60 protein-coding genes and 2 pseudogenes (1 of these 62 cut by a window edge) are annotated in these 55,249 nt (G+C 55.9%); 15 read left to right on the top strand and 47 right to left on the bottom strand.

Annotated features, from left to right (window positions below):
- Positions 1-816 carry the 3' portion of a LysR family transcriptional regulator gene (locus ACIP6T_RS23605; RefSeq protein ID WP_097098454.1) on the top strand. The gene continues 84 nt to the left of window position 1, outside the view, so only the last 816 of its 900 coding nucleotides appear in the window; its start codon lies beyond the left edge, outside the window; the stop codon is at positions 814-816.
- 39 nt (positions 817-855) lie between these two features.
- Here the strand turns inward: ACIP6T_RS23605 and ACIP6T_RS23600 are convergent.
- Together ACIP6T_RS23600 and ACIP6T_RS23595 are read right to left on the bottom strand one after the other, a co-directional pair.
- Positions 856-1,605 (bottom strand): annotated as a pseudogene (locus ACIP6T_RS23600) (tyrosine-type recombinase/integrase); the annotation flags it as partial.
- Entirely contained in the window at positions 1,577-1,930 is a 354-nt protein-coding gene (locus ACIP6T_RS23595) for a S24 family peptidase (RefSeq protein ID WP_097098453.1), read from the bottom strand. The gene ACIP6T_RS23595 and the pseudogene ACIP6T_RS23600, both read right to left, overlap by 29 nt.
- 247 nt (positions 1,931-2,177) lie before the next feature.
- Between ACIP6T_RS23595 and ACIP6T_RS23590 the strand changes: the two genes are divergently transcribed.
- From ACIP6T_RS23590 to ACIP6T_RS23565, 6 genes are all read left to right on the top strand, one after another.
- Complete coding sequence (locus ACIP6T_RS23590; RefSeq protein ID WP_400459516.1) at positions 2,178-3,080, top strand: pyridoxal-phosphate dependent enzyme; 903 nt, start codon at positions 2,178-2,180, stop codon at positions 3,078-3,080.
- Between the two features lie 337 nt (positions 3,081-3,417).
- Positions 3,418-4,740: an MFS transporter gene (locus ACIP6T_RS23585; protein WP_176519258.1), complete on the top strand. Its 1,323-nt coding sequence runs from the start codon at positions 3,418-3,420 to the stop codon at positions 4,738-4,740.
- A gap of 17 nt (positions 4,741-4,757) precedes the next feature.
- Positions 4,758-5,921, top strand: a complete 1,164-nt coding sequence (locus tag ACIP6T_RS23580; RefSeq protein WP_400459512.1) for a mandelate racemase/muconate lactonizing enzyme family protein — start codon at positions 4,758-4,760, stop codon at positions 5,919-5,921.
- A complete protein-coding gene (locus tag ACIP6T_RS23575) occupies positions 5,915-6,811 on the top strand; it encodes a dihydrodipicolinate synthase family protein (protein ID WP_400459509.1) in 897 nt (298 codons plus the stop codon). Before ACIP6T_RS23580 ends, ACIP6T_RS23575 begins: the two co-directional genes overlap by 7 nt.
- Positions 6,808-7,704, top strand: coding sequence for a 2-dehydro-3-deoxygalactonokinase (locus ACIP6T_RS23570; RefSeq protein ID WP_097098449.1), 897 nt, complete (start codon positions 6,808-6,810; stop codon positions 7,702-7,704). The genes ACIP6T_RS23575 and ACIP6T_RS23570 overlap by 4 nt, the downstream gene beginning before the upstream one ends.
- Positions 7,694-8,290, top strand: coding sequence for a bifunctional 4-hydroxy-2-oxoglutarate aldolase/2-dehydro-3-deoxy-phosphogluconate aldolase (locus ACIP6T_RS23565; protein WP_400459506.1), 597 nt, complete (start codon positions 7,694-7,696; stop codon positions 8,288-8,290). Before ACIP6T_RS23570 ends, ACIP6T_RS23565 begins: the two co-directional genes overlap by 11 nt.
- Here ACIP6T_RS23565 and ACIP6T_RS23560 read toward each other — a convergent pair.
- Entirely contained in the window at positions 8,267-8,962 is a 696-nt protein-coding gene (locus ACIP6T_RS23560) for a helix-turn-helix domain-containing protein (protein ID WP_400459503.1), read from the bottom strand. The genes ACIP6T_RS23565 and ACIP6T_RS23560 overlap by 24 nt on opposite strands.
- 271 nt (positions 8,963-9,233) lie before the next feature.
- On the opposite strand from ACIP6T_RS23560, the gene ACIP6T_RS23555 reads away from it, so the two are divergent.
- Both ACIP6T_RS23555 and ACIP6T_RS23550 read left to right on the top strand, forming a co-directional pair.
- On the top strand, positions 9,234-9,482 hold the full coding sequence (locus ACIP6T_RS23555; protein WP_370659836.1) for a hydroxyisourate hydrolase: 249 nt from the start codon (positions 9,234-9,236) through the stop codon (positions 9,480-9,482).
- Between the two features lie 718 nt (positions 9,483-10,200).
- Positions 10,201-10,464, top strand: coding sequence for a hypothetical protein (locus ACIP6T_RS23550; RefSeq protein ID WP_097098445.1), 264 nt, complete (start codon positions 10,201-10,203; stop codon positions 10,462-10,464).
- Between the two features lie 186 nt (positions 10,465-10,650).
- Here the strand turns inward: ACIP6T_RS23550 and ACIP6T_RS23545 are convergent, their stop codons facing one another.
- The 3 genes from ACIP6T_RS23545 to ACIP6T_RS23535 form a co-directional block, all read right to left on the bottom strand.
- The gene (locus ACIP6T_RS23545) at positions 10,651-11,031 is read right to left on the bottom strand and encodes a type II toxin-antitoxin system YhaV family toxin (protein WP_400459498.1); all 381 of its coding nucleotides are present in this window, start codon (positions 11,029-11,031) and stop codon (positions 10,651-10,653) included.
- Between the two features lie 17 nt (positions 11,032-11,048).
- Positions 11,049-11,390 carry a type II toxin-antitoxin system PrlF family antitoxin gene (locus ACIP6T_RS23540; protein WP_400459495.1) on the bottom strand — a complete coding sequence of 114 codons (342 nt, stop codon included), beginning with the start codon at positions 11,388-11,390 and terminating at the stop codon, positions 11,049-11,051.
- 137 nt (positions 11,391-11,527) lie between these two features.
- Positions 11,528-11,776 carry a hypothetical protein gene (locus ACIP6T_RS23535; RefSeq protein WP_320204568.1) on the bottom strand — a complete coding sequence of 83 codons (249 nt, stop codon included), beginning with the start codon at positions 11,774-11,776 and terminating at the stop codon, positions 11,528-11,530.
- Here ACIP6T_RS23535 and ACIP6T_RS23530 point away from each other — a divergent pair.
- Both ACIP6T_RS23530 and ACIP6T_RS23525 read left to right on the top strand, forming a co-directional pair.
- A pseudogene (locus ACIP6T_RS23530) lies at positions 11,681-11,911 on the top strand (DUF4158 domain-containing protein); the annotation flags it as partial. The gene ACIP6T_RS23535 and the pseudogene ACIP6T_RS23530 overlap by 96 nt on opposite strands.
- 5 nt (positions 11,912-11,916) lie before the next feature.
- The gene (locus ACIP6T_RS23525; RefSeq protein WP_400459493.1) at positions 11,917-12,585 is read left to right on the top strand and encodes an SOS response-associated peptidase family protein; all 669 of its coding nucleotides are present in this window, start codon (positions 11,917-11,919) and stop codon (positions 12,583-12,585) included.
- A 10-nt stretch (positions 12,586-12,595) separates the two neighbouring features.
- Here the strand turns inward: ACIP6T_RS23525 and ACIP6T_RS23520 are convergent, their stop codons facing one another.
- Positions 12,596-13,072: a phospholipase D family protein gene (locus tag ACIP6T_RS23520; protein WP_400459490.1), complete on the bottom strand. Its 477-nt coding sequence runs from the start codon at positions 13,070-13,072 to the stop codon at positions 12,596-12,598.
- Between the two features lie 203 nt (positions 13,073-13,275).
- Here ACIP6T_RS23520 and ACIP6T_RS23515 point away from each other — a divergent pair, with 203 nt between their 5' ends.
- Positions 13,276-14,394, top strand: coding sequence for a hypothetical protein (locus ACIP6T_RS23515; RefSeq protein ID WP_400459487.1), 1,119 nt, complete (start codon positions 13,276-13,278; stop codon positions 14,392-14,394).
- Positions 14,395-14,489: 95 nt separating this feature from the next.
- On the opposite strand, the gene ACIP6T_RS23510 is transcribed toward ACIP6T_RS23515, so the two are convergent.
- Both ACIP6T_RS23510 and ACIP6T_RS23505 read right to left on the bottom strand, forming a co-directional pair.
- Positions 14,490-15,092 (bottom strand): DUF2913 family protein, encoded by a 603-nt coding sequence (locus ACIP6T_RS23510; protein ID WP_097098437.1) that lies wholly within the window; start codon positions 15,090-15,092, stop codon positions 14,490-14,492.
- Positions 15,093-15,175: 83 nt separating this feature from the next.
- The gene (locus ACIP6T_RS23505; RefSeq protein ID WP_141400290.1) at positions 15,176-15,424 is read right to left on the bottom strand and encodes a DUF2767 family protein; all 249 of its coding nucleotides are present in this window, start codon (positions 15,422-15,424) and stop codon (positions 15,176-15,178) included.
- A 37-nt stretch (positions 15,425-15,461) separates the two neighbouring features.
- Between ACIP6T_RS23505 and ACIP6T_RS23500 the strand changes: the two genes are divergently transcribed.
- Positions 15,462-15,641, top strand: a complete 180-nt coding sequence (locus tag ACIP6T_RS23500; RefSeq protein ID WP_141400289.1) for a hypothetical protein — start codon at positions 15,462-15,464, stop codon at positions 15,639-15,641.
- A gap of 617 nt (positions 15,642-16,258) precedes the next feature.
- Here the strand turns inward: ACIP6T_RS23500 and repA are convergent.
- The 35 genes from repA to ACIP6T_RS23325 all read right to left on the bottom strand — a co-directional run bounded on the left by repA (position 16,259) and on the right by ACIP6T_RS23325 (position 51,041).
- On the bottom strand, positions 16,259-17,194 hold the full coding sequence (repA, locus tag ACIP6T_RS23495; RefSeq protein WP_400459482.1) for a plasmid replication initiator RepA: 936 nt from the start codon (positions 17,192-17,194) through the stop codon (positions 16,259-16,261).
- Positions 17,195-17,922: 728 nt separating this feature from the next.
- Entirely contained in the window at positions 17,923-18,720 is a 798-nt protein-coding gene (locus ACIP6T_RS23490; RefSeq protein WP_400459479.1) for a DsbA family protein, read from the bottom strand.
- 71 nt (positions 18,721-18,791) lie between these two features.
- Positions 18,792-24,269 carry a MobF family relaxase gene (gene mobF, locus ACIP6T_RS23485; protein ID WP_400459477.1) on the bottom strand — a complete coding sequence of 1,826 codons (5,478 nt, stop codon included), beginning with the start codon at positions 24,267-24,269 and terminating at the stop codon, positions 18,792-18,794.
- The gene (gene traD / locus ACIP6T_RS23480; protein ID WP_400459474.1) at positions 24,266-26,767 is read right to left on the bottom strand and encodes a type IV conjugative transfer system coupling protein TraD; all 2,502 of its coding nucleotides are present in this window, start codon (positions 26,765-26,767) and stop codon (positions 24,266-24,268) included. The genes mobF and traD overlap by 4 nt, the downstream gene beginning before the upstream one ends.
- A gap of 119 nt (positions 26,768-26,886) precedes the next feature.
- Complete coding sequence (locus ACIP6T_RS23475; RefSeq protein ID WP_400459471.1) at positions 26,887-27,276, bottom strand: hypothetical protein; 390 nt, start codon at positions 27,274-27,276, stop codon at positions 26,887-26,889.
- Positions 27,277-27,549: 273 nt separating this feature from the next.
- Entirely contained in the window at positions 27,550-27,849 is a 300-nt protein-coding gene (locus tag ACIP6T_RS23470) for a hypothetical protein (protein WP_400459468.1), read from the bottom strand.
- Between the two features lie 31 nt (positions 27,850-27,880).
- Positions 27,881-28,612, bottom strand: a complete 732-nt coding sequence (traT, locus tag ACIP6T_RS23465; protein ID WP_400459465.1) for a complement resistance protein TraT — start codon at positions 28,610-28,612, stop codon at positions 27,881-27,883.
- A 130-nt stretch (positions 28,613-28,742) separates the two neighbouring features.
- Entirely contained in the window at positions 28,743-29,312 is a 570-nt protein-coding gene (locus ACIP6T_RS23460; RefSeq protein WP_400459462.1) for a hypothetical protein, read from the bottom strand.
- A 22-nt stretch (positions 29,313-29,334) separates the two neighbouring features.
- Positions 29,335-32,352, bottom strand: coding sequence for a conjugal transfer mating-pair stabilization protein TraG (traG, locus tag ACIP6T_RS23455; RefSeq protein WP_400459459.1), 3,018 nt, complete (start codon positions 32,350-32,352; stop codon positions 29,335-29,337).
- Positions 32,345-33,712, bottom strand: a complete 1,368-nt coding sequence (gene traH, locus ACIP6T_RS23450; RefSeq protein WP_400459716.1) for a conjugal transfer pilus assembly protein TraH — start codon at positions 33,710-33,712, stop codon at positions 32,345-32,347. The genes traG and traH overlap by 8 nt, the downstream gene beginning before the upstream one ends.
- Positions 33,713-33,746: 34 nt before the next feature.
- Entirely contained in the window at positions 33,747-34,025 is a 279-nt protein-coding gene (locus ACIP6T_RS23445; protein ID WP_400459456.1) for a hypothetical protein, read from the bottom strand.
- 31 nt (positions 34,026-34,056) lie between these two features.
- Positions 34,057-34,680, bottom strand: coding sequence for an F-type conjugal transfer protein TrbB (trbB, locus tag ACIP6T_RS23440; protein WP_400459453.1), 624 nt, complete (start codon positions 34,678-34,680; stop codon positions 34,057-34,059).
- Positions 34,670-34,882, bottom strand: coding sequence for a hypothetical protein (locus ACIP6T_RS23435; protein ID WP_400459450.1), 213 nt, complete (start codon positions 34,880-34,882; stop codon positions 34,670-34,672). The genes trbB and ACIP6T_RS23435 overlap by 11 nt, the downstream gene beginning before the upstream one ends.
- A complete protein-coding gene (locus ACIP6T_RS23430) occupies positions 34,879-35,352 on the bottom strand; it encodes a hypothetical protein (protein WP_400459447.1) in 474 nt (157 codons plus the stop codon). The genes ACIP6T_RS23435 and ACIP6T_RS23430 overlap by 4 nt, the downstream gene beginning before the upstream one ends.
- Before the next feature lie 10 nt (positions 35,353-35,362).
- Positions 35,363-36,163: a type-F conjugative transfer system pilin assembly protein TraF gene (gene traF, locus ACIP6T_RS23425; protein WP_400459444.1), complete on the bottom strand. Its 801-nt coding sequence runs from the start codon at positions 36,161-36,163 to the stop codon at positions 35,363-35,365.
- Positions 36,163-37,989, bottom strand: a complete 1,827-nt coding sequence (gene traN / locus ACIP6T_RS23420) for a type-F conjugative transfer system mating-pair stabilization protein TraN (RefSeq protein WP_400459441.1) — start codon at positions 37,987-37,989, stop codon at positions 36,163-36,165. The genes traF and traN overlap by 1 nt, the downstream gene beginning before the upstream one ends.
- Positions 37,986-38,612, bottom strand: coding sequence for a type-F conjugative transfer system pilin assembly protein TrbC (gene trbC, locus ACIP6T_RS23415; protein WP_400459438.1), 627 nt, complete (start codon positions 38,610-38,612; stop codon positions 37,986-37,988). The genes traN and trbC overlap by 4 nt, the downstream gene beginning before the upstream one ends.
- Before the next feature lie 9 nt (positions 38,613-38,621).
- Positions 38,622-39,614: a conjugal transfer pilus assembly protein TraU gene (gene traU, locus ACIP6T_RS23410; protein ID WP_400459436.1), complete on the bottom strand. Its 993-nt coding sequence runs from the start codon at positions 39,612-39,614 to the stop codon at positions 38,622-38,624.
- Positions 39,611-39,952: a hypothetical protein gene (locus ACIP6T_RS23405; RefSeq protein ID WP_400459433.1), complete on the bottom strand. Its 342-nt coding sequence runs from the start codon at positions 39,950-39,952 to the stop codon at positions 39,611-39,613. The genes traU and ACIP6T_RS23405 overlap by 4 nt, the downstream gene beginning before the upstream one ends.
- Before the next feature lie 40 nt (positions 39,953-39,992).
- Positions 39,993-40,781, bottom strand: coding sequence for a hypothetical protein (locus ACIP6T_RS23400; protein WP_400459430.1), 789 nt, complete (start codon positions 40,779-40,781; stop codon positions 39,993-39,995).
- A gap of 10 nt (positions 40,782-40,791) precedes the next feature.
- Positions 40,792-41,466 (bottom strand): hypothetical protein, encoded by a 675-nt coding sequence (locus ACIP6T_RS23395; protein ID WP_400459427.1) that lies wholly within the window; start codon positions 41,464-41,466, stop codon positions 40,792-40,794.
- The gene (locus ACIP6T_RS23390; RefSeq protein WP_400459424.1) at positions 41,456-41,746 is read right to left on the bottom strand and encodes a hypothetical protein; all 291 of its coding nucleotides are present in this window, start codon (positions 41,744-41,746) and stop codon (positions 41,456-41,458) included. The genes ACIP6T_RS23395 and ACIP6T_RS23390 overlap by 11 nt, the downstream gene beginning before the upstream one ends.
- A complete protein-coding gene (traW, locus tag ACIP6T_RS23385; protein WP_400459421.1) occupies positions 41,743-42,384 on the bottom strand; it encodes a type-F conjugative transfer system protein TraW in 642 nt (213 codons plus the stop codon). Before traW ends, ACIP6T_RS23390 begins: the two co-directional genes overlap by 4 nt.
- The gene (gene trbI / locus ACIP6T_RS23380; RefSeq protein WP_400459418.1) at positions 42,381-42,827 is read right to left on the bottom strand and encodes a type-F conjugative transfer system protein TrbI; all 447 of its coding nucleotides are present in this window, start codon (positions 42,825-42,827) and stop codon (positions 42,381-42,383) included. The genes traW and trbI overlap by 4 nt, the downstream gene beginning before the upstream one ends.
- A gap of 13 nt (positions 42,828-42,840) precedes the next feature.
- Positions 42,841-45,486 carry a type IV secretion system protein TraC gene (gene traC, locus ACIP6T_RS23375; protein ID WP_400459415.1) on the bottom strand — a complete coding sequence of 882 codons (2,646 nt, stop codon included), beginning with the start codon at positions 45,484-45,486 and terminating at the stop codon, positions 42,841-42,843.
- The gene (locus ACIP6T_RS23370; RefSeq protein WP_400459412.1) at positions 45,476-45,694 is read right to left on the bottom strand and encodes a hypothetical protein; all 219 of its coding nucleotides are present in this window, start codon (positions 45,692-45,694) and stop codon (positions 45,476-45,478) included. The genes traC and ACIP6T_RS23370 overlap by 11 nt, the downstream gene beginning before the upstream one ends.
- Complete coding sequence (gene traV / locus ACIP6T_RS23365; protein WP_400459409.1) at positions 45,694-46,239, bottom strand: type IV conjugative transfer system lipoprotein TraV; 546 nt, start codon at positions 46,237-46,239, stop codon at positions 45,694-45,696. The genes ACIP6T_RS23370 and traV overlap by 1 nt, the downstream gene beginning before the upstream one ends.
- Positions 46,240-46,433: 194 nt before the next feature.
- On the bottom strand, positions 46,434-46,613 hold the full coding sequence (locus ACIP6T_RS23360; protein WP_400459406.1) for a hypothetical protein: 180 nt from the start codon (positions 46,611-46,613) through the stop codon (positions 46,434-46,436).
- Between the two features lie 45 nt (positions 46,614-46,658).
- Positions 46,659-47,048: a hypothetical protein gene (locus ACIP6T_RS23355; RefSeq protein ID WP_400459403.1), complete on the bottom strand. Its 390-nt coding sequence runs from the start codon at positions 47,046-47,048 to the stop codon at positions 46,659-46,661.
- Positions 47,045-47,557 carry a transcription/translation regulatory transformer protein RfaH gene (rfaH, locus tag ACIP6T_RS23350; RefSeq protein WP_400459400.1) on the bottom strand — a complete coding sequence of 171 codons (513 nt, stop codon included), beginning with the start codon at positions 47,555-47,557 and terminating at the stop codon, positions 47,045-47,047. Before rfaH ends, ACIP6T_RS23355 begins: the two co-directional genes overlap by 4 nt.
- A 12-nt stretch (positions 47,558-47,569) precedes the next feature.
- Positions 47,570-48,955 carry an F-type conjugal transfer pilus assembly protein TraB gene (gene traB, locus ACIP6T_RS23345; protein WP_400459397.1) on the bottom strand — a complete coding sequence of 462 codons (1,386 nt, stop codon included), beginning with the start codon at positions 48,953-48,955 and terminating at the stop codon, positions 47,570-47,572.
- The gene (traK, locus tag ACIP6T_RS23340) at positions 48,952-49,689 is read right to left on the bottom strand and encodes an F-type conjugal transfer protein TraK (protein ID WP_400459394.1); all 738 of its coding nucleotides are present in this window, start codon (positions 49,687-49,689) and stop codon (positions 48,952-48,954) included. The genes traB and traK overlap by 4 nt, the downstream gene beginning before the upstream one ends.
- A gap of 4 nt (positions 49,690-49,693) precedes the next feature.
- Positions 49,694-50,293 (bottom strand): TraE/TraK family type IV conjugative transfer system protein, encoded by a 600-nt coding sequence (locus tag ACIP6T_RS23335; protein WP_400459391.1) that lies wholly within the window; start codon positions 50,291-50,293, stop codon positions 49,694-49,696.
- A 45-nt stretch (positions 50,294-50,338) separates the two neighbouring features.
- On the bottom strand, positions 50,339-50,641 hold the full coding sequence (gene traL, locus ACIP6T_RS23330; protein WP_400459388.1) for a type IV conjugative transfer system protein TraL: 303 nt from the start codon (positions 50,639-50,641) through the stop codon (positions 50,339-50,341).
- 7 nt (positions 50,642-50,648) lie between these two features.
- Positions 50,649-51,041 (bottom strand): conjugal transfer protein TraA, encoded by a 393-nt coding sequence (locus tag ACIP6T_RS23325; RefSeq protein ID WP_400459385.1) that lies wholly within the window; start codon positions 51,039-51,041, stop codon positions 50,649-50,651.
- Positions 51,042-51,249: 208 nt separating this feature from the next.
- Here ACIP6T_RS23325 and ACIP6T_RS23320 point away from each other — a divergent pair, with 208 nt between their 5' ends.
- Positions 51,250-51,855, top strand: coding sequence for a hypothetical protein (locus ACIP6T_RS23320; protein WP_400459382.1), 606 nt, complete (start codon positions 51,250-51,252; stop codon positions 51,853-51,855).
- 564 nt (positions 51,856-52,419) lie between these two features.
- On the opposite strand, the gene ACIP6T_RS23315 is transcribed toward ACIP6T_RS23320, so the two are convergent.
- On the bottom strand, positions 52,420-52,830 hold the full coding sequence (locus ACIP6T_RS23315) for a relaxosome protein TraM (protein WP_400459379.1): 411 nt from the start codon (positions 52,828-52,830) through the stop codon (positions 52,420-52,422).
- Between the two features lie 614 nt (positions 52,831-53,444).
- On the opposite strand from ACIP6T_RS23315, the gene ACIP6T_RS23310 reads away from it, so the two are divergent.
- Positions 53,445-53,978, top strand: coding sequence for a lytic transglycosylase domain-containing protein (locus ACIP6T_RS23310; protein ID WP_400459376.1), 534 nt, complete (start codon positions 53,445-53,447; stop codon positions 53,976-53,978).
- A 22-nt stretch (positions 53,979-54,000) separates the two neighbouring features.
- Here ACIP6T_RS23310 and ACIP6T_RS23305 read toward each other — a convergent pair whose 3' ends face one another.
- Both ACIP6T_RS23305 and ACIP6T_RS23300 read right to left on the bottom strand, forming a co-directional pair.
- Complete coding sequence (locus tag ACIP6T_RS23305; RefSeq protein WP_400459713.1) at positions 54,001-54,819, bottom strand: DUF932 domain-containing protein; 819 nt, start codon at positions 54,817-54,819, stop codon at positions 54,001-54,003.
- Positions 54,820-54,881: 62 nt separating this feature from the next.
- The gene (locus ACIP6T_RS23300; RefSeq protein WP_400459373.1) at positions 54,882-55,193 is read right to left on the bottom strand and encodes a hypothetical protein; all 312 of its coding nucleotides are present in this window, start codon (positions 55,191-55,193) and stop codon (positions 54,882-54,884) included.
- Positions 55,194-55,249: the final 56 nt, after the last annotated feature.

Genomic DNA, 55,249 nt, shown 5'->3' with positions numbered 1-55,249 from the left:
ACACAGTCGGGTGCCAGTCAGGCTGTCGCTCAGTTAGAAGCTTTGCTGGGAATTCAGGTGTTTGTACGGGAGCGGCGCAACATCAGCATCACTGCGCTGGGAGAGGAAGTAACAGGATATGCAAGACTTATGCTTGCGCAGCTGGCCGCAATTCAAAGGCTTTCTGAGGAGAGTCGTGGCCTTCGGGGCGGGCGTGTCCGCCTTGCCAGTTTCCCATCTGTAACATCGACATTTCTACCCGGGCTGCTCAGGGAATTCAGACGCCTCCATCCGGGTATTGAAGTGGTTGTACTGGAAGGAACTGATGAGGAAGTTGAAGGATGGCTGGTGGCGGATACGGTTGATCTTGGCGTCGTCATGAACCCTCTTCAGGGACGCGCAGATTTTATATTAGGGAAAGATGAATGGGTCGCAGTTCTGCCTGCGGGTCATACTCTGGTCCGTAAAGCCGCATTGCATGGCATTAAGCTTGAAGACCTTGTAAGTCATACATTTATCCTTGCTACTGGCGGTTGCGCAGTTAATGCAAAAAGCTTGGTGGAACAGGCAGGTCTTCAGCTGTCTGATGTGCGCTTGACGGTCCATGACTGGGTCAGTGCCTGCCTTTTAGTGCGGGAAGAAATGGGTATCGCACTTATTCCTCAGTCAGCTTTGCCCGGTGAGCTGCATGGATTATATGTGACACCGCTAGTACCTTCTGTTTACAGGGAGTTTGGTCTGGTTTGCTCATCAGGTGGAAGGTCGTCACCTGCGGTTCAAGTGTTATTAGAAAGTTTGCATAACAGGACTGGTTTAGCTGGAAAATATGAAATCTAAAATCTGCTTAACATCCGCTTCTGGCACAAGCGGTCCGTTTTAACCTTCGGGTTTAAGGGACAACCTTTTAAGAGCCTGTTCAATTTTCTCTGCGTCCTGTTCAACGATGGCTCTCTCATCGGGTGTGAGCGGAACTTCTTCAAGGTAACGTCTGACAGAGGCTTTGCTTTCCAGTACCAGCCCGCGCGCACTCTGTTTAAGCAGGTTAAAATCGCAGCCAATACAAGCCATCCGGTGCTGGCAGCTGCTCCAGAAGGGGTTCGTACAGTATGAGTCACCCAGGTAATAATACGTCGCGGGGCCGGTCAGACTCGCGGCTTCCGGATCGTGGTCAATCAGCACGCTTATCATGTGGGTGACCCAGTCTGCTTTTACGAACGAGGCGGCCAGCTGAGTCGGGCGGATGCGGATATAATGCATTGTCGACTGTGCGGATGAGTGACCTGACCACTGCATCAGCTCATGTAAAGACATGCCCCCGGGAGCAGTGGCCAGTGCTGTAATGGCAGAAGCACGGCCACGGTGGCTTGTAATGGGACCACGTAAATCTTCTGCAGGCATTCCCGCTCTGGCGCAGAGAAGCGGAATGACAATGTGATTTACTATGTTCCTTCCCACCGCTTTCCCCCGGTTCTGAAACAGATAACGAACTTTTTCACCGGTGCGTTCATCCGTAAGTGCTGCCTGCTCCTGAGGACGCTCACTGAGCCAGATATCGACATATTTTTTCACAACAGACGAGACCGGCTTAACAAAAGCTTTAGACGTTTTGCCGGCCGGCACGCTGAGATGCGACCACGCCCCAGACGGGAAGCGTCTGGTTAGCATCGAGTAGTGTTACGGTTTCGTCCATATCCAGCGCCTGCAGAGCGGGTACCGGGTTAAGCAGCAGACGGCGCAGCGTCAGTTCACCTTCAACCTTAGCGACGATAAGCTGACCGTGTATGGGTGTCAGCGGCCGATCGATTGCCAGTATGGATCCCCTGACGATACCTGCTTGAGGATAGTCGCTGTTGCTGGGCGTGAGATAGGTTGAATTTAAAGACAGATGAACGAGATCGCCTAGATTCAGACGCGTCTCAACGTAGTTCTGTGCCGGACTCTGAAAAGCCATTGTTATGCTCCGCTCTGAACCATTTGTGCCAGTTTAATTTGGCAAATACGTTCATCCTCAATTGGGCTCAGGGGCAGCCATGAGCGAAAACGGTCGTACATTAGTCTTATCTGGACGGAATTGTAACCGGCACTTTCATTAGCCGTTGTATCCATGCCTTTATGATCTTACCCGTTATGATAAATATGTCTCTCAGCCTGAAACGCCTTTCATTTATCAGGCATAAAAAATTATAAGGATCAAACGCATGGGAATAAGTATCCGGACTCCTCTTATACATTCACTGCCCTTAAGCCAGCATAGCGGATGTCATGTCTGGCTTAAAATGGAATCTTCCCAGCCGACGGGATCGTTCAAGCTCAGAAGTGCAGAGAACATCTGTCGGCATTACGCTGAAAGGGGTGCAACAGCATTCATCAGTTCATCTGGCGGCAATGCAGGCATAGCGGTGGCTCATTGCGGGCGCAAACTAGGGCTGCCGGTCACTGTCGTTGTGCCGGAAAGCACGTCAGACAGGGCAAAACAGCTTATTGATCAGGAGGGTGCCAGGCTTATTGTGCACGGGAAAGTATGGAGCGAGGCGAACGACTACGCTTTGTCACTGGCGACGGATGACATTATCTGTGTACATCCCTTTGATCATCCACTTTTGTGGGAAGGCATCAGCACAATCGTGGATGAGATCATCAGCGAAGGGTTAACGCCTGATGCGGTTATTCTTTCCGTTGGCGGCGGGAGCATGCTTTCCGGTATCGCTCAGGGCCTGGAGAATCATCAGCTTGGTCATATTCCGGTTTACGCCGTTGAAACCCAGGGTACGGCATCTCTTCACGCCTCGCTTAATGCCGGCAAGCTGGTCCGTCTTGATAAGGTCAGCGGTATAGCCACGACGCTGGCCGCAAGCCAGGTGTGCGAAAATGTTTTCAATGTGGCCAGTCGGCTGGATGTCAGAAGTATGCTGGTTTCCGACCAGGAAGCGTTGAAGGCCTGCCGGCGCTTTCTTGATGACCATCGCGTGCTCACCGAGCCGGCGTGCGGAGTGTCACTCTCAATTTTATATGACCACAAAATCAGGTTTAACGCTGCAGATAATGTACTTGTCATTGTTTGCGGCGGGGCATCGGTCACGCTGGAAGGGATAGCGGGCTGACAGAAAAACAAAGTGATTCTGCCAGAGTTTATTAGAAAAAGGGTTTTGGGTGGGCTTACATTACATATAGGCCTTATAAAAAAGCCATTGGCAGCATAGGCAAAGCTTTGGTTTTCCGAGTAATGACTAAAAATCATCACTATAATGCCGGCTTTAACTCAGCGCATTGTTAGGGAACAATTCTCTGCTTCACTATGTGAAGCAATTGGCGGATTTGTTCTTTGATTAGCTTCACGCTATCTCTTATCGTCAGCGCAACATCCCATCAAAATTCATACGCTAACTTCCAAGACATGACGCGTCCCCTGTGGCGCGACATTTAACTTCTGGAGGTCGTATGGAAAATTCAACCCGTCAGTATGGCGGTGAGTACGTGGCGACAAAAACCAGTAATCCGCCAAAGCGTACTGCCAAAATAATGATGGCAGCCGGGATTGGTCATTTTATCGAGTGGTTCGATTTTGGCTTATACGGCACCTTGGCGGCGATTATTGCCAGCAACTTCTTTGTCAGTTCCGACCCTGCTACCGCACTTCTGAAGTCTTTTGCTGTATTTGGATCCGGCTTTTTAATGCGTCCGCTGGGCGGCTTCTTTTTTGGTTCCATGGGCGATCGTCTGGGACGACGCAAAGTATTGGTGACGGTAATTGTCATCACCTCAATATCCACATTTGTAATGGGCATTCTGCCGACCTGGCATCAGATTGGCATTATCGCACCAGTGCTGCTGGTGATGACTCGATTAGTACAAGGCTTCGCCGCAGGTGGCGAAAGCTCCGGGGTAATCACTTATCTGGCAGAGAGTGCTGATCCACATCGTCGCGCAACGCTTACCTGCTGGAGTGAGAACTTCAGTTTCATGGCGTTTGTTTGCGGCTCTGGCCTGGTGCTGCTGTTGACCTATTGGTTGGGTGAGACGGCAATGAACGACTGGGGATGGCGCATTCCTTTCCTGCTTGCTGCACCGCTCGGATTGGGTGGGTTATATATGCGCCGCAACATGGAAGATTCGGCTGAATTTCACAAGTTAAAAGCCACCGGCAAAATCGAAAAATCGCCACTGCGTACTGCCTTAAAAACCTCATTGTCGGCGTTGCTGTTTTGCACCGGCTTCGTCGTGATCAAAGCGGTCAGTAGCTGGGTGCTGCAATCCTTTATGCCCGGCTATTTGTCTACGCATCTGCACTACACCCGTACCGACTCATATCTCATCACCACGCTGGGCTTACTGAGCGTCGCCATTTGCATGCCAATCACAGGCTACCTGTCCGATAAATGGGGACGACGGCCGCTGATGCTGGTGGCGTGCGCTGGTTTCATCCTGTTGACCTATCCCGCCATGCTGCTAATGACACAGGGATCGGTAGGCAGCTCTATCGCGGCAATGAGTGTATTAGGTGTGTGTGTTGCGCTATTTAATGGCGGCTGTGGCGCTGCAATGGTCGAACTGTTCCCGACGGCGATTCGCTATGGCGGCATCGCGATGTCCTACAACCTGACTGTGGCGGTGTTTGGCGGTGTTACACCCCTGGCATCCGCCAGTCTGATTACCTTAACGGGAGATCCACTATCACCCGCCTGGTACGTGATGATCACCGCGCTAATTTCATTCATTGCAGTGTGGTTTGCCAAAGAAACTGCCGGAAAAGTGTTGGATTAACGGAAACTGGAGCCTTTATGCACATAACGAAAGTGGAGTGTTTCCCACTCAAAATCACTCCGGAACATGCTTACCTTGGCGGTAAGTCGGACGGGACCGGCCCGGATTATTACTATCGTCCAGAATACCGCTGCGTCTACTCACGCAAGATGGAAACCTGCCTGGTGAAAATTACCAGTAGCGAAGGGCATGTCGGGTGGGGAGAAGCGCTGGCGCCGGTGGTGCCTCAGGTGATCGCGGAACTGATTAAGCAGCTGTTTGCGCCATTATTGATCGGGGAATCTCCATTCTCTGGAGGCGTGCTCAACTCAAGGATGTATGACTCGATGCGCGATCGTGGACATACCGGAGGTTATCATATCGACGCTATTGCTGGTGTGGATATCGCGTTGTGGGATCTCAAGGGAAAAATTCTGGGTCTTCCGGTCCATCAACTGCTTGGCGGCGCCTTCCGCGATGTGATTCCTTGCTATGTCTCGGGTTTGCCTGAGCCCGACATTGAAAGCCGCTGCCGCCTCGCCAGGCAATGGCAGGATAAAGGCTTTAATGCCGTTAAGTTAGCCCTGGGCTACGGCGTGCGGGAAGATGTTGAAAATATTCGCGCCATTCGTGCAGTGCTCGGCAATGAGGCGCAAGTCTTCATTGATGCGCACTGGAATTACAGCGTGGCAGAGGCTACCGATTTAGCAGCGCAACTGCATGCGCTGGGCGTCGGCTTTCTTGAAGCACCACTGCTGCCAGAAGATATCGCCGGCCATCGCGAATTACGTGCCAAAAGCGCGGTGAGCATTGCGTTAGGTGAAACCGAGCGTACGCGTTATCAATTCAAAGCGGTGATTGAACAGCGCGCTGCAGACATCCTGCAACCCGACGTCGGCAGAACCGGCATTAGCGAGCTGATGCATATCGTATCGCTGGCCGAGACATGGAATTTACGCGTGGCACCGCATTTAAGCGTAGGTTTAGGACCTTGCATCGCCGCGTCAATCCATGTTGCCGCCGCCATACCCAACCTGTTTATGCTCGAATATCAGCCGCCAGTATTTAATATCGCGAATCAACTGCTTAAGCAGCCACTTATTTGTGAACGCGGTGAGTATCATCTGCCGCAGGGTGCAGGGTTAGGCATTGAAATCGATGAAGATCGCGTGCGCGACGTAGTGATGGAGACAGCATGTTAAAAGGTAATGTACCGATTCTTGCCACGGCATTTGATGAGCAGGGCAAGCTGGATTTGGCATCCATTGAACGATTGGTGAAATTTCTGCTGCAACAAGGCATTGATGGCCTGGCCTTATTTGGCAATGCTTCCGAAGGCTACGCCTTAACGCAGGAAGAAAAGCAGGATCTGTTCTTTTGCGTCAAAAGGCTGGTGGGAGATTTACCGCTGGTGGCTGCAGCTGGCGGTGCTTCATCCGCTGTTGCCATTGAAGAGATCAACAGGGTGCATCACTGGGGGGCTCAGGTGGCAATGGTCAATCCGCCTTCGGTCGTTAAGCCCGGTCCGGAAGAGATCTATCACTTCTGGCGAGACATATGCCAGGCCTGCGAAATCGAAATCATGATTCAGGACGCGCCTCTGATGACGGGCGTTAACATTCCCGTATCGATGCTGGCGCGTTTGTGTCAGGACTTTCCTACTATCAGGTATATCAAAGTGGAACAACCGCCGACGACGCTGAAAATAACTGCGTTAAAACAGGAGGTTGGAGATGGCGTAGGCCTGTTCGGAGGCTTGAACGCGGGTTTCCTGTTTGAAGAGTTATGCCGTGGTGTAACGGGCACCATGCCTGCTTGCGAATTCCCTGACGTGATTAATGCCATCCTGGCTGCATGGCAGCAAGATCGTCAGGAAGCGCAGGCGTTGTTTTATCGCTATCTACCTTTCCTGCGCTATGGAGTTCAGCCGGGAATCGGGGTAGCCATACATAAAACAGTGCTGAATCAGGCAGGGATCTTTGCCAGTGACTATGTCCGTGAGCCGGCTAAAAGTCTGGATGATGACACGCGTCGGGAATTGAAAGAGATCACGGATTTCCTGCCTCTCGCCGTGTTGGGAGAACGTCCATGAACTATATAGCGGTGGATTGGGGTACCAGCAACTTTCGCGCACTTAGCGTGCGTGATGGCGTAGTGATCAAATCGGTACAAGACAGTTGCGGCGTCGGCAAGTGCCAGCGCTCAGCGTTGCCTGAGATTTTAAAGCAGCAGTTGCATCGGCTGGAAGATGCTTACGATGAACAAATACCCGTGCTGCTCTGCGGCATGATTGGCAGCAATATCGGTATTGCTGACGCCGGCTATCTCGATATGCCCCTTAGTTTTTCGCAACTACTAGGTAAAGGCATGGAATTGCCGGGTATCTTGCTAAATCCGCTGACCTTACGGCCCGGCATTTGCGATAAACGAGTCAATGAGATCTGCCGGGGTGAAGAGATGCAGCTGGCGGGTGCGCTTACGCTTTCTGATGCCGCCACATTCGCCGCCGTCGGCACCCACAGTAAATGGCTGAAGGTTGAGCGCTCGCAGCAGCAGGTCACAGGGATGCAGACCTTGATGACCGGCGAGCTTTATCATTTGTTACTCAATCACTCCGTGGTGGGTAAAGGCTTGCCGGAGCAGGTTGACTCACCTGCCGCTTTTCAGGCGGGGGTCGAAACGGCGCTATCAGTGGTGCATGAAAAAGTTGAACTCGTGACGGAACTATTTCGCTGCCGGGGCCGTTACATTCTTGGTGCTCTGTCACAGGAAGCGGCCGCTTCCTGGCTGTCCGGAATGCTCATTGGATACGAAGTTGCATGCGGGCATCCCGGTGGCGATAAAACGGTGTGCATTATTGGTAATGAAATCCTTTTGCCACGTTACCAGCTGGCATGTGAGATTTTGCATCGTCGTTATGAGCTTTTAGCTGCCGAAGACGCAATAATAGCCGGATTAAATGGGGTGTTTAGTTATGGCGGATAATCACCCAATCATCGCTATCCTCCGCGGGATTACGCCAGAAGACGCAGTGCCACAAATTGCCTGTTTAGTTGAGCATGGCATTAAACGTATAGAAATCACGACCAACTCACCCAGCTGGGAAAACAGTCTGCAACAAGTTCGCCAGCGCTTTGGGAATGATATCCAGCTTGGCGTGGGAACGGTCACTACAGCAGATCAGGTTCAGCGCAGTTTTGCCGCCGCTGCGGATTTTATTTTGACTCCTAATCTGAACCCGGCTGTGATTGCGCAGGCTAAACTGCATAGACTTGTAGTGTACGCGGGGGTGTTTTCGCCGAGTGAAATATTTACTGCAATCGATCTGGGAGTGGATGTGATGAAGGTTTTTCCGGCCTGTGCGCTGCCGGCAAATTACCCTCAACTGGTGAAAGGTCCACTCTCTCAGCCCGTCAGCTTTTCAGCCGTGGGTGGGGTAGGTGTGGAGAATTCAGCTGAATTCCTGCATTATTACGACAGTGTGGGGCTCGGTTCCGCGCTGTATAGAACTGGCCAGCGCGTGGACGTAACCGCAGAACGTTGCAAGTTACTGCTGCAGCATCGGCAGTGATTCTCCGCTGATTTTTTTCGCTGCCGACGTCAGGTACAAACGTAAGCTTTCAATATCCATTTTTTCACTGCTGATATTCGACAGTGCGATCGCTGCCTGCATGCCGGGAATATTACATGCCAGGCGGTAATCGCCCGCACCAAAATCTTTGGCAAACACCTGATGCCGGCGTGACTCGTTAATATCATTTCTCAGCAGTAGATAATCGTGGATACCAATCTGGCTGATAATCTCTTCGTCGCTCATCGCTGATAGAAGCTTAATGCCGATCACCGAATCGTGGACCGGGTAGGACTCATAATTGCCCAAAGCCCGCGCAATACTTTTTCCGCCACGGGTATGAATCAAATAGACCACTTTATTTCCACTTAGCACTCCGATTACGAGGGAGATGGCGTGATTTCCGCTCTCTTCCAGTAAATCCATTACCGCATTGTAAAAGGCCGAATTGTGAATTGCGTGAGCCGATAAGCGGTGGATACCGATACCTAAACTGTATTTGCGGTTGGCATCACGCTGTACCATATCCAGCGTCAACAAGGTCTGTATCAATCGAGTAACCTTAGCTGAATCCAGCCCAAGCTCCCGTCCCATTTCACGAATTCCATGCGGACGAGTCGCAGTCGCAAGTAAGTTCAGGCAGCGGAAAGCATCGTATACTGTGCTGTTCATGGATGGCCTTATTGATGACTGTGGTTAGAAAAATAATAAATCCTATTGTTTTTGCGTGATATGAATTTAGAAAGAGATTGTGATGCACGTAAGAAGAACGCATCAAGAGGTATATCCAGGTTATCAACGCTGGTTCATCAACATTATATTCGGAATAACATCTGTTATTACTTCTCTCCGCCATGGCACACAGCGGACTTAAGAATTCCAGTATGAAAAAATGAGCCTCCCGCCCTATTCTTTTCATCATAAAATAGAAAAAAAGTAATTAGTGGTCAAAACTGGCAGAAGGAACCACCAACGCACAAGGGCGCATTTCAGAGCTTTATCCTACTGGTCAGGCAACTCAGAGGGGGATTTATCGTGTCATTTCAAAACCGGCGACTATTACAAAAAAAGCGGTGAGCCAACATTCTTCCCGGAAATTCCGGTGATATTCACCCTGGATAAAGCCGATCAGCACTATCATATTCCACTGCTGCTTAGCCAGTTTGGCTACTCAACTTATCGCGGTACTTAAGCACAACTCCCACCGTTTTTTGACGGAGTAATACTGCTGTCGACAATATTATTCCGTGAAGAAAGTTTTTCTGGCTGGTTAGGTTGCCGCCCTCCTCTGGCATCAAACACAGGCAGGTCTTAAGCCATCGCTGCCAATGCTCAGATTTTTTAGTGCGAAGATCAGCCGCGCATTCCTGTGTGCCCCTTTTGCCAGCGAACCTGACTGTATAGCTTTTTTCAAAGCCCATTATTTAGCGTCTCCCCGGGACATCATCCTTCCGAAGCCGGAGTACCCGTGAAAAATCAGAACAGCAAAAAAGTATTTATTAAGAAACCCAGTGAAGTACCAGAGATACTTGCGGGAAAATCGGTTTTTGGATGATTGCCATAATGATCCTCACGCTTCTATCGCGAAGGCGTAAACGTACACATGTGCTGTAAACAAGAGATGTCCATGTTCCTGGGCAACTCGTGCATTGTCTTTCTTAACGGCTGCAGCTGCAGATTCAGAGTTATACCAGTCTGACTTCTAAAACCATATCTTACTGAATTTAATCCCTAAATAAAGCTGTGAGCTGCGGCCGTCTGCCCCGCACACCTTTTGTTAAAGAAATATGACAAAAAGAAAACAGAGCTCCCAAAAACGGAAGTTAAGGCTGTTCTATGCTGCGGAAAATACAGGGCCAGAAACCTGACCTGGGAGAGGATTTTTCCGGACGATAAAAAAGGATGGCTGTATGAACAAAGAACAATTTGAACACGTTTTGAGCCAGTGGCCACATCTCCGCTTTTCTGAAATCACCACCGTAAAATACTTCGCTTCTCACGAACTTTATGCAATCGACAGGGTTAAATACTCCTGTCGCCTTTTTCTTTGCCGCGAATATGATGAGCGGAGCGCTCAGAAAACCGAAGAACAGCTGAGGCAGTGGCTGAAAGAGTTCAATTATAAGCAGGATGTGCGGCGAATCACCGGGGAAGAAAAGTCTAATCCTGGCTGACGATGAAAGATTGCTGCAATTTAAAAGTCTTCTTCGGCAGCGGAGACGCAATCACTCCACGCTAAGTCTGGGCAGCCCGCCTAAGGGCTGCTTTCGTCACCGGCGGTGATATGTCTGGCCATAAATCTGCTTCCGCGCAGGAGACCTGCCTGTTAGTCGATAAAAAACCGTGCATTATCCGATCGCTTAAAAGGCCGCAGGCGTAACGTAATTTCTCCGCTCGCGTAGGGTATCAAATCCATTCACCCAGCATATGACTATAGTTTTGTGTTCATCACTGCAGCGATAAAACAGGCGAAACGGTTCCAGAAACTTTGCACGGAACCAGTGCTTGTAGGTATCGCCAGGTGTATCACCCTGCCGGAACTGTACATGTAGCGGATCTGCCGCGATACGTTCCTCAATAACGCGTTCAATAGCCCGCAGGAGCTTTGTCTCTTTTTTACGCTGGTATTCCTGAGGCTTGGCCGTTTTCAGATCCGCTACGGCTTGCGCAATTGAACCCATCTGCTCTAAAAAGCAAGAATGAAAATAGATCTTCCAGCCATTCAGCACTAAAACTTCCATGCTATCTCTCTTGCTGTTTAGTCATCAGTAAGCGGTTCGTCTAAGTCGACTTCCACTCCGGCAGTGAGAGCATTGATACCCGCCCAGAATGCTACTGGCACCTGGTGAATATTCTGCGGGTTGTTCTTCATGTCGTTTTCCAGAAAAGTCAGAAACTGCGATACGATTGGATCGTCCTGTTCTTCTTCCTTTCGTGACATGATGACTTTACCGCCTGAAAGCAGGGTGTATTCGATGTACTCCCCTGGCTTCAGATGCAAAGCATCGCGAATTGCTGCCGGAATCGTTGTCTGACTGCGTTCTGTGAGCCGAGACTCAGCACGCAGAGACACATCCGCTAAGTTAATTTGAGTCGCCATTGCATTACCTCTTTTTCTCCACTTCCCCTCTCAGGGGGGCGATTGGTCAGTTCGCCGGGAACGTTTCATAATTACCCAGAACTCCAGGACTACAGAGTTGCCGGCTCGCCAGGCCGCTGGGGTTTTGCCTCATCAGGTTAAATCACATCGATGCTGTCAATGCGCTTGCTCGAGTGAGTAACAGGATTGTAATGCACCTGCATTGTGCAATGCAAATGCATTATAAATGAACTATATTCTACTGATTTAAAGGCCCGCATTTCAGCACGGCATGTACTGCCATCTCTGTTATCGGCAAAAGCCCGGGCGATCACAATCGTCTGGGAATTGCCCTGCAGATAGGGTGCGTGCGTTTTCTGGGCACCTTTCTCACCGGTATGAATCATATTCCTTCCGGCGTCCGGTATTTTATCGCCAGACAGCTCGCCATCCATGATATCACCGTGCTGCCAGAATACGGCAAGAGAGAAAATACCCGTCGTGAGCATGCCGCGCTGATACGTTATCCTTACAGCAGGAGGTGCCTATGTGCGGACGATTTGCGCAGTACAGCAGCCGTGATGAATATTTCGAATCGCTGGGCCTGAAACCTGACGAACTTACATTTGATCCTGACCCCATCGGCAGGTTTAACGTTGCGCCCGGCACGAAGGTGCTGTTGCTCAGCGAACGTGAGCATGCGCTGCATTTCGACCCGGTTTACTGGGGCTATGGCCCGGAATGGTGGGACAAACAGCCCCTCATAAACGCACGGGGCGAAACGGCCGCGAGCGGGCGCATGTTTAAGCCGCTGTGGAACCATGGTCGCGCCATCGTGCCAGCCAACGGCTGGTTCGAATGGAAGAAAGAAGACGGAAAAAAACAGCCGTTTTATATCTACCATCGTAAAGAGCAGCCACTCTTCTTTGCGGCGATTGGCAGACAACCTTTCGGACGGGATCACGGTAAAGAAGGGTTCGTTACCGTGACCTCATCGAGCAACAAGGGGATGGTCGATATTCACGATCGCCGGCCGTTGGTGATCACTGCGGACGCCGTTCGTGAATGGCTGAGTAATGACACTTCGCCGCAGCGGGCGGAAGAAATTGCACATGATGCAGCTGTCCCGGAGCAGGAATTTACATGGCATCCCGTAATTAAGAAGGTTGGGAACATACATAACCAGGGCAAAGAGCTGGTTGAGCCCGATAAGTAGTAGGATTAATTTAGCTTTGCCTTGCGCACGTCAGAGGTACGGACTCACTCCATAAGCGGTTAAATTCTGCCTGGTATAGGCCGGCCGTTTCCGGCTCGCCCGTGATAACTAGCGCGTTTTCTGCATTTCTTTTTTCAGCAGAAAACGTGTAATTAAAGGATCCCGTTTCTACAGCGTTGCCATCCGCCACTATGAACTTATTGTGCATGATGCTGTACGTGCTATTGATGCGAACCTGAACACCCGAGCATGCCAGCTCGCTGACGAGCGACCAGCGGTCGCGGCTTTTCTTTTCATCCGCAACCAGCCTCACTGTTACCCCACGCGCCACGGCCGCCGACAGCTCCTGTGCCACCGGTCGGCTGGTGAAGTCATAGGCCGCCACGTCAGCACTGATACGCGCGGTGCGGGTGAACTGCAGAATAAGGCTCAGCGCCGTGCCGCCCGGCGAAAATCCGGCTATTACCGCCGCAGATGCATAAGGCATATAGCAGCACGTTAATAATGTCATCGCTACCAAAGTATATTTGAATAAAGTAAAATAGCCCTGTGGAATAATTCTGGATATTTTATCACCCGCTGATTGTTCAGTTAAACGGTTTCGTCTTTTTCTGCCGTATTAATGCTGAATAAAGCCTAAACTTTCATCTATTACGTCCGATAATAATACTGTATCAGGGAGGGTCTAATATGAATGAATTCCATGAAATTAATTTAATGACGTCTCGTGGCGATATTAACGGCGCATTTTCTCTCATCCGCAACTGGAGTGAAAACGCCGCCCGTAAAATCATGAAAAAGGCTGGCTATAGCGTGACGCCGCACACCGGTCGCGCATTCTGGACGTGGGTTCAGGAGACACTTACCCGTTCAGCCAGGGAGCGTTGCTGCGGATACAGGGTGCGAGCTGAACGTCAGGCACCGGTCCGCCGCTGGCGGCAGCAGGCTTCTGAAGATTATGCAGCCTATGCGCAGATGATGTCTCAGTCCTCTGATAACGAATACTCAGCGTCTTGCCTGCCAGGCAAAGTTGTGCAGACAATTTATTTAGATAAGCCCTCATCATGCATTGAGACTAATACTGAAATGAAAAAAGAGCAGCCTATACCAGGTAAGATGATAACAAGCAGCGAAGCCATTGTTTCGAAGCGTCTCAGCGCAGAGGGACTGGAAAGGATAAGTAAAGCAACTCTCAGACGTAACGTTAAGATTATGTGGTCTGTATTTCTCAGCCTTATATTGATGGTCAGCTTATCATCTGTTTCTTATCGGTCCATTGCCGCATTAATTGTCCCGGCTGTAACTCCTCCTGGTGTGTTCCTCCTTTGCTTAACGGGTTTCCGGACATGCAGATTAATAAATAAGTGGACTGATAAACCGTTTACTACGGATCCTGCAGATTCTGTACTGTACTGGCTATTCTGTCGTGCCGCCTACCGGCCCGGCCGGTACGTGGGTATAAAGCTTACTGTTGATATCAATAGCAGGCCAATGCACAAGTGGGTTGGCAAAATGGCTGAGTTTGTTTTAGATAAGCCCTGCACGCTGTCCCGACCGCTGATTTTACGCTCGCACCTGCTCTCAAACAGTCGGTTTCGGGAGCCGCTGACTGAACAGCTCACGGCTGCCGGCATGTGCTGCACTGTGCGGCGCGATCTGCCATTGCTGTTTCCCTGGCTGTTAACATGGCTGACGCCTGCCGTTATGGTGCTTGGGGGTAGGCTTCCGTCCATGTATACGCGCGAGTGGGAAATTATTGTCACCCCAGAATACCGGTTATCTGACAGCGCTGTTTCAGTAGTGAGCTGAGACAATTTGTTAGTCTGGCCGCGCCGTACCGGAACCTGAGCCGGCGCGGAGGTGCACTGTAGCCTGTAACGTCCGTGACCATTGCTGTTCGGACCTCATGCTGCCCGGAATCCGTCCGCGAGGAGGAGGTGCAGATGTTCATCCGCACTTCTGGCCACTTCCCGGCGCCAGCCCGATCGCTGCAGCAGTTTATCGAGCGCGGGCAGCTCGCCGGTGATGCGCGCGGGCAGGGGGATGCGCTGGCGGCCGTGCTCGTCAAAGCCGACGTCGAGCGCGTGGCGGTTCAGGTAAATCCCAGATACAGTAGGGCTCAGGCGCAGCTGCCGGCGGCCGCTCCATTCGCTCGCTGCCAGCACCATATAAATCCACCCGGTCAGCTTCACCGCGTGCAGGGCGTGCTGCAGCCGGAACAGGTCATTCTGCCCCTGCAGGTTGCCGTTGCCGGCGCGCCACAGGTAGTCGAGCTTGCCGGGCAGGTCGGCGCGCAGTCCCTTTTCCCGCCCTTCTTTCAGCAGCCAGCTGATATCGCTGGCAAGCTCCCGGGGAAAGCGGCGCTGCTTTTCAGCGTTGGCCAGCCAGCGGGTCAGAAACAGGTTATCCTGCGCGGGGGAGGTCGCGATCCCGTCGCGGCGGGCAGTGTGCAGCGCAATCAGCCCGCACCACGCCAGGTGACTGACGTTCAGATTGTCGTTATCCATAAGCGGTGTCCTTCATGCAGAACCAGGTAAAAAGTGGCCCTTAAATCCGGCATTTTATGACATCCGCCGCCCTCACAGAACCCTTAATCGCCGTCGCGATGCCCCTCCACGATGTCCTGTTCAGGATAGACTACCAGCGTCCCGATCGCGCCCTGCATGAGCGTTTTCATCTCCGGCGACCATACGTCCACTCTGGCCAGCTCTTTGCGGATGAATCCGGCAATACGCAGCCGCGTGGTTTCAAGATCGTCGCTGGCCATCGCCATGACCACGGCGCCGATCATGGTGTATACCTTCTCCGGGTCCCGGTGGTTCAGTTCAGTCTTCTGCACAGCACATACCTCTCAGACACAGCCGGACGGGCGAGCAGTGCGCAGCCTGTCCTGTGAATGCCGCGTGAGCGGCATGGAGGCGCCAGAAACCGTTCAGGACGGCCCTGATGCCAGCTGGCGCCGTCAACCCGGCGGAGCCGGTTACAGGGCCGATGATGGCAAAAGCCCAACCCTTCCCTGTCAGACGCCGTTTAAGCAGCGGCCTGTCACCAGCTAATCAGTCTGATGGTCGCAGACGAAAGAAAGAAACAGCAGGGCTCTGCACCTGTCGCGACTGAACAATTTTAGTTACAGCATCCAATTATCAGCCACTGCAGTTCCGGCCCTTCGGGCCGGGCGGCGGCGGCTGGTCAGTGGGGGCAACCGGGTTTCAGATCCGGCGCAGGTCTGGCCTGGAGGGGCGCAGGTTGTCAGGCCTGCACGGTTTCTGATTATTGAAGAACTATGATTGTTGTAACTAATCTGACTTTTCGGGGCCCGCGTTAGCGGGAGCTACCGTAAGATTCTGAGCGGCGCGGACGCCTGCGGCCGCTGCAAGCGAAGGCCTTATTTATCCCCGCAGAATGCCGGCATGAACACCTTATTTATCTTTCTGAATATTTCTTTCTGACGTAAGTCAGGAATGTTTTGCGGATAATTTAAGGGTCGCTTGCGGGTATATTCCACTTTCTGATTGCGGGTAAGTGTGGATAAAAAAATCTGCGATCGCAGAACGGTGCACACGGGGAAAATTTTCTGGGAAATGTGACGTGATGTCAGACAGGTAAGCCGGCCTTTACGCGCGGCACAAACGCCTTTACCGCCAGTCAAGGCGGTTAAAGTCAGGGGGGAACGTCAGTGAACGACGTCGGGAGGGGCGGGCTCGTAGCCGAGACCGAGCTCCAGCTGGTTCAGGCACTGCCACACCAGGCGGTCAAAGCCCTCAGCGTCGGTATTCATCAGCTCATGCTTAGGCAGGGTCCGGATAAGCCAGCTGGCCATGGCACCGCGGCGCTCATCGAGCGGAAGCTTGCCCAGCTTTTTACGGCGCTTCTCTCTGACCGCTTTTTCGCGTCGCTTCAGTAAGGTGGCCATACGCATGTTCTCATACCAGCGCTGGCGCGCGGCGCGCACCGAATCGTGAGTGCCCGGCTCAATGATGCCTTCCGCTTCCGCCTCAAGACGCTCATTACGCTGCACGTAAAGCTTGTCCATGTTGACGCCGCACAGTTGCCAGAAGCGATCGGTCAGCACGATATGGCGCGGCATCCAGTACTCTTCTACCGGGTCCCACTCCAGGTCGGGGAGCTCAATCAGCCCGAAGCGCGCCAGTTCCGGCAGCAGTCGCGACAGCCGGCTCGGTTCAACCCGGGTGGCTGGAATGACGTCACCATTCCCGTCTTTCGGACTGAGTTCGGCGGCCAGACGGCCAACGTTCATCGTGACCACCCAGGTGGCCATGTCGGCGCGCTGGATCAGCAGCGGTATAAGGGCGTCGATAAGCGCGCGTCGCTCCGGCCGGAAGTCGCGCTCGCGGCAGGCTGCATGACGCAGCCTGACAAAATAGGGATTGCGCGACAGGCGCTGGCGCAGGCGCAGCTGCCCGGTGGCCTTGTCCTTCAGTACAAGTCTGCGCATGGCATGACCGAACTCTCCCGGCAACGGGCGATAGCTCTGGGGTGCAAACCATTCCGGATTTGAGCACTTGCAGGCGACGGAGTGATCGCCGCGATGGCGTCCGTCATTTTTGAGGTTCGGGCCGTTTAACCCGATTAAAATCTGGTCATTCACCCTGTCCCGAACTTATGGCGGACAGGGGTTGTCTTATGAACTGCATGCGTTATAATCCCTCACAGGCCAGCGCCTGCTTTTGGACCCCCTGATTTCTGAACCTTCCGCCAAGTTGAGACAGATTTCAGGGGGTTTTTGCATTCAGAGCCCGGTGAAAGCTGAGCTCCGTACCCTGGACGTTTTTACGGATACGTCCCATCCGGTTAGTTCTTCCCCGCGCCGCGTATGTCCGGCCACAGGTTTTTCGCATATCCTCATCGTCGACCACCACAGTACTTGGATAAGGATCAAAAAAAGATCGCCGCCCGGCGAATTCTGAAAAGAATACTCATATCAACCGCTTAAATCCAGCACAGATTGCGCGTGGCACGAATCGTATGGATAAAAAAGTTCACCGATCCCTTTTCCCGCGATCTCATTCACATTTTCGGCTGACTTAATCCAAATCCGGCGTCTGGCGGGACGCTCAAACAGGTTTGAAGGGAAGACTGGCGGACAAAACGTTCTTGTCGGTGGTGATGTTCGTTAATGATCGCCCTGTATAGCGACGGTCAGGGCGGTCAGGCTGAGGCGTACCGCAGCAGCGCGAGGAATGAACAGCCTGAGCGACATGGGCGTCAGAGGGGTAAAGGTTCTGGCGGGTTAGCCGATACCCGTGTTACTGCCAGCGACTCGCTCGCGGTAAATAATTCATGAATCTATTTTCCCGGCCCTGAGCCGGGATTTTTTTATCCGCCCGCGGCCCGGGCGATTGCCTGCTGCATCACCTGCTCGCTGACCACTCCCGGAAGCACAGTGGTGTTGTCTGCCGTGGCATTTTCGGCGGGCATTATGATAATTCCCGGCGTCCCCGTCAGACCCAGCATCTCCGCGAGCGCATCGTTGTTTTCGATCATACGATCGGATGTAACGTTATCATCGTCAGAAAGGGCGGCGGCGCCCGACGTCGTGGCAACCGTTTCGATATCTTCTGCTGTGAGTTTGCCTTCGTTATGCCCCGTGCGGTAAATCCCGTTGTGATACGTCATATACGCATCTGCTCCCTGATGACGGTAAATGCTCAGGCCCCGGTGTGAGGCCAGTGTCGACTCCGGATAGCGTGAAGCGAAGATGGTCCAGTCGCGGAAGGCAAAGCGCACGCCGGCGTTCGCGGCCATGACCTTCTCCATTACCGGCGCCATCATGCTGCAGGCAATGCATTCGTAATCAAAAAATTCGGTCACAATGACCTTAGAGTCAGACGGTCCTTTGACGGGGACACCGTCGAGCTGCATCAGTAGCCGATGCGCTTTAAGGACTGACAGCACGTAAGCCTGCTGCTGCGAAGCCTGCTGACGCGCCTGCAGTTTCTTACTCACCTCAATGAGCACGTCCGGGTGTGCAACCAGATAGTCCGCCGAAATCTCACCAATGCGCCCCTGCTGAGCCGGGGTAAACAATGCGGCGTCGGTAGCGCCGGAGGATGCAGAGGTCAAAGCGGTGCTCATGGCCAGCACAAGGGCGGCCATCTTCAGGGTCTTTTTCATGATTTCTCTCGTAGGCCTGCGCAGGTCAGGCTGAAGGTGAGGCGGCCGCAATGCATACGGCCGCGTAGCGTTTAACGTTCTTTCTGAATGTTCCGTGAAGGTTGCTGCGTCAGCTCGGGCGGCATTCGCTCCGGAGCGTCGTGCTGCACTGGCTTGCTGAGACCCGCAGCCACCTCCCTCTCCGTTCGCGTGCTGGCGGAAAGCTCTGCAGCCAGTTCTGTCTCTCCTTTGCCTGAATGCGCCAGCTGTTCCTGTCTCTCCTCCGCCATCCTGATAATCTCCGGAGAAGCCTGCTGGCTGGCTTCCAGAACCCGGCCGGCCAGCTCCGTTTCGTCCACAGCAGACTTAGCGATAGCGGCCGCAGGCTTCTCACTGTCCACCGTTTGGTGAGGAACTGCACGGCTGAGGTCCGCGGCAAGTTTTTCCTCTGCCGCTACGTCAGCCGTCCTGTCTTTGTCCGTGCTCCGCACCGCTGGCACGTCCGGCACATCAGGCTGATAAGAGTCTTTTCTGATGAGGTCTCTGACGGCCGCGTCGGCAATGTCGGCAGGTGTCGCTGGCGCGCCGACCTCCACCGGCACAGGCGGTGCAGACTGCGCCCTCATAACCGCTTCTTTCACCACCGCCTCACTGACCGGCTCCACGCCTCCGGAAACCTTAAGCAGCTGCGGTGACGGCGCGGCGTCTCCGGTCGTCAGCAGAATGCCGGACGTCGGGTATTTTCGCGCCGTGCTGAGTGCATCTTCCAGCGTGGCCACGACAAGCGTTTCGCCGTTCCGGCTTTTTTGCACAAGCGCGGCCTGTGCGCCGGCGGTGACGATACGCCGTTCGGCCCCACGCTCCACGTCACCGCTTTCGGGACGCAGCGGAACCATCGTCAGTCCCGCCGCTTTGCCGTTACCGTCATACACCGGCAAGGCCAGATGGGGTTCAGGGAACTTTCGTGTTGGCGGAATGATACGTGCTGTTACGGGGCTGCTGCTGAGGCCGTTCGTCCGCAGGAACGCGCGGCCAAGCGCCGTTTTCGATGCAGCCTGCCCCATCGCCCAGATCCGCCTTGCCTGATCACGCTCTGGCTCCGGCATGAGCGCGTCATGCGCCGTCGCCGGGCCGTTTTTTCCGGCGCCCAGTGTGGCCGCCCAGCGCGCTTTGTCATCGGTAATAATCTGAACGTGGTCCTTCGCGCGCGAGACGTTGATATAGAATGCCCGCGCGCCGCTCATCATCTTGCGGGCCCCTTCAACGCCTTCCAGTGCCAGCGAGTACCGGGCACTGGCACCCTGCGCGCCATAGCCCGTGACCGCCCAGCTGTAGTCCACATGCCGGTCTGCCAGCGTTGTCGCCGGATCGATGACCTTAACCCCGCTGCCGTTACGCAGAACAATTTCACCGTTGTCGCGGAGTTCATCCACGCGGTACTGTTCGTGTGCAGCGTGACCGGCCTGCTTCTGGGTCTTACTGAGGCGTACGCTGTCACCGGTGCGCAGTTCAATCTCGCGGTATTCGAAAACCTCGACTTCCGTGGCGTTAAGTTCCTGTGGCGACCAGAAGTGCTTGCGCCCCGTTTCATCCTGCAGGGTCACGTTGCCATTATCATGGTCTACGCCGGTGACATGCAGATACCGCTGATTTGCCAGGACCACCTGCCCGGTTTTCCAGTCTTTCACACGGTTAAAATCGTGCCGCCCGCCGTTGATGCGGTCCAGGATGGTGACGACCCGGGCTTCCTCTCCCAGCTCTTTCGTCATCATCATAGCGTTGTGAATACCCTCATTGATGGCTATACGGTCCTCATGCAGCTGAACCATGATCATGGTCTCCTCGCGTGCCTCATCGGTGCGGCTCATGAAGTCAGCCACGATGCTGGACACGGGGTCCCCCGACTGAACCACCGAGCCGGAAGGAAGGACCGTACCTGCGCGGCGTGGGACAACATCCGGCGAAACCTTTTCAATGTCCTTCAGTGCGGCCGTAAAGTCATTGCTGATGATGCTGTACACCGCAGACCTGAGGTCTGAATCGCGCTGGCGGACGATTTCTTTCATCACCGCCACATCGATTGGGCTTCGCTCCTGCATAAGCTGGAACGGGGCGCCACTCTCGGGCGACTGCAGCTGTGCAACGTCCCCCACCGGCACGGCACGTCCGTTGCCCGCAGCGATCGCGCGATACGCCGCTGCGGTGTCCTGGTTTCCGATCATGGATGACTCATCGATAAGAAACAGCATATTGTCATAGCGAACTTCCTCACCAGCCGCACTGCGCATCTGCCAGTCCAGCACAAACGATTTCAGCGTCTGCGCATCGATACCCGTGCCAGCCATCTCTTTTACCGCACGGTGAGTCGGCCCCAGCCCTACGATCACCGGACGCGCGTCCACCGGCAGAGTGTCAATTGCCGCCTTTACCGCATTGAACTGGGTGGTTTTACCGACGCCCGCATACCCCTGCACGGCCGTGAACCGGTCCGGACTCTGCAGAATAAGCGAGGTTGCCTCCTTCTGCCCCTGAGTCAGGCCTGACAGAAGCGCCGGGTCCACCTGTGCCATGAGCGGCACCTGGGTGTTTTTGCCCCGCTCAATTTCTCCGACGATGGCCTTTTCCATCTCCCACGTGGAACGCGCTACATAGTGCGGCCCGGATCCAATCTGCACCTGTATAAGATCGCCTTCTTTCACCTGCCGGGCGATTTCACTCTCAATAAGCTTCAGGTCACCGTTAAAAGTCAGGGCCGTCTCAAGCAGCTTTGTCCACGGGAAGGCAACATCCCGCATCTGCGCCACGCTTCGCGTAACGGCTTTCTGCGTATCAGTGAGCAGCTGCGTATTGAGCGAGTCCATCGCCTCGCTGGCATTTTCTTTTCCGCTGGCCTGCCGGACCAGCGACAGCGGCGAGCGCGTTGTGCGCAGCCGGCCAAGCTTCTCTTCCGCCCGGCTCAGGGCTTCGCCAGTAAAAATTTCCGCCTCATGACCAGACTGCGCCAGCGCATTAATCATGTTCACCGACAGGTCCTGCGCGCCAAGGCTTGCCAGTACCGTACCCCGATCATTGTCGCGGCTGCCGGGCGCGCTGACATATCCATAAGTGACGTAAAGCGGGCTGGATGTATCCAGTTGCAGCGGCTTTTTCTGCCCTTCGCGCTGCACGATAAGTGAACCGTTATCAACGGCTGTAACGGTGAGGCGATCGCGCGCCTTCAGCCCGGCATTTTTATCGCCGGCGAGCGCAAACAGTCGCTCTCCGGCGGCAACATCCATTTCAGTCTGCGTAAACAGCCGCCAGTCGCCAGACAGTGAACTGAGCTTCACCCTGGACAGCACGCCGTCCCCGTCGATCAGGGAAAGCATGCGGGCGTCGTCATGCACGCGGTCAATGACGTAGTGACGTGTTTCGTTTTTCTCCGATCGATCCTCCAGTACCATGCCGGCACGGTAGGTCTGAGGGAGCCGGCGCTCTTTTGCCGTCGTAAACACCGGCGTACGCGCCACAATGTTCACCGACTCCTGCCCCAGCCTGCCGGCATTCTGTAGCGCATTCCGTATGACCCCCGTGAGCTGGGCCTGCTCGCGCGGGCCTGTCACAACAGCCGTAACGGGCGCATCCGCGTGATCCATTCCGGCAAAACGCTCTGCCAGCGCCTGATAGCGCTCGCGCTTGTCCTGAATACTGGTCACGCGGACCTCAATGCCTTCAGGCGGTGTGTTCAGGCTTTGTCGTTTTACGCCCGCCGCGTTCAGCACGGAAAGGGCATTGGCGTTTGACTGCCGGCCGGCGCTGTCCAGAAACAGAAGCTGCGCGTTTTTCACCTGCGCCTCACCCGTCAGTACCAGCATTTCTTTAAGGCTGAGCTTTTCCGCACTTTCCACGACGACCGTACTCTGTGGTGCAAGACTGAAGGTGCCATCGAGCATCCGGCTGCGGTGCAGGAGCCTGTCTTTAAGTTCCGGTGATTTCGCAAAACTGAGTGCACGCTCGGCTGAACTGGTCAGTACGCTGACCTCCCGCCCCTGCTCACGTGACATTGTCACCAGCTCCTCCGTTACCTCACGCAGACGCGCGACTGATGCGGGTGCATTGATGATAACGGCTGGCTCCCGGGCAACACGCTCAAGGTGCCCTGGAGTCGGGCTGCCGGTAAGGCTGAAATTCACCACCTTGTTCTCTTTCATAATATCCGCCGCCAGCGATTGCACCGACAGCTCGTCCAGCAGGTGAATATGTGAGGTAAAGACGCCTTTATCACCGTCAAGAGGTACGAGCAGGTTGTCATTAATCGCCTGGTCCAGCGCCAGGCGCAGGTCCGGAATAGTGTTCTGTAGTTCGCCGGCGTTATGCGCGGTCAGCAGAAGATCGCCATAGGTAAACCGCGTTTTTTTATCGCTCAGAACGGAAATGGCGGTGCGAACCGCATCCATAGCCTGCACGGGGGCGCCCTGCGCCTCAGCGGGATCAGGCCGGGACTTTTCACGCTCGCGGGCTTCATCCATAACGTCATGAATATCAAAGCCGATTTCATCCATCTGCCGCTGCCAGCGATCGCGCAGGCGCGTCCGGCCGTCTTCGGTTTCTGGTTTGGCGATCGGTGCTTCAATATCCTGCACCTTCCCGTCAGACTTCGGGGCACCCGACGCCGGGGATTTTTCCCCTGCGGTCGCCGGGCGTTCCACAGAAGCAGCGGACGCCTGTATCTCCGGTTGTAAGGCCGGCACGGTATCATTCGCGCCATAGCTACTGATGTCCTGCTTACGCTGGCGTGTGTCGAGGGCTGCGACGTCGCGACTTTTCAGTGAGGCATCTTCTCCGGCGCGAGCCACGATCTCACGATGACGCGAGGAAAATTCCTCGATAACCTCACGTGAAAAGCCCTTCACCTCCCATAAATCATGGCGTCCACCGGTGAGCGCGGTCTCGTAGCCCAGCGTTTCCGTTTTTCCCTTCATCAGGTTGCGGTAAATTTTTCCGAAGGTGACCTGATTACGATAAACCGTTTCGATAAATCCCGCGCCGTGGATGGCGTCGGTGGCCAGCGCCTTCCACTTGCCGTCCAGCTCCGTCACGTTGGCCATGACCACGTGCGTGTGAACTTCAGGATCCAGGTTGCGCGACGTATCGTGAGTGAACAGCGCCGCGACCATTTTGCCGGTGGGCACAATACTGGTGACGCCCTCTTTCGTGTCGCGGGCGCTCACCGTTTGTTCCATGATGGCCATGGTTTCCTTAACGGACTCCAGATGTGCCTCCAGCAGGCGCCTGTCGCCACCCGCGAGGATGAGCATAGAGACGCTTTTCGGTGCCGAGAAGGTAAAGTCGTGGCCCGGCCGGTGCACGTGTGCACCCTGTACCTCTTTCCCCAGCGTCACGCCGTTGGGCAGGTTGCCGTGCAGGATGCCTGTAAAGGTATCAAGGTCAACCGGGCCCTCAAGACCCAGCTCGCGTGCCCCCTCTCCCAGCCACTGCGTGGGCATGTCGTCCAGAAAGTAGTAGTTATCTTTGCTGCTGTAGTAGCCGGCAGCGTCGGCGGCAGAGGCCACCGGAGCAACGGTCATCATCGTTCATACCCTCCCGGGTCCAGGCTGTCACTCATCTCCTGATACACCTCGTAATCGTCGCGGTGTCGCAGGATGTTCTTTTCGTTGTCGGCCATGCGCGCGTTGGCGTCGCCGTACTGGGCGGCGTCTGCCTCCTCGCGCTTTTCCTGTTCTGTTTTTCGCGGGCTGATGTGCCGGACGATAAGACGATCGCCATCGTCTTTTTCGATCTGCATGTTCAGCTCGGGGGCCTCGCCGCCGGGCGCGTCGCTGTCGGTTTCCGTGGTACCTGCCGCGCTGCTCTGGAGTCTCCGGATCCGCTCCAGGGGAGAAAGCCGCGAGACGGCATCGGGCCGTGCAGGCGTGGGTGCCGGTGGAATGGGTGCTGCTTTTGCCGCCACGGGTTGACTGGTCTTCGGCGGCTCGATGACCGGCTCAACCGGAACTGCACTGACAGGAGCAACCGCTACGCGGCGGGGGAATGGACGCACGTTGGAGGCCGGGCGAGCATCGCTGGCTGATACTGGTTCCGGTGAGGGCTCAGCCACGGGTGGTTCAGCGGGTTTTACCTGCGCAGTCGCCGGGCCGGCGGCTTTTAGCGGGGGCGTTGCGACGGACTCTGGTGCGGGCCCGACCGTCAGGGAGGACGTGGTGTCTTCAGGACGTTCCATCAGTTCCTCTCCGGTCGGGAACGTAATGTCCGCCGCCCGGGCGCTGCGCTCGTTGCTCTCGATGATGCGCTCAAGCTCCGGGCTCAGACGGTCGCGGAAGTCGCGCTCCATCAGCGCCGGGTGGTACTTCTTCTGTTTGCGGTACTTCAGGTTCAGCTTCACCACCGGGTATTCGCCGGGCAGGCGCACATAGAACTGCAAATTCGGCATCTTCATAATCTGGTCGTAGTCCACGATGGGCTCGTTGACCTTGTCCTTGCTGATGGAGATACCGTCGCGCACCTGATCAAGGCCGTAGCTGTTCTGCTCGCGCGCCTCCCGCCGGCGCTGATGCCCCAGTTCTTCCTCAACAATTTTTGCTACTTCAGAGCTGGGCGAACGCCCATAGACGCGGGTGTTCAGCAGGTCAAAAATGGCTTTGGCCATTTCGCGGCCGTAGATGTGGATCAGCTGCGGCATGTTCTGAATGCCCAGCACGAAGCAGCCGCCGAACTTGCGGGCCTCGGCCAGCGTTTCGTTGAACTCCGGTACCTTCTGCAGGCTGGCAATTTCATCGCCGATGAACCACACGCGACGTTCGCTGTTCTCCCCCATGCTCTGCAGCAGCAGCGTGGCCAGCGAGAGCCACATTGAAATCAGCGGGCGTACTGCCTTGCGGTGGCGGGCCGTGGTGGAGATGAACAGCCAGCTGCTGTCGTACTGCGCGTTCGTCATCCACTCACGGATGCTGAACTCCGGCTTGCCTTCCTTATCCAGCCCCTGCAGGTAGCGCAGCGACTTGGCGTAGTTGGTCAGCACCGAGCGGATGGAGATGGCGGTTTTCTCAATTTTCTCCTCGACCAGGTTGGCCGACGGGGTATTTTTCAGAAACTCGCGCAGGCTTTTCAGATCAATGGAGAGACAGGTTTTCAGGAACGTCTCGATGCTGCGATCGGGACGCGAGGCAAACTGCATGGCCGTGTCGCTGAAGATGGTCCGCGATGAAGACACCCAGAACGGGTCAGAGTCGCCCTCGACCGGCATCAGCGCCGCCGTCATGTTCTCGTAGTCCACCACGTCCTGCGCCTCGCGCCACAGCACCCAGTTCTCACAGCGGCTGTCGTGCGCGTTCAGGATTTTATCCACGCGCTCGTCATAGTGCGTTTCGATAAAGGTGCCGCCGGAGTCGTAAACGATCGCCCGGTCGCCGCGCCGGCGGATGTAGTCAAGCAGCCAGCGGATGAGCGTGGACTTGCCCACGCCGATCGTGCCGTGAATGAGAAAGTTCATGACCTCGGCGTTCTTCACCATATTCAGGCCGCCAATCTGCAGGTCGGACTTTTCGCCGGCCTTTTTCAGCAGCCGGTTCACCTCTTTAGGCTGGTCGGTGAGAGTCATCCCGGAGATGAACTCGTCCTCGCTTTCCTTTTTGCCGATGCGCCCCACGTACCAGGCGATGAAACACCAGAGCAGGCCGGCGGTAATGCCGCAGGCGCCGGCGATAAACTTCAGGTTGGCCACAAACTGGCGCCCCATCTCCTGCATCCACGGGTTGGCCAGGAGCTGTGCCGGCGTCAGCTTTATGGTGCACATTCCCGCACCCTCACCGCAGTGCCAGATAATGTCCCACGTGGCTTCTGCCGCGCGTGGTGAAAGCCCCAGCAGAGAGTGGCTTGGCCACGCAGCCCAGTACCAGAATCCGTTTCGCAGCACGTCATCCGGTGTCGTTATCCAGAAAAGAGTGCCTGTGGCCACGACAAACAGCAGCAACATCCAGTGAAATATCCAGTTGCTGACCTGGACAAACATGCGCAGGCGATAGGCCGTCATCTGGCCACCCTGCGTCAGGTATTTAGGGGTAAAACTCATGGAAAACTCCGGCAGGCGCGCAGGCGCAGCCCGCCCTGAAATTACTGGCAGGCTGACGGCAAAAAGGTTAAGCGGAAAGGACGAACAGAGACGGGTAACTACATCTGCAGCTGACTGTTTTAACGCAGGGACTGAGCGATGTGACCGAACGGGCCGGCGAGACTTATCACGCCATTCCAGAGGTACAGAGCTGCCGTGGCCAGCGCGCTACCGATCGCGAGGATGCTCAGCATAAGGAGCATCGTGATGACGCCCGCTGGCATCATGTCACCCTGCAGCGTGCGCATGGCGAGGTCCCACGCATAGAAGCTGCTGTGCGACATCAGGAACTTGACCAGCAGCATGCCGTACTGCAGCAATACCAAAGCACTGAAAATAAAAAACAGGGTAATCCAGACAATAAGGGTGCGTGCCGCACCGCTGAGCGTGAGCATAATCGTGTCCTTCAGGAGAATAAGGTTGAGGGTTAATGACTGCGCGGATAACACAAAACCGGTGGCCAGCCACACACGCAGAAGCCATTCGGTGCAGCATGAAGAGGCGCGACATGGCGATTACAGCCACGCTTCCGCACCCCCTGCATCAGGGGGAAGAACGTATAAACAGGGGTCCCTTAAGGGAGGAGGGCAGCACCCGTGGTGTTGATGCTGCCCCGTGTCCGCAGCCCGGGGGACGCAGACGGGAGTCGGCAGGCGCCTCCGTTGTCAGGAGAGGTGTTGTTATTTCCCCTGAAGGCGCTTGCCGCCGGCTTTGAGGCCGGTCATTAAGTAATACCAGGTAATTCAGCGACCTGCAAGTTTCCAGGACCGAATAACCCCTGCACGCAGCGCAGCTGCCAATGCCAGTCCACACGCGCTCATACTCATCACGTAGAGAAACATCGCGGTCAGCATAAACAGGCAGAATGGCACTGACCCTGCTGCACCTGGCAGGGCGTCAAAGCGCCGTAGCCAGGTGACAAAATGCCAGGGCAGCCAGCTGTCCGTCATGTTCACGAGCAGAAGAGTGGCAATAGCAGCCAGTAGCGTAAGGTTAAGTGAACCGGGCAACGAGGCCGCGATTCTTTCTACTCGTCTGCGCATAATGCTCCCCTTTATATGTCAACCAAGCCAGTTACATGATGCCGGCAACAGATTTGGCCAGCTGCGCCTCAAGAACCGGCTTCGCCTCTTCAAACTTGAGGTTCACCTTATTGGCATTCGAAACCACACGGGTCTGGTACTTCATGCGGTTACCCTCTTCACTGCTGGTCTGCAGCTTGATGCCAGAGGTACCCTGACGCAGTGCTGCCACATTGTCCGTGGTCACAGTTGATTTGCTGCGCTCGGAAATCTGCAGATCGGTCACCATGGTAAAATTGACGTCCTCAACCATTGCGTCCGCTGCCATACCCGCCAGGCCTGCAGCAAGCCCTACACCGAGGATTGCACCACCGGATGAGCTGTTATAGGCGGTAATACCCGCGCCCAGCGCGGCTCCGGTTGCTGCACCTTCATAGCCTGTAGACAGGAAACCCTGCGCCTGACGCAGGTCCATCTTCTCTGCCTTCAGGACGTTAGCCTGAATCCAGTAGTAAGCGGCATCGGGGCTGGAGGTCACGGTATAGCCTTTAGCGCGCAGATCCTGCGCCAGCAGCGGCTCAAGGTCGCTCATGTCCTTATCCGAGGTGTTACGCACCTGCAGGTAGACGGTTTTCTGGCTGGATGGCTCAAGCCAGACGGTTTGACTCATCTGGGTTTTCACTTCCAGATTGCGCTTTTTAATTGCGGTGCTCATGGCACCACAGCCGGAAAGCATAAGGCAGGCAGCGGCGATCGCCGCCACGAAGGCATTGCGGTTTTTCATATACGTATCCTTGTTTAACGGTAAAAACGAGACTGGCGCGCCCCGGGGCACGCTGTTTTAAATGGGTGGGTTATTAAGAAACCCCTCCCGTCAGAGTGCCGGGAGGGGTATCGGCAGAAGCCGTTAGAACTTAAATCTTTTTAATGAGATTGCTGATTTTCTCAAGAGCCAGGCCAGCTCCGAGACGGTTAATTTCAGCTGACACTAGAATGCTGGTTATTACGAATAGTGCCAGAAGCAAAGCTGGAACTGCTATGGCAAACCAAACAGAAATGCCAGAGAGTAAGCAGCTCATAATCATAAGAAGACAAAACGTAATAACCGATTTCCTTACGATCTTGCCGAGATGGCTCACTATTAACGATTCATTTCTGATACTAGATGGCAAAGAAAGGTAAGTGAGCTGGTTGTTGTATGTCATTAAGAAAACAAACAACCCAATACCTACAGTGATGGCTAATAAATACCAACCTTCTGAGACAAAAAAGTTGAGAAAACCTTCCATTGATGTGTCTTTTCTATTGAAGGAGAGGTAAAAAATTAATGTGCTCAAGATACTTAAAGCAGCAGAGAATAAAGGAAGTGCTGAACTCCTTTTCATCAATGACGTTGCAGAAGGAATTTCTCGTTGATTGGCCCCTAAGCTACCCATCAAACGATCAACGTCCGCTTCAACTTGTGCTGCAGTTAAGTTAGTCATCTCTGTTTTTCCTTAACATCTATCAAGAGGCTTTTTTCTGCTGCTCTCTGAGCTCTTTGAGTTTTCTCTCAAAGGTGGCGGTTTCAGCATGATCAAAGCCTGGTTTAGTTTGCCTTAAATCCTCTTCAGTGCGGCCAATTTGCTGGCTTTTCACCGCACCCTGATGCTCATTCCTGAGTATATCACTGGACGTCTGAACAGTGGTTTTATTTTCGGCGATTTTGCCGTCATTTTCTCTGACAGTTTCCATAAGGCCAGATCTTTGTGCTGCCACCTGGTTGGCCACATTACTCTGAATGCCGGCACCTGCAGCCTGCTCGCTTACGCGTTTTGATCCACTGCGGAAATCGTCGCTCATTGCCTGTGACGGTGCACCGGCAGGAACACTGAGATTGCGCTCACCTTTGTTATAATTCGCCTCCACTACCCGGCTGCTTACGCCTGCGTTGCCACTCTTTTCACCTGCCGGTACGCCTGGCCCTGATTCCGGTGATCCGGGCTGAATACTGGCACTGCTGTTAGGAGATGCATCTAGCGAGCGGGTCGTCTGTAGCGGTTCGTTATTAACCTGATCGGACCGGGCACCGTAATTCCGCATGATTTCCGGCTCAAGCCGCTCGTGCATAAACTCCGTGGCTGCGCCCTGCGCGCTTCTGACGTTTGTCAGAATGTTCTGCGCATCGCTTCCGTATTTAGCGGTAGTCCAGTCCACAAACTCTTGGTTGTAATTGGCATCCAGGCTGGCGCTCTGCGTCTGCGACAGCGTGGCCATGCGGCTGAACTCCTGACTGCGCGTACTGCTTTCCGTGTACTGGTGATACTGGCTCTTCGCATCATTAAGCGTGGCCGCGAACTGCTGTGCCTGAGAGTTCGACTGGTTATCCGTGTGGCTGCCCGATTCACTCAGGCGGGTTGCCGTGACCATATCCATACCCTCGCGGAAGTCGCGCGCTTCCTGACTGCTCTGATCGTGGCGATTGTCGCGCCCCTCGGCGTGGCTGTCCTGGGTGCCGTGCGAGCTTCCCGTACTATGCCGCAGGTCAGCACTGATGTTGCCTTCCCCTCCAGCACTCAGCCCCGTAGCCCACTTGCCAAGTTTTCCTGCCAGCTGGTCACCGGAGTCAAATTTAACGTAGCCCTTCACGCCGGAACCCACACTTCCCTGGTTACTGATATCCATCAGCTGGTTATACGCCTGCTGCTCAGAAACGTTATGCGACTTCGCGTAACTCTCCACCGCCGACTGCATTTTGCTTGCGCCGCGGCTGACACTTGTCGCCACGCTGCTGTCGCTGCCCTGCGTTGTGCTGTCGCTGTTACCACTCTGCTGCGTCAGCTGATTCATCTGCTGGAAGCCGCTGGTGACGCTGTGGTTATAGCCGTCAAGTGAACTCTGCGCCTGCTGTTGTGCCTGCCGGGCCTGTTCAGAGAAGCCGCTGCTGGCAAGTGAGCTCAGTCGCATGCTGACCGGCAGGTTTGATATCGCCTGGCTGGTATCTACAACGGTGTGGCCGTCAGCCGTCTGCGTCACCATTGAGTTGTTACCGGTCTGGAAGCCCTGTGAACCTAAACGACGCATCATGTTCGTATCAAATTTGTTAGCGCTGACGTTATCCATCGACATGTTGTTAAACGACCAGTTACCGTCCGCCGTGGTGGAGGCCTGCCCGCCGGTCGCGAATGCCGAAGAACTCATCACGCCACCTACCGCCTGCGAAGCCACAGACGCCGCGCCTTTGGTCAGGAAGAATGCCAGCACCGGTATCGACATGCTCAGGTAGCCTGCAATGTTGGCCGCGTCCGAATGCTGCAGTGCCACCTGATCCTGATTGGCCAGTACCAGCGCCGTCGCGCCGGTTTTCGTCTGCAGGTAGAAGTTGGCCAGCGAGTTCAGGATGGCAAACATTATCGGCCACATCTGGAAGTACACAAATCCGCCGGCATATAACTTCAGCGTGTTCATGCCGAATATGCCGTGGTTCACCAGTGCCAGCGCAATCACCAGCGGGAACAGCGCAATCAGCACAAGCATCATCAGCGACTGGAACATTGGCAGCGTGCGCGCGGCAATGACGCCGCCCGCACCCCAGCTGATACGCTGCTTTGTCAGGCTGGACTCGGTGGCAAGATTAAGCAGGTTCGCGGTATCAGATGAACGCGCCGCAAACCCCTTCCAGCCATCGCGGATGGCCGCGTTCGTGATGTTGTTACGCATAATCTGAGAAGCACTCAGTCCGCCGGCGTAGAAGAAGTTGTAGCTCTCGTCCATGGCATTTGCGAGGAGAGTATCCCCACTCACGCGGCTGCCAAATACGCGCGTTGCCAGAGCATGCCAGGTGGTGCCACCAACACGAACGTCAGCACCAATGAGAGTCTTAATCACCGCCGCCGCCTGCTGGCAGGTAATGAATTGCCGGCCCCCGCCAGTGTCCTGATACAGGCCGCGGAGAGGGCTCGGGTTATCCGTAATCAGCGTCAGCGGGTCAGTGCTGTTCAGCAGCTGCGACACGGTGTACTTGTTATTAAGCAGGATATCGCCCACCACGCAGTTCTCCACGTAGTCGGTGAGCATCTGCGACAGCTGAGGATTCTGAGAGCGGAAGTCCGTGGTCTGCGCCACAATTTGCGAGCCAAAGAGCATGCCTGACTTCGTGTAAGTCAGCGAGTCTGGTCGGGAGAGGGTGTATTCATAGAGGCGCGTCATAGCAAACCCCGTTGATGTTGACAGGCCAGCGATAAAAGCCAGCCCTGCCGGCACATTGTCCACCTCGTAAACGGCAGCCGGATCGGTCACATCGAGAATCTGTACGCTGCGCTTTGGCACAAGCAGCACGGAAGTGATCAAGAAGAATATGGCCAGCCAGTTCGCAAATACCATTGGGTTGCGCGATTTGACGAAGCTGAACATTACACCCAGCACGCCGAACAGTCCGACAATGCGCTTGAGTGTACTGTAGGTATCGGTGCCAATGACGGTAACAACGCCATTAAACACCTGCCGCCACATGTCACCGCCGTATATGGTCCAGACTTCAGTCATTGCCCGTTCCCCACTGATAGTTGCCCTGATAGGAAGTTGAGATAATGGTCGACACCTGCTGCTGCAGGTACTGCATGTTGCGATCGATGCCGTCCAGCGCGTTCTGGTCAGCGGTGGACTGCAGCTTCATCTGCGCCAGCAGCGAGGTTGCGGCCAGTACGTTGTTGCGCAGCTCGCCCGCCGCCTGCTCCGGGAAATTTTTGCCCGCAAGCGACTGGCTCGCCTGCTTCACGAGTTCCTGCAGGTACTGGATCATCATGTCCTGCGCGATGAAGTCCGCGACCTGAATCAGATAGGTAGGCCCCATGCCCATGCTGCGGGAGTTGGTGAGGTATTTGAGTACCGGCACCGAGGTAGTGTTGATGAAGCCCTTTTCCTTGTCCGACAGGCCGGTGTCGTCGCTGAGCTTGCTGTCGATGGAAATCATCAGGTTTCGCACCTGACTGACCAGCGCCACATCGCTGCTGACCGTGACGTTAGTGACGGTCGGTCCGAGACACAGGTCCTGCTCATCGCAGCCGTATATTTTCGCGGTGCCGCCGCGCATCAGCACGCTAATGATGTCGCGGTTATCAACCAGCGGCGTCAGGATGGTAACCTGCCCGTCCTTGTTGAAAATGATGGACCCCACCACACTCATTACCAGCTCTTTCAGCTGACGGTTGCCGTCAAAAAGGTGGTTACGTCCCAGCGCGTCCCAGATAAGATTTTTATTCTTTAGCACCTGGTCTTTCTGGTTGTCAGAGGCGCGACCGGTGACGCTGTCACCCTGTCCGCCTACCGTACAGCCCTGACGGGAGGCCGCCCAGTCGGAGAAAATATTGCTTTCACCGGCAATGTCCTGGCAGATTTTTTGGTTCGATACCTGAGATACCGGCCACAGGCCGCCGATGATGCCCTGCGCCGCCTGACAGGAGCTCATGTTGGCGGAGTTCACGTCAGACGCGAGCTTCTGCAGAAAGTCTTTGGCCTGTTTGAGCTCCGGCACCATGGTCTGCAGAGCAAGATCGAAGGCGTAACCTGCGGCGTTGCTCATGATCTGTTTCACAAATCGCTGCAGCTCGGCGCCGTTAATGAAGGAAAACGCACCGAGATAAGCGTCAATGCCGCCGCAGCCAGCGTTGAGTGAGGGAACCTGCATAGAGATAAGCTGCACCTGCTTTACAGGGTTACGCAGGTAAATCGAGCCGCCAGTTACGTAGCCCGCGGCCTGCCCCTGCCATGCCTGCGCTTTTGAAACGTTACCGTCAAAGCCGAGACTGCCAAAGTAGCCATTCAGGTCGCCCTGCACGTCGGCGAGCGCCGGCGCGCTGATAGTAAGCGCCGTCGCGGCGCCAATAAGGAACTGTCGCAGATTCATCATGCCTTCCCCGCCCGTTTATTTTTAATTTCTTTCATTGGTAACTCCTGTCAGTCATGAATCCGTGCCGGCGCAGCGTAATGCTGGCCAGCGCGCCGCAGCCGAAGCCGCCGGCAAGGGCAAACAGAAACAGCAACGGATAGAGCTGCAGACCACTGAGCAGCAGTGCATCAGGGCCGTAAGTCATGCCAGGCAGTCTCCCCGCGAGGTCGCAGGCCAGCCAGGCGTATATCCCGGCCGCCGCCAGCAGCGAAGCGCAGACGAGCAGCAGCACCGTCTCCGTCTGTGAGAACGTTAAAGGTTTTTCCGTCATGTTTTTTCCGGTGGCGGCGGGGCCGCACAGGTTACTGCGGGGTCAGCGAGGCGCTGCTCGGCACCGGACCCAGCGTGTCAGGAGGGAGGTTGTCGATATCGGCTTCGATCATCTGCGCAAGGCGCTGGCTCATGGTGCCCATGTCCGTGTCCCCCTGAAAAAGCGGGTAAGCCATATTGGTATTGACGTTGACCATAAAGGTCGTCGGCGTGGCGATGGGCAACCCGTTGCCGAAGAACGTCAGGATTTCGCCGGCAATGGGTTCGTTCGGTCCGGCCTTACGCGGAATAAGCGCCACGGGGAAGGCCGTATCGCCGTAGCCGTCCAGGGTGTAAGGGTAAACCTTAACGCCCGCCTCATCGGCCCACGCCTTCAGCTTCGGATCGAACTTCGCGCTGTACTGGCACCCGCGCTGCATAAATACCACCACCGCGTAGTCGTTAAGGTTTACGCGCCGTCCGTCAGTGAGCGTCATCAGATTAGGTGGCTTTGCGGGCGCGGTGCGGGTCGGCGCGGTGCCGGGCAGTCCGAACGCCGGCAGCTGCACCCCCTGCTGTCCTTTTGCCTGCTCCAGCGCGGCAATCTCATCGGCAACGGAGGCCTGCGCAAGCGCCGGCAGCAGCAACATGGACGCCAGAAGTACGTTAAGCCTCATGATGGTCTCCCGGTCCGCTACGCGTGCGGCGGTACGCGATGACTTCAATGAAAACGCCCAGCCCTACCAGAACAAAGCATGCCACCGACACGACGACCAGCACGTCGTATGTCAGGCTCACGGAGTATGTCAGCAGCTGGCGCAGGCAGTTAAGGATGATGCCCGCCATAAAAAGCGTGGCGATAAGAGGTAAACGGTTCATGCGTAATCTCCAGGTACCCTGCGGCGAAAGATCCACATCGCCAGGCTTGAAAGGATGGAAAGCAACACCCCGCACTGATAAAGGAAGAACAGCGTGCCGCTGGTTTGTTCTGCCCACGCATCCCGGCTGACCGCCCCCTTATCACACATTACGGGGGGTGGCGCAGGTTTTAACATCTCCGGAGCAGGCACACCGTTCTGAAGTTCATCCGGCGTGGCGGTCGGGAAGTGCGTCACAGGCGTGGCCTGTGATACACAGCCCCACACCTGCCCCGCCGGCGCGTCGCGCACCAACCTTTCGGCCTCGCTCAGCAGCATCCTCCCGGCGCTGCCGGCATGGTGTGACATCAGTAAAAACAGCAGAAAAAACAGCAGCGCCGGGTGAATAACCAGCGCCTGCAGCAGCAGATTCGTCAGGCCGCGGACGGCGCGCAGCCGCCGCCCGTGCCAGACGGGTGATAGCGTCAGCATCAGGAAGTCCTCAGAAGTTAGGTTTGAAGCCGGTGGCCACGTTGAGAAAGCGCTTTGCCAGGTCGTCCTGCGTCATGAAGCCGTAGGCGAGCGGCCGGAAGCTCTTCGATTTCGGGTCTACCAGGAACAGCGCCGGGAAGTGGGTAATGCCCATGCGCGCACTCTGTCCGGAGTCCGGGCGGCTGTCCGGTACCTGCGGCGACACTGTTCCGTCCACGCTTACTGGTATCAGCGAGATATGGCGCAGGCGGGCAAAGTCCGCCACCACGCCCGCCATCTGCGCATCAATGGGGTCACTGCCGCGGTAGAAATAGAACAGGCCGTACTGCCCGGATAGCTGGCTGATGGCCTGAGTCTGCTCCTCCTGATCGCGGGCCTGCTGCAGAGGCGCTGTGCTGTTGTAGTGCGGATGATCAAGGTTGTAGTCGAGGTCCGGGTGATCAAGCTGTGCCACAGCAAATGACTGGCTGAACATCGAAGCGCGGTCGGTCCAGAACTTCTGCCAGCGCAGAAAAGTGGCCGTGTTCTCCGCCGACGGATGCAGGATGGCGTTGTTCAGCGCTTCTTTTGTATACCCTTTCAGCACGTCGGCCTGCTCTGAGGGGGATAACCTGCGGAAGTCCGGCACACCCGGCGGTGCGGGTTTTGGCCTGGAAGCTGGCGTATCCGGCTTTTTCTTTGGCTCGTTATACCAGTGCCAGCCAGTGAACGGATCGGCCGGCGTCACCACCGCGTCGGCGGGCAGTTCGTCCTGCGCCATGGCCTGACAGGTGCCCGCCAGCAGCAGGCAGGCAAGCATCATTCGCTTCATTATTTCCCTCCCGTCTGCGCGTTAACCTGCGCGGCAATGCGATCCTTTGCCTGCTGCACCATGGTGGCAGAGTCGGGGATCTTCTGATTGGCCATCAGGTCGCTGTAGAAGTCCTGGAAGTTGATCAGGTCAAAGTTTATCTTCTGCAACTCGGGCACCGTGATGCCACGGCAGTCAGGGGAGTCACCGCTGCCGAAGCTGACGTGCAGCTGATCGCGGCGCCCCTGCTCCTGGATGATGCGGGCTAGCTTGCCGCCAAACACGCAGTAAACCTGACTTTTCTGAATGCAAACGCCTAACACCGCACGGTCACATCGTTCACCCACGCTTACCGTAACCTTTTTCGCCTTCGCTTTGCCGATGGCCATCTCGTCCGAGTTGCACTGAGACAGCCCGGTATCCTGCCCCCACCCACTGTCCTTGCAGCAGTTAGAGAAACCGGCGAAGGCTTTACGGCAGCTCATGGCGTTGCCTGTAAAAGCACGTACGTTAATCGCCTCCGATTGCGTTTTTACATCATCGCCGGCTGAAGCCAGCCCTGCCAGTTTAGCCACCGCAGTGTCGAATCCACTGTCACCAGCTCCATTCGTCTCATCACAGCTGCCTGACTGGCAAATGTAGTTGCCGCCGCACAGCAATCCAGAGGAAGAGTAAGTGGTCTGGCATTGGTATGTGTAGTCCTTGTGGGAGCACTGACCATCAACGAATTCAGAGCAGGTCGCGGCTACCTGGGTACAGTTAGCATTGCTGATCAGCGTGCCACAAGTGCCGGTGGTGTTCTCGCTGACCAGATACGTGTCGGTATACTGCCAGCAGTCGCTGTGAACCGAATAAGTCTGGCCGTCCTTCACGATTTGGCGGTCGCCTCCGCCAGCGGAGCACACTGAGCCGATTTTTTTCCCGCCTGGATCGTTCGGGCAGCTTGTCGGTGTGGATGTATCTGGTCGCCAGACCTGCACGGTCGTGACGATGGTGATGCTTGCAGACATGGACATAAGGTCCGGGCTCAGTTGAGACCATACAAGATTCAGATAGCTAGGAACTTTATTAGTCCAGTATCCGTCCACCTTTCCACTGGCCGGCCCCTGAGTAAGTCCCAGGTTTATCGTAAAGCTGTTGTGCGGGCTCGAGTGATAAACCAGTCCGTTCACCGTGATGTCACTGGTATTGGTGCTGCAGTGGTCACATACGCTGAGACTGAAGGACGAGTTCAGGATTTGCACACCCGCTGGCACAGGAAAGCTGAAGTCAATACGGTTACTGTTCAGGGTTTTCGTGAACTGGGACATGGGGATGTCTATCACTTGCGTTGAACTCTGCGTTTCATAATGACCGGTAATGACCGTGTCGCGAGTACAGCTTTTTTGCACCGATACATCGGCGCTGCAGCTGTAATTCTCAAATACCGACTTTGACACGGTTTTGGTGGTGCACTGCGTGTTGGTGCCGTCCACGATGGTGCCGCTATTGGCCTCGGCGTTTTTACCGTTCTGTATAAAATCAGCGTTCGGATCGATGGTCACTGCCGGATTTTTTGTTGATGAGTCGGATATGGCCTGACCGGCTTCACTCTGACCGAGTTCAGTCTGGCCCTTATCACCTATGCCACCGTCCCCGCCCTGTACACCACCGTAGTATCCACCTTGTGGGGGACTGGCCGTATAGCCCGGAATGACAGAGGCCGGGTCAGTCCCCCCTGCCGCAGACGTGCCCTGTCCTTTATTGCTGCCAGCAAAACCTGCACCGGCGTTATAGGCGTCACTGACGTCGTCAGCGTGTGCGATCGCCGACACCAGAATCAGCAGCAGTGAAATGAGTCGCTTCATCGCCCGGCCTCCCCTTCCTGCAGCAGCTGAGCGGCCGTTGTGGCGCAGTCACCGCGCTGCTTCACCTCTTCCAGTGCCTGTTTCACCGCCAGGTTGCCGTAGAGAACGTCGAACTTACCGCCACAGGTCACAACGAGTGCCGGCACGGCCTTTATGCCGTACTGCTCGAACAGCGTCGGATCAATCTGCACACCCGCCTGTTTGTCCTTTTTGGACAGCTCATAGATTGCTGACGCCGTTTTTCGGAAGTCATTATCCAGCAGGCCGCGCAGCGTCGCCGGTATGCCGAAGCGGCGGGCATCAGAAAGCATCGGCAGAAGCCCCTCCTCGGGAATACCCAGGCTTACGAAATAAACTGCGCGCGGCGCAGGGCGGCTGGCACTATTCTGTTCTGCCTGTGCGGCAGCGATTTCATTCTGCATCTGCGCCACCCGCCGCTGCTGGACATCAGGCAAAGTAATATTTGTGCCCTGCAGCTGGCTTTTGAACTGTTCAAGCTCGCGCTGCTGCTGCTTCATGTAATCCATATCGTTGCCGTTAATAACGGGCTGATCTGCAGCATCAGCGAACGTGCAAAATATCGCGGCGCTGAGTGCCAGCGCCGTCATCAGTGTGGTTTTCATGGTGAGTCCTTACAGGAAAACGCAGTTGCGCTTTCGCCACATGAGGAAGCCGAAGTTTTTCTTCGACTCCGGGGAGTTGTGCGTACTGCCCCACAGCTGCGTGGTAGTGCCAAACGGGTGGCAGTCGCTGGGTTCGGGGTACATGTTCACCATCTGATAGCGCCAGCGTGACTTGGGAATAATGGGTGACGGATATTCGAAGCACACGGCCGTGTCGGCTCCTACCGTTTCCCAGACCAGTCCCTCGCGATGCAGCTTGAAAGCCATGCGCTCGCTGACCAGAAGCGAGGCCTCAAGAGGAGAAAATTCATTGCTCGTATAGCCGGTGAATGGGTACATCGAACCCTGCGCGCCGGCACACCAGAATAACGGGTCGAGTGGTACGCCTGCGGTGGAGGCGATAGAGTCCGCCGCGCATGCGCCCTGTGCCAGCAGGTTACTGAACAGCGCAACTTCCGGGTTTAAAATCATCGCCAGCGTGCTGTCATTCCAGAGCGGGTCCACCTCGGAGAGGTAGGCAATATCCATGTCACCGGTCTGCATGCAGCCCACGCTTGTGATGATATTGAGCCAGAAAATCAGTGGATATTTGTACCAGTGCACGTGGTAAAAGCTGCCGGGCGCAGGCGCATCACTTTGTCCGCCGCGCCCGGTGCCGGTGCGCCCGAGGTCAATCTTAAAACCGCCCATGTTAACCATCACACCCGGTTCGCGCGTGACATCTGTCATAGCCATTGGCTCCCAGAACCCGATGGCCAGTCCCAGCCGGTAAAGTATTCCTACCGGACAGAGCTGTATGGGCGAGGCCGGATTGGGCGTATCCGGATGCGCACCCGATGCCAGCTGAATACTGCCAAGTGTCATGGGAAACAGGCACTTCCAGCAGACATCGCTGATGGGATTTACCCAGCGGCCATCACCGGCGTTACTGGCGGCGGCCATTGCCGGCTTTGCGATGATGACGCTGACCAGCAAACATAAAATGAGGAGAGTGCGCTTCATACGTCGTGCGCCTCCAGTTTTTTACGGAGCCAGACGCACACCGGGCCGTCGTCCGTATCGTGGATGCTTCCGGTAAACCAGCCATCACCAGCCGGTCCGGACGGCTGCCAGCTGCTGCAGTTACCCGTTTTCCAGTAAGCCTCCATCATCCACTCCGGCACGTCGTTTTCCATCCAGGCGGTGGCCGACTGAAGATTGTGAAGGGCAAGCCACGCCTCAAACTCCCCCGGCTGAGGGTACTCATTGCCGTCTGCCGGCAGGAAAAAGTCAGTATGCGTCCAGCCGCCCCAGCGATCGCGCACGACCGGCTGAGCCGATATTTCAGCGGGGTGTGTCATAAGGTGAGATTCCATCGTTGTGGCAGCGGGACTGCCGGGGTCAGACGTTAATCGGGCCTGCCTGCGGGGTGCAGGCTGAGGCGTACCGCAGCGCACGCGAGGAACGAACAGCCTGCGCGACGCAGGGAGGAAACGGGGGTGAATTGTGCTCATCGGCAGCCGTCACCGCAGCGAACGTTCGAAAGGCCCAGCCGCAGTCGTCAGCATGCGCCGCTCCGTCTGCATCACCCTTCTCAAGACTCTCTGCTACTTCTGACAGATAAAGTGAAAGCATCTCTGCGGTGGTGTGCCGGGTGCCCTGCAGCAGGATGACCACGCGCGCCTGGCTGTCGGGCATCAGGACGTATTTAAACCCGCGGCGCCACGCCCCGGGGCGGGTTTTACTGCCGTACTCATCAATAAACACGGACGGTCCCGTTTCGTTGATCCGTGAGGCAATGTGCCACATCAGGCCCGGCGCAATCCCCGCGTCAGCGAGACAGCCCCAGCTGAAATCCCCTGCGCCATTGCGCGACAGTTCTCCGGACGCCGCCCGCAGCGCCGCCGGAATGCTGCTCGTGAGTGAGCCAGGCGGCCCGCACCACATCAGGCTTATCTGCGTGAGCGGCCACGCGTGCCGGAACCATCTGTCGGTCACGCCGAGGCGCTGCAGCTTCGCGTTGTATTCCTCTTCGGCCTTTTCCAGGTCATTCCGGTGAAGGGGCTGTTCTTCAGGAGGGACCTTTTTACGACCACGCGAACTTTCAAGATGAAAGTTAACAAGGTTAATTAACCCTCCCCCTGCCAGGACGCCTATTAAGGACAAAATGCCTGTTTCGGCGTATGTCATATTCTGCTCCTCACTCCGTTGCCGCGCGGTCAGCCGGCTGGCTCACCTCACGCCTGATGACATACCAGCCGGCCGCCTCTGCGCCGCGCTGACACCAGTCCGCCCAGCTGCCCGCATAACCGTCTCTCGCGGCCTGCTGCAGGAACTCTTCAAGATCGCCATCACTCCGCTGCGGCGATATATGGCGTGAGCGCGCTTTCACAATCGCCGCACCTGCCAGCGCGCGCATGTCGTGCGGTAACGCCACTTTTGCCCGTGCATCGGTGCCGAAGGTGTAACCTTCCGCCTCAATGGCGGCTGCGAAAGCGGCCAGCAGCTGCTGCCAGTACGCGGTTTCCTCATGCGCAAGTGCACGTGCAGCCATCGCCGGACTGCCGAACGGCGCCGGCACGGGAACTGACGTTCCGTGGCGAACGCTGAATGCATCAGTCCGATCCGCCTGCTTTGCAGGGAACACCCTGCCCAGACGAACCATCACAACGGACAGCACCAGCAGCATAAGGAATAAACCGACCGCGGGCAGATGATCCGTCAGGTCACCGAGTGCACGAATACTCGCCGGCGAAAGCGAAATTTCCGCGCGACACGCGGGCTTCGGCGCGGGCGCGCTCCAGACCGGCTGCACGGCTGGCGCCTCAGAAGATTTCCAGTCATTAACCAGTCGCGGCAGCAGTTCATTCTGCATGAGTACCCTCACCTTCCGTTGCCGGCTGCATGCCGTGGCGGCGCATCACCTCACCCACGTCTTTGTCCGTCAGCGAAGCCAGCACAATCGCTGACCGCACTTCTCCACTGCACGCCAGCAGGGTCTGCAGCGCCGCGCGCAGGATCACCGACTCAGAATAAAGCGGAAACTCTGCGGTCATGCGGCGAAGCCCGGATTTATCATCGTCGTCCAGGCGAACCTGGGCGTTATGACGTTTTACTTTCTGCGGGGCCGTCTGCCCCCGTGTGTTGTGACTCATTTCAGCGCCACCTCCTCCACCTTCAGCATTTTTTCAGCACGCGTGATGCGCACCGGCGTATGCTCAAAGCCGAATTTTGTTGTTAACGTGCCGTACTGGTCGAAGTACACCGGCTCGTCCAGCGCGATGCTGCTGTCGTGCACGTTGCCCTTCACCAGAATGACCTTAAAGTTTTGCTGCCCCGCAAGTTGCGGCTTCAGCCACGCCATCTGCTGCGGGTTATCACCGTCAACGAAGAAAAGCTTTTCGCTGTAGGACACCTTATCCAGCGGATTGACCTTATCCCCCGCCCGCGCGATGACGTTTCCGCGCATGTCCCGGATGGTTTCCCGCACAGTAAAGGTCGGGTCATACAGGAACGTGCGGTCCGTCTTCGCTGGAGTCAGTCCGGCCACCGGTGCGGGCCGCACGGCATGCGCTTTCACCCGCGCTTCCGCTTCCCGCTGCAGCCGGTCCATCTCGCCGCTGTCCTTCATGCCCTGCAGGCGCTGACCGATGAAGGTCAGCAGATCGGGCTCGGCAATGGGAAAAAGGTGGCCGATGGTGCCGAGTTCCTTAGCATCAGCGGGCTGGATGACCACTGTAGTGAGCACGACCGCTGCTGTAGTGAGCAGCCTGACCGCTGGCCGTAGCCTCATTGCGCCCCCTGCATCTGGCGCGCAATGTCGGCCTGAATCAGCGGCGTAATGTCGGTAACGCCCGCAACTACGGCCCCTTTCACGAGGATTACCCCACCGTGTGCGGCCTGCCAGTCCGACAGGCTGGCGTCAAGCGCCGTGCCGAATCGCGTCGTTAGCGCAGTAACGGCCTTTTCGTCCAGCGGCGTCTGTGCCGTCTGCAGCCGGAAGGTGTCGATGGTGCCTTTCATGTCGAACACCACGTAACCGGGCTGCACGGCCTTCGCAACCAGCGCGCTGACGCCCGCGCTTAGTGCGATAACCAGCACTGCGAAGGCGGCAGGGTGAACACCCCGGCGGCTCAGCAGACCGGGCGCCGGTTTTATGATCGCGCCGTCACGCACATTCAGTTCCCCTGCGGCTTCACCGTCCACCTGTGTGGACGGCTGCTTGTCTTCCTGCATATCGTTTCCTCATTTAAGAAGTGGCAAGACCTGCCCAGCGCTCCAGCTCCTGCATTTCGGCCTGATACATGTGCGGCTCGCAGGCCAGCAGGTATGCCGCTTCCTCGCTGGTCGCACCGTGCTTCTGCGCCTCGGTCATGTACTGGTAGTCTTCCCCGCGGGTGCTGAACATGGCGCGCGTCACCGGATCGACGAATACCCGGTGGAACGAACTGTTTTCGCCCGTGGAAATCATCACCGAGCTGAAGCCGGTATCACGCGCGGGCTGGAAGCCACGAATAACCTGCGTCTCAACTTCGCTGAACTGGTCCGGGTTGGAATTAAGGTAGGTTTTGAACGCCTTCGCGTCCTGCAGCAGCGTCACTTTGGTACCGGAGCAGTCCCACGCGGCCGCGGCCGCAGGCGGTGCAGCCTGATCCCTGGTACCGGTGAAGTCCTTGATGCCCTGCGTGATCGTGATAAATGCGCCGCGGTGGCGTCGTACCGTACGGTAGCCGGTTTCGATGAAGCGGGCGGCGTGCGGATTTGAGCCGCTGAACAGACGCCAGGCCTCGTCGATAATGGCTACCTTCTTCAGGCTGCGCGGCGAGTGGTACATTTTTTCCTGAATGGCCAGAATGAGCGAGTACAGGATGGCGGAGAGCAGGTGCGGCTGATTTTCCAGGCTCAGCAGTTCCAGCACCGCGAAGCGTGTGTCGCCGTCAAGCGTAGGATTGTCCGAGTTAAAGTAATCGCCGTTGGCTCCCCACGTGCACCAGCGGTCCAGCAGCAGAACCAGCTCGTTGATGCGGTTCATGATGGTCGGCTGCTGGCCATATTCCTCTCTAACACCCGCTGACTTCATGTAGAGCACCACGTCATCGATGCGTGCTTTGTTCTGTTTGGCCTCGTATGCCGCCACCACCCCCTTGAGCAGGATGGTTTCGCTGACCTTATCTAGCGGTTCGTTGGGGCTGGCCAGTACGGTAAGCAGCCCCTGAATGCCCTCCGCAGACTCCTTGATGTTCCGCACGTTGGCGAACGGGTTAAAGCGCAGCGTCGCACCGTCCAGGTAAGATCCGCCTGCCTGCCGGCAGAAGTTTTTGTAGCTTCCTCCCATATCGATAACCCAGCCAAAGCCGCCGGAGTTAAGCACCTGCCGCAGGATTTCCTGAATGAAGAAGCTTTTGCCGGCACCGGTGGTGCCGGTTACCGCAATATTGAAGTTAGTAGCCCCGTTGCTTTCGCTGAACATGTCAAAGAAGGCCAGCGCGTTGCGGTAGGTAGGCAGCGGGCTGCCGGAGGCCGCCATCTGACGCTCAGCCACCACCGGCATGAGGTTGACGGCGTTAAAGCTTTTACAGCGCAGGGTGGCATTCATGAGCTTCATGTCGTCCCACAGCCCTTCCTGCATCAGGAACGGTAGCGAAGTCAGCCAGTTGCGGAGCTGCTGATAACGCGGGGTGGACATTTCGAGGTCATTTTTACGGAACACGTTAATAGCCGAGAGCTCACAGCGCTGCTGTTCGCTGTCGCTGTCGGGCGTGAACAGCGTCAGGTTGAAATTAAAGCTACACATGGCAATTTCATTGCTGGCCAGCCCCATGCGCAGGTCACGCCACTCCTCGTAGGTGCGCTGCGTATTGGGAAACAGCTTGCCGTAGGAGGAGTTGGCTTTTTTGCCCATATCCTGCTCTTTACGGAACGCCTCATTCTGGCTGCTGACCTGTTCCTCGACGCAGATAGTCCAGCTCAGCAGGAACGGACAGGGAATGCCCAGGTCCGGGAAACGCATGTTCTGCAGGTTGTCCGCCGCCTGCCACAGTGCGAACTGCTTAGGTACTTTCGTCAGCTGCATGTTCACGATGCGCGTGCTGACAACCGCGGTTTCACTGTCGTCACTGACGGCCCTGTCACCGGTCTGACGCGCCGTGGTGAGTCGCAGGTGATCGGGATGGACCTCCATCTCGGTACTGGTGTCCACGCACTGTCGGTGCAGCTCCTGCTCCGGATTCCAGTGCTCGCTGGCGCCGCTTACCTGGCCGGGACGATAGTTAAGCTGCTCGCGGATGACGGACAAAAACTCCGAGGGCCCCACGCGCCGCGTGTCCATATGCGCGGCAAGCATAGAAACGCGAAGCGTTTCGCGCACCTGCGCCACCGCATCCATAGACTTTATGCCGCCGGTGCCGGGATGGGCATACACCAGAAACACACGGTAGTTGCGAAGATACAGCGGATACTCACGTTCGTTGGCCAGCCCTTTCAGCGCAGAACGCTCCCAGAAGGCTTTGGTAATGGCGTTCAGACGCGGCGCCATGTCGCCCTTCCACATGTCGCGGCTGAGCCCGTTTTCCAGCATGTCTCCCACGCACTTGCTGGCCACCATCAGCACCGTAACCGGCGTTTTACGCGGCAGTTTCTTGCGTAACAGGTCGTCCAGCGCCTGCACCACCTGCTGATTGGCACCGGCGAGCGGGGCCACTTCCATAATGAAGCCAACCGAGCGGGCGTTGATGAAAAGTTCCGACTTTTCATCAAACTCGCGCCATGGCAGCAGGCTGGTCAGCGAGGGATAGCTGAAGCTCTCCTGCAGCTTCTGGCGCGCCATCTTCGCGCCCCCCTCGTCCCGGCTGCTGCTGAGAATGCCGGCGAGGTGATCGATAACGTTACTGATCATGCTGACCTCCGGCGCGTTCTGTTTTCAGTGCGGCCTTTATCAGGGTATGAAAGAGCGCGGATTTTCCGGCTCCGGGCGTACTGTGCACAATGGCGTGCCCATAAAGGGGCACATCCACGCCGGGCCTGACCCGGTGATGCAGTGCGACCGCAGACGCAGCGGGCGCCCGCTGCTCATGCGCAGCACAGAAAGAAAATCGCTTTTTCATTATTCCCCCTCGCTGATGACGCGGAAGTCTTCATCCCAGCGTGATTTCTGCTTCACGAACTCCACCACGGCGGGCTGATGGAAGCTGTCCTGCTCGTCTACCCATGGCGCGATCCACAGGCGCTGTGTCGCGTCAGGAATGCGGCGGGCGTCTACCTGTCCCGGTCCGCTGTAGTCGCCAGGAACAACGGGAGTGGCGGGTGCTGACGTGCGAACCGGCGCCGTGGATGCGCGGAGAGTTCCCGCGCTCGGCGCCAGGCCGGAAACGGGGTGGGGAGCAAGGGTTGCTGCACTGACAGGACGGTAAGGGTTCACGGCGGGTTTCACATTGCCGGGCGTCGCCAGCGCCTCAGCGGCAGGCTTTGGGCCGGCCTCCTTCTGGGCGGTCAGATCGTCAAGGCTCTTACCTTTTGAAGCGAGGTGGCTTGCTTCCGACATTGACAGGCACTGGTCTGTGGCGGTTTTGTTACAGTCAAAGTCAGAGTTCATCCCGGCGCAGCCGGTCAGCGCAGCGCACAGCAGTGCGCACGCAAAGAGTTTTTGCATAATGGTTTCCTCAAGGCGGCCGTGCCGCATGGGTTATAGATGAAAGCAGGTTATTCGTGTGGTGCGGATGAGCCCTGGTGAAGGCTGCAGTATGATTTTTATATTCCGGTGCGCTCAGCCGAACTGGTGCAGCAGAAGCGAAAGAGCGGCGGTGAAACAGGCCAGCAGGCTTATCACCGCCAGCCGTTCAAAAGTTATTTGCATACAGCCTCCGGCTGAACCTCGTTCACGGCAAGGCGCCGCTGCAGGGCCTCAATTTCTGTCAGCATCGTTGCCAGCTGACAGCTGTCCGCCTTCGCCTGCCAGGCGCGACGGTAACGAAGCTGCAGCGCGCAGAGGCGGATGCGCTGTTCCCGATCGGTGCGTTTATTCATCGTTACCCCTAACCAGTGACATCTCTCTTTGCAGCTCGCCACTTTTCACTCCCTCATCATGTAATCATAAAAGGCAAGCATCCAGACACTGGCCGTTGAATACATGGCAGTGAGCATCAGCCACCTGAAGTCCGCGGCCGGTAACTGCCAGCGCCATAGCGCCATTACGAGATAAACGGCTGGCAGCAAAATCCAGAAAAAAATCACCACGAAGACTGCATAAGTTGATGAACCCATGCTTGTATGCTTTAACGACCAGACAGACAGGATTGATACAACGAACGATGCCTGCCAGAGCGACCAGTCCGGAAAATCACTCACCCCCGCTCGTCTTCCGGCTGCCACCACAAGAGCATTTAGCAGCAGCAGGGCCGCCAGAATATAAATCTCATAGCGTTCGACTTTTTTTAGCCAGCCATTACATGTCTTAATCATGCGGCCACCCCGCGCGCGGTGATGTGAAAGCGCAGGTGGCTTTCCACCGGCACGCGTACCTGCCGGTTCATCAGGGTCAGCAGCAGAATGGCGCGCTTCATGCCGTCCGGTTCGCACCACACCGCCTCCAGCCCCTCAAAGGCCCCGTCCTCAATCATCACGCGGTCACCGTTTACGGGCGCATCCGTCGTCACCGGCGCGCCCTCCCAGCCCGCCTCCAGCTGCGTGATAACGTGGTCAGGCACCACGGATGGCAGACCACCAAAGCTGATAAGAGTGGAAATGCCGCGCGTGCCTTTGATGGCGGTGGTGTGTACCACATCCGGGTCGAAGCGCACAAAGAGATATCCCGGGAAAAGCGGCTGCGGTGCGATGTCTCTGACCCTGCCGTTGCGCAGGCGAACCCGTGAAAACACCGGCAGCAGGCAGGTCACCCCCTGGTCTTCCAGATGCTGTCGGGCGCGCTTTTCCTGAGCGTGCTTTGTCTGTGCCACGTACCAGTTTTCCATCTCTCACTCCTGTCAGTTAATTGTGTCGCCGAGGCGTAGCTGGCTGGCCTGACGCAGAACTTCATCGGGGTTTAACACCGGCGCGCTGTTGCCGCCGCTGTTCGCCGGCGTGACCGCTGCAGTCTGCTGAACGGCCGACTCCGGTGCCTCTTTCCTGGCTTTTTCGGCGTCAGCATCCTCAATAGTTTCCAGACGGAAGCCCTGCTGGAACACCACGGTCACGGCATTGCCGGCGCCGATATCAATCACCGGGTGATACTGCTCGGCGCGCTTAATCCAGTACTGGCTCAGCGTATCCGCCGCCTTGCTGGCACCTCCACCGATGCCCTGTTTAAAGATGTCGCCGGCACCCACGGAGGCGCTGGCACCGAGACCGACCGCTGGCGTAGCGGCTGATTTGATGCCCTCGCCGAAGCCGGAAAGAAGGCCCGCCGCACCGGCGTTGGCAATGATGGCGCCGTTACGCATGACCGGTTTACCGCGAATGCCCACCTTGCCCTGGAAGGAGACGTGGCCATCAAACGGCATGTCGATGTGCTTGCCGTTTTTCAGGATGCAGCTGATGTTTTTAGTGCGCACCTCACCGCGTTCGCTGGAGATATCACCGTACATTTCGCCGGTGACGCGGCACTGGTCCATGTTCCAGGTTTTCCCGTTTGGCATGGAGACGTCGCCAAGCAGAGTGATAACGACCGGCGAGGTATTCTGCTGACCGGTCACGCTGGCGTTAGCATCGGCACCTTCAATCATGACCGCTTCGGAGAATGAACCGGAAGGTATCCACGGCAGCTTCGTCTTTTTGTCCGTGAGCGCGGCGTAGGTGAAGGTGTCGCGACTCAGTCCGCCCGGGCGGACCGTACCGGAGCCCGGATAAAAGCCCTGCCCCTGCGTGGGGTAGAACTGTCCGCCCTGTCCTGCGGCAGGTCCGCTTCCGGGGTTACTGATGTTCCACTGCGCGGGACCGGCAGGCCCGGTGGAGACCGGCAGGCCTGGTGGCTGCGCGCCCGGCGGTGGTGTGCCGGCGGGCGGGGAATTCGGTTTGCTCCCCTGCGCCTGCTGCGTCTGCAGCTGACTGATAGCGTCTGCCAGGGTGGAGAGCTGCTTTTTCAGCTCATCATTCTGGTTTTTCAGCGAGCTGCTCAGCTCGCCGAGGTTCCGCTCAAGGCCCGCGGTCTTGTTCTGCTGCTGCTGCAGCGCGGAGGTGGCCACGCCCTCGGTAAAGGAGGTGTTCACCAGGCCGCCGGTCATGTTCGGCACCGCTTTGGGCGCAGGGCGGTTCTGTTCTGCCTGATAGTGCGAGTAAGCCCAGATGCCACCGCCCATCGCCAGCATGACCGCGGCAGATACACCGGCAATCATCCACTGACGGCGACGCGTGGCGGTATTGATGTTGCTCATGCCCCGCCCTCCGCGTCAGTGGAGAAAATCACCCACACGAAACCTTCTCCATTTGCGTACAGGGTGCGCGTGGAGAGCATCACTGCACGCACGCCCTTCTGCCAGAATTGCTTCTCGCTGAGCGCCCGCGTTACGTAACCGGTATTTTTCATCCGGTAACGCATCACACGCAGGTGCGACCCGGCCAGCTGGCGCTCCGGGGTCAGCAGTACGCCGGCGGGCGGGTTATAGGCAGGACCGCGCGAGGCTTTCACCTCGGCGTAGTTTTCCGGCACGTCACCGTTGACGACGCTGCGGGCCACGCTCACAAGCGTTTTCTGGAAGGGCTGACTTTCCTCCCACACCTTCGCATCCGGGTTGGACCTGAGCGGCACGTCCACCGGTATCAGATGAAGCGTGCGGCCATTACCGGGTTTGGGTGATACGTCGATCGACACGCCGACGCCGCCGGCAGTTTCCAGGAAGATGGTGAAGTCCTGTCCGGTAAGTGGCGTGATAAGCAGCGCCCCGTCGGCTGTATTGGCTTTGGTATAGGCGTTGTCCGGACCGGTAATGCCGGTAATCAGCTCACCGTCGATAATGATTTTGTTAGGGCTGGAGTTGCTCATCTGCGCCTTCAGGTGCGCATTGTTTTCGAACGGCGTCCCGGTCGGGCCAGGGACTGCGGCCATCACGGCGGCCGGCAGCAGTGCCAGCGCGCCGGTAACGGCCAGGGCGGAAAGGGTCATTTTCATCGGTTCAGTCCTGTTGCGGGCGGCGTTCAGGTTGGGTCCAGGTCACCTCGGGGAAGGCCGTCAGGCGGATAAGGCCGTCCACGTAGTGCACGCTGAGCCGGTAGGCTTTGTGCGCATCCGGAAGCGAAATCTTCAGGTTGCCGTTGGTGGTGCTGGCGCTCAGCGTGCCCTGCGCGATGATGTCACCGGTGGTGGTGTCGGTGATTTCATCATCAATGCGGAACACGGAGGACACGCCGTACTTTTTGATGTATTCAGCTTCGGCGGCGAGCTGCTTTTTTATGTCGTCACGGTAGTCGGCCGGAACGAAGCGCAGCAGGGCGGCGTGCTGGCTGTCCACAGTTTCGGGCGTGACGGAAAGGCGGAGGTTGACGAAAGAGCGCACGAGCATGCCGTTTAAGGCCGCGTCTCCGGAGGCGGAATCAGAGACGAACGGGCGGTCAAACATCATCGGTGTGGTGACGGTCCTCTGCTTTTTTGCAAAATGCCACGCCAGCGCGCCGGTCACGACGTTGCCGATGGCGAGGGTGAACACGAGCAGCGTCAGCACGGTCAGCGCCAGAATAATTACCCGGTTGCGCCCCTCCCGGACCTGATACTTCATATGCGTTTTCCTTTTGATAAGCGCCACCCGGGGGCGGCGCGCGGTTTACTGCATCCAGTGCCGGTTGCCCGAGTCGGGCACGCGGCGGAACTGCAGCCGGAGCAGCGCAGTCGGCAGGTACCAGTAAAGAAGGTTCATGAGCCACCAGGTGCCCTGCCCCTTCTTCAGGTGGCGGACTAACAGCCAGAGCGCGCCGGCCACAATCAGCATCACGATGAACATGTCGCAGGCGAAGCCGATGATGCCGCACGCAATAATGAGCACGGCTTCCTCCGTGGGGAGTCCGGCAAGGCGTTTCTGCTGATTGAGGGTTTCCGGGAACTGATACTGAAGCGATTCCCTGTCCATGACGGGGTCAGCCGGCGAGGCTGTAGAAGATTTTGGTGACGATAAGCAGGAATGGGATGCCGCCAACCAGAATCATCGGGTTACGTACTTTGATGTAAGCGGCAAGGGAAAGGATGATTTCGCCGATGTAAATCCCCCACTCAACGGTGCTGCCATGGCCGAACGTATCCTTGGCGTCCTGCTTCTGGCCGGACAGCAGGTCCTCGGCGCGCACCAGGTGCGGCAGCGCAAAGAACATTACGGCCAGGCAGATGAGCAGCACGTTAGCGCGGTGACGGTAAAGAAGGCTAAAGGCGCGACGGGTCGCGCCGATAAGTCCCTGTGGCATCCCTTCGCTGTGCACCGGGCAGGCTCCCGCAGCCCCCTGCACCATTGCCGGGTGTGACGTGACAACTTTCATGTATAAAACCCTCGATTTGAGTTAAGGAAATGTCAGTGTGCGTAAGCAGACGTAACGCGCCGTAAGTGTACATTTTCTCAAAAAAAAAAAATCTGTGACGCATGTCACGCTTTTAAGGTCTCTCATCATGTTTTTTAGGATTAATCCTGAATGGGCGTGGCGTACGCTTGCAGCCTGTCCAGGGTGAGCCTCTTGAGGGGTGATAAAAATGAAAGTTAAAGAAAAAATGGGTGATGGCCGGGGGCGTCCGCGGAAGTATGCCAGGGGGGAAATGCAGTACCGGAAGTTATGGCTTCCTGAAAACCTGCTGATGGAATTGCGCGTGGCAGCGCGGGTGCGGCGATATACCACGAATGATGAAATCATCAGTCGGCTTATTTCGTCTCTGCACTTTTCTCCCCGCCGGCACGTAATTAAAACTGATGAGGGGCAGCGGCTTGTTGCGCTGGCGAGGATGTTTGATGAATTTATTCAGTCAAGGCTTGATGTAATCCGGGCTGAATATCAGGTGAAAGATGATGCGCTGACTGAAAAAAAACCATTCGTTCCTGGCAAAAATCGTTCGTTCAGCAGTAGCTTTCCTGAAAACCTCAGGCGGGATATGGAAATCAGTGCCCGCTTTAATCGCAGAAGCATGAACATGGAAATACAGGAGCGCCTTCTGGATTCTCTGAACTATTTAACGGAACAGCAGCTCCCGGAGAATGAAGAGGTAAAGCGCTTGCGTGAGCTCGCCATATTATTTGATGAGTTTATACTGGATAAGGTTGTCGTGGCAGAGAACCCCATTGCAGGAAAAGATAAAGAGTCTTAAGGCATGATGCCGTGATCGATAGATGGGTAATAAAAATAACCTGTCGGCAATTTCTCAAATTAACTTAACTATTTTCACAGCGAATGGATGTTCTCATGCGCCGTAGAGGTTGCCTGTCCGTTTTCATGGCGGCTTCGCGGCGTAAGTTACTTTAAGGGACACACAAAAATTTTCTTCTGGCCGGTCAGGGTGACCTGTTGCTTTTTTGTAAGGTCTGCCCTGCCCTCATCCTTTTATAAGTTATCGTGATAACGAAGTTCCCTAATCTCTCCCCTTTAATTTTTCTTTCCTGATGAGGTAATGAGCATATTTCGTCCTGAGTGGCTCTTATTCTTTGACAGAAATAACGCGGCATCATTTACAGGACAGGTTGAGTGCCTGTAAATAACACCGCTTGCCATCCCGGCACTATAAGCACTATCAGTGCAGTCGTCGACAGGGTGTTTACGTGCTCACTCATCTGACACAGTAAATGACTCTACGGTCTGGATAATCAGAGAGATAAAAAATTATTTCTAGAGTGACTTATGTGCGTTCACTCTGATGGCGTATTGATTTTATTTTTCAGTCATCCTGATTTCCGCTTTCTTCCGGCCTGACAAAGTGTCGACTGTCAGCTTCACTTTCAGAATTATCAATTTCAGCAAGGTACTGGCTCAGTAAAGTATCAATGCGCTCGGTGCCGCCCGCGCCAGTTGACTGCACATAAAGTTCCGTCACCATGGTCAGCAGAATTATAATACCTTCCTTACTGCCACTCACTTTACGAATCAGCTCACGGTTATACTCCCGCTGATTAAACGTGTCCTCCTTGTTTTTGGCCTTGTGCATAATCAGGCCTAGCCTGAGTAATTCATTGCACGTCGAAGAAAGACTGACGTCAGCCGGACTGGCACCATTCTGTATGTCCAGAAGATAAATATCCCTGATTTCCTTTTCTATTTTATCTTTAACGTAGATGCCCATTCTTCCCATTATCTTTTCTCCGTAATGCCTGCATTTTTCAGGCTATATTCTTTTTGACGATTTGTGCCACGACAGGCCAGCCGGGGCCATAGCGCGTTACTACTTTTTTTAGCGCAGGCATGTGGGGTGCGCTAGCTTATACAGGTAGTCGTTGACGACACTATCATATCGTAGGGTGTGACACTGTACGACATCCAACTCCATGATTGAAATGATTATCGACATTCCTACGATATGATATCGTAGCAAGCGACGACAACAGGTAGTAGGAACCTACGATAGTATATCGTAGGTTGCGACACCACAATGTCGTAGTTTCCTACGACAAAACAGACACATACAAATCTAAAAAAGAATACCGACCACCATAACCAGATGATTTTAAATAAAAAAACAGCAAGATAAAATCTTGCGTGGGGTGTGATGGAATTGTACCTCCCAGAAGAGGCTTGCTAAATAACGCTATCCTGCTGAATTCTTTATATCCCCGGAAGTGTTCGCCAGTTGTAAGCCAGCGCTCCGTGCGCGTCTGTAACGAATTATCTTGCAAGCAATGATCTGAGCGCGTATTTTCCACACGAACCCGCCTGCCGCTTTATGCGCGCGTATGTGAGATTATTAAAATGAAATGGTTAGCCGCTCTTGGCTTTGCCGCTGTATTCAGCGCGCAGGCCGAACCCGAAATGTGTTTCACAAAGGCGGGGAAAGATTTTGGTATTGATCCGCGCCTGCTGATGGCACACTCAATTAAAGAGTCGCACATGCGCAATGCGGCGGTTAATGACGCGAACCGGGATAAAACGTCCGACGTCTGTAATATGCAGATTAACAGCTCACATTACCGCAAGCTGAAAAAGTTTGATATTACTCGCGAAAGGTTACTGAAAGATCCGTGCATCTGTATTTACACAGGCGCGTGGATCGAGGCGCACAATTTCAGGCAGTACGGCAGGAACTGGGACAGCGTCGGGATGTATAATACCGGACCCAGCCCAAAGCTGATAAAACAGCGCCGGGCCTATGCGACCGACATCCGTAATATTTACCGCGTGCTGGTTGCCCGCGATATTGTTTACGCCAGGATGACGCAGGGAGATAAAAAAACATCGGCACCTGAAAGCTTTCTCAGTGCCGACGTTACCACCGAAAAAAAATAACCCCGGCGGACTGGGGTTTTTATCATGATTTCAGCTTTGCGAACTCTTCTGCCATTTTCCAGAGCGCCTGATTAAGTTTTATGTCGCCGTCGATACCCGTCACCGGTCGCGTGGTGGTTCTTTTTCCTTTTGCCGTTCTTCCGCTCACGCCGCCTTTAATCAGATTTTCCTGCACAATATTAAACGCGGTCCACAGGTCGGTGCCTTTATCATACCAGGCGCGCGGCTGAATAATACGCTCCGCTGAAACGGGCGGCTCCTTACCGTCGTATTTGTATTCGAGCGCGAGCTGTCCGAGAAGACGCCGCTCTTCATTATTAACCTGAATTGCTTTCATCATGTCGATATTATTTTCAACTTTATCAAACACGCCTAGCACCTCATAAGCGCCTTCAATGACCTGGGTGACGATATCGCCTTTATGCGGCACGCTGATTTCGCCGAAAGATTTCCAGCACACCAGACCATTAGTACAAACCTGACGAAAAATGCCGGGGATCATTTTATAGCTGCTCGATCCATCATGACTGTTAAGCAATACAATTTCCGGCACTTCTTCTCCGCCATTGTTATTTCCGCGCCGCATGCGGATCATGTGTTTTGTAAAATCACGGCGCTCCGGGTCGCGAACGCGGGACTGGCTTGCAAAATATGGCTGAAATCCTTCCTCGCGCAGTTTGTCCAGCAACGTAATAGTGGGAATATACGTGTAACGGTCAGAACGGGAATCATGTTTTTCGGATGAAAACGCGCTCGGTACAACGCGAATAAGTTCGTCATTAGTGAGTGGGCTATTTTTACGGACAGAAGTAGGTGCAGCGTAACGGGCTGATAAACGCATCATGATTAAATTCCTTATATATAAAATGAGTCTGGTAAACAGGTACGTTTTTTCGGACTGAATCAGCGGAGGGCTATCACCGCGTAATTTTTCCGGATCACGATAAAGCCGGTGTCATACTCCTGCACGGCGACGGGATGCCCTTTATGGACGAAAATTTTCAGCGCCTCCGGCTCGTCAGTGGGCTCCTCAATGACCGTCAGTTCTGCCAGCGCAGTCAGCTGCACGCCCGCCAGGCCGGTAAATTCACCGTTCGCCCGAACCCAGCAATACAGGTCAGCAAATTCTGCAGGACTCAGATCAGGACCCTTCTGGCTCTTAACCCGTGTTTCGGTAGATTCAGAAGCGGCGGTGTTGACGTTCTGTGTGTTCATGCTGGTTCTCCTGTTGTCGGTTGCTGAAACCATGTTTCGGTGAGTTCATCGCGGCG

This window comes from Pantoea sp. NPDC088449, from assembly GCF_044753225.1.
Taxonomy (GTDB): domain Bacteria; phylum Pseudomonadota; class Gammaproteobacteria; order Enterobacterales; family Enterobacteriaceae; genus Pantoea; species Pantoea floridensis.
This window is presented reverse-complemented; position numbering and strand designations above follow the sequence as displayed.

Coding starts and splice junctions, on each gene's coding strand:
- ACIP6T_RS23595 (WP_097098453.1), bottom strand. CDS start 1,930: ATGGCTTTTCAGAGTCCGGCACAGAACTACGTTGAGACGCGTCTGAAT.
- ACIP6T_RS23590 (WP_400459516.1), top strand. CDS start 2,178: ATGGGAATAAGTATCCGGACTCCTCTTATACATTCACTGCCCTTAAGC.
- ACIP6T_RS23585 (WP_176519258.1), top strand. CDS start 3,418: ATGGAAAATTCAACCCGTCAGTATGGCGGTGAGTACGTGGCGACAAAA.
- ACIP6T_RS23580 (WP_400459512.1), top strand. CDS start 4,758: ATGCACATAACGAAAGTGGAGTGTTTCCCACTCAAAATCACTCCGGAA.
- ACIP6T_RS23575 (WP_400459509.1), top strand. CDS start 5,915: ATGTTAAAAGGTAATGTACCGATTCTTGCCACGGCATTTGATGAGCAG.
- ACIP6T_RS23570 (WP_097098449.1), top strand. CDS start 6,808: ATGAACTATATAGCGGTGGATTGGGGTACCAGCAACTTTCGCGCACTT.
- ACIP6T_RS23565 (WP_400459506.1), top strand. CDS start 7,694: ATGGCGGATAATCACCCAATCATCGCTATCCTCCGCGGGATTACGCCA.
- ACIP6T_RS23560 (WP_400459503.1), bottom strand. CDS start 8,962: ATGAACAGCACAGTATACGATGCTTTCCGCTGCCTGAACTTACTTGCG.
- ACIP6T_RS23550 (WP_097098445.1), top strand. CDS start 10,201: ATGAACAAAGAACAATTTGAACACGTTTTGAGCCAGTGGCCACATCTC.
- ACIP6T_RS23545 (WP_400459498.1), bottom strand. CDS start 11,031: ATGGAAGTTTTAGTGCTGAATGGCTGGAAGATCTATTTTCATTCTTGC.
- ACIP6T_RS23540 (WP_400459495.1), bottom strand. CDS start 11,390: ATGGCGACTCAAATTAACTTAGCGGATGTGTCTCTGCGTGCTGAGTCT.
- ACIP6T_RS23535 (WP_320204568.1), bottom strand. CDS start 11,776: ATGATTCATACCGGTGAGAAAGGTGCCCAGAAAACGCACGCACCCTAT.
- ACIP6T_RS23525 (WP_400459493.1), top strand. CDS start 11,917: ATGTGCGGACGATTTGCGCAGTACAGCAGCCGTGATGAATATTTCGAA.
- ACIP6T_RS23520 (WP_400459490.1), bottom strand. CDS start 13,072: ATGCCTTATGCATCTGCGGCGGTAATAGCCGGATTTTCGCCGGGCGGC.
- ACIP6T_RS23515 (WP_400459487.1), top strand. CDS start 13,276: ATGAATGAATTCCATGAAATTAATTTAATGACGTCTCGTGGCGATATT.
- ACIP6T_RS23510 (WP_097098437.1), bottom strand. CDS start 15,092: ATGGATAACGACAATCTGAACGTCAGTCACCTGGCGTGGTGCGGGCTG.
- ACIP6T_RS23490 (WP_400459479.1), bottom strand. CDS start 18,720: ATGAAAAAGACCCTGAAGATGGCCGCCCTTGTGCTGGCCATGAGCACC.
- mobF (WP_400459477.1), bottom strand. CDS start 24,269: ATGATGACCGTTGCTCCGGTGGCCTCTGCCGCCGACGCTGCCGGCTAC.
- traD (WP_400459474.1), bottom strand. CDS start 26,767: ATGAGTTTTACCCCTAAATACCTGACGCAGGGTGGCCAGATGACGGCC.
- ACIP6T_RS23470 (WP_400459468.1), bottom strand. CDS start 27,849: ATGCGCAGACGAGTAGAAAGAATCGCGGCCTCGTTGCCCGGTTCACTT.
- traT (WP_400459465.1), bottom strand. CDS start 28,612: ATGAAAAACCGCAATGCCTTCGTGGCGGCGATCGCCGCTGCCTGCCTT.
- ACIP6T_RS23460 (WP_400459462.1), bottom strand. CDS start 29,312: ATGACTAACTTAACTGCAGCACAAGTTGAAGCGGACGTTGATCGTTTG.
- traG (WP_400459459.1), bottom strand. CDS start 32,352: ATGACTGAAGTCTGGACCATATACGGCGGTGACATGTGGCGGCAGGTG.
- traH (WP_400459716.1), bottom strand. CDS start 33,712: ATGAATCTGCGACAGTTCCTTATTGGCGCCGCGACGGCGCTTACTATC.
- ACIP6T_RS23445 (WP_400459456.1), bottom strand. CDS start 34,025: ATGACGGAAAAACCTTTAACGTTCTCACAGACGGAGACGGTGCTGCTG.
- trbB (WP_400459453.1), bottom strand. CDS start 34,680: ATGAGGCTTAACGTACTTCTGGCGTCCATGTTGCTGCTGCCGGCGCTT.
- ACIP6T_RS23435 (WP_400459450.1), bottom strand. CDS start 34,882: ATGAACCGTTTACCTCTTATCGCCACGCTTTTTATGGCGGGCATCATC.
- ACIP6T_RS23430 (WP_400459447.1), bottom strand. CDS start 35,352: ATGCTGACGCTATCACCCGTCTGGCACGGGCGGCGGCTGCGCGCCGTC.
- traF (WP_400459444.1), bottom strand. CDS start 36,163: ATGAAGCGAATGATGCTTGCCTGCCTGCTGCTGGCGGGCACCTGTCAG.
- traN (WP_400459441.1), bottom strand. CDS start 37,989: ATGAAGCGACTCATTTCACTGCTGCTGATTCTGGTGTCGGCGATCGCA.
- trbC (WP_400459438.1), bottom strand. CDS start 38,612: ATGAAAACCACACTGATGACGGCGCTGGCACTCAGCGCCGCGATATTT.
- traU (WP_400459436.1), bottom strand. CDS start 39,614: ATGAAGCGCACTCTCCTCATTTTATGTTTGCTGGTCAGCGTCATCATC.
- ACIP6T_RS23405 (WP_400459433.1), bottom strand. CDS start 39,952: ATGACACACCCCGCTGAAATATCGGCTCAGCCGGTCGTGCGCGATCGC.
- ACIP6T_RS23400 (WP_400459430.1), bottom strand. CDS start 40,781: ATGACATACGCCGAAACAGGCATTTTGTCCTTAATAGGCGTCCTGGCA.
- ACIP6T_RS23395 (WP_400459427.1), bottom strand. CDS start 41,466: ATGCAGAATGAACTGCTGCCGCGACTGGTTAATGACTGGAAATCTTCT.
- ACIP6T_RS23390 (WP_400459424.1), bottom strand. CDS start 41,746: ATGAGTCACAACACACGGGGGCAGACGGCCCCGCAGAAAGTAAAACGT.
- traW (WP_400459421.1), bottom strand. CDS start 42,384: ATGAGGCTACGGCCAGCGGTCAGGCTGCTCACTACAGCAGCGGTCGTG.
- trbI (WP_400459418.1), bottom strand. CDS start 42,827: ATGCAGGAAGACAAGCAGCCGTCCACACAGGTGGACGGTGAAGCCGCA.
- traC (WP_400459415.1), bottom strand. CDS start 45,486: ATGATCAGTAACGTTATCGATCACCTCGCCGGCATTCTCAGCAGCAGC.
- ACIP6T_RS23370 (WP_400459412.1), bottom strand. CDS start 45,694: ATGAAAAAGCGATTTTCTTTCTGTGCTGCGCATGAGCAGCGGGCGCCC.
- traV (WP_400459409.1), bottom strand. CDS start 46,239: ATGCAAAAACTCTTTGCGTGCGCACTGCTGTGCGCTGCGCTGACCGGC.
- ACIP6T_RS23360 (WP_400459406.1), bottom strand. CDS start 46,613: ATGAATAAACGCACCGATCGGGAACAGCGCATCCGCCTCTGCGCGCTG.
- ACIP6T_RS23355 (WP_400459403.1), bottom strand. CDS start 47,048: ATGATTAAGACATGTAATGGCTGGCTAAAAAAAGTCGAACGCTATGAG.
- rfaH (WP_400459400.1), bottom strand. CDS start 47,557: ATGGAAAACTGGTACGTGGCACAGACAAAGCACGCTCAGGAAAAGCGC.
- traB (WP_400459397.1), bottom strand. CDS start 48,955: ATGAGCAACATCAATACCGCCACGCGTCGCCGTCAGTGGATGATTGCC.
- traK (WP_400459394.1), bottom strand. CDS start 49,689: ATGAAAATGACCCTTTCCGCCCTGGCCGTTACCGGCGCGCTGGCACTG.
- ACIP6T_RS23335 (WP_400459391.1), bottom strand. CDS start 50,293: ATGAAGTATCAGGTCCGGGAGGGGCGCAACCGGGTAATTATTCTGGCG.
- traL (WP_400459388.1), bottom strand. CDS start 50,641: ATGGACAGGGAATCGCTTCAGTATCAGTTCCCGGAAACCCTCAATCAG.
- ACIP6T_RS23325 (WP_400459385.1), bottom strand. CDS start 51,041: ATGAAAGTTGTCACGTCACACCCGGCAATGGTGCAGGGGGCTGCGGGA.
- ACIP6T_RS23320 (WP_400459382.1), top strand. CDS start 51,250: ATGAAAGTTAAAGAAAAAATGGGTGATGGCCGGGGGCGTCCGCGGAAG.
- ACIP6T_RS23315 (WP_400459379.1), bottom strand. CDS start 52,830: ATGGGAAGAATGGGCATCTACGTTAAAGATAAAATAGAAAAGGAAATC.
- ACIP6T_RS23310 (WP_400459376.1), top strand. CDS start 53,445: ATGAAATGGTTAGCCGCTCTTGGCTTTGCCGCTGTATTCAGCGCGCAG.
- ACIP6T_RS23305 (WP_400459713.1), bottom strand. CDS start 54,819: ATGCGTTTATCAGCCCGTTACGCTGCACCTACTTCTGTCCGTAAAAAT.
- ACIP6T_RS23300 (WP_400459373.1), bottom strand. CDS start 55,193: ATGAACACACAGAACGTCAACACCGCCGCTTCTGAATCTACCGAAACA.